Source organism: Slackia sp. CM382 (genome assembly GCF_000293015.1).
Taxonomy (GTDB): domain Bacteria; phylum Actinomycetota; class Coriobacteriia; order Coriobacteriales; family Eggerthellaceae; genus Slackia; species Slackia exigua.
This window is the reverse complement of the sequence record NZ_ALNO01000016.1, coordinates 113850-170722: the sequence shown is the minus strand read 5'-3', so window position 1 is coordinate 170722 and position 56873 is coordinate 113850. Positions and strand designations below refer to the sequence as shown.

Sequence of the window (56873 nt, the reverse complement as noted above, 5' to 3'; positions counted from 1 at the left end):
TCTGCGGCCTCCTTGTCCTGGGCGCCGGCATGGCCGACGACGTGTTCGATATAGCTCGCGCAGCACGCTTTGGCGATCGAGCGCACACGCAGGATGTAGCCCATGCGCTCAGTGGCGGAGATGACCCCGCGCGCATCGAGCAGATTGAAGGTATGCGAGCACTTCAGCACGTAGTCGTAGGCGGGAAGCGGCAACCCGGCCTCCAAGATGCGGTTGCATTCGGCCTCGTAGCGATCGAAATCGCCGAAGAGCAGGTCGGTATCGGCCACCTCGAAGTTGTATGCCGAGTATTCGCGCTCGTTTTCCAGGAAGACGTCGCCGTACGTGAACTCGATGCCGTCGTCGCCGCGGCTCCAGACGATATCGTAGACGGAATCGACGCCCTGGATGTACATGACCAGACGTTCGAGACCATAGGCGATCTCGGAAGGCACCGGCGCGCATTCGAATCCGCCGACCTGCTGGAAATACGTGAACTGCGTCACCTCCATGCCGTCGATCCAGACCTCCCAGCCGAGACCCCAGGCCCCGAGCGTCGGGCTTTCCCAGTCGTCTTCGACGAAGCGCACGTCATGCTCTTCGACAGCGATGCCGATGGCGCGCAGGCTGTCCAGATACAGGTCCTGCACATTGTCGGGAGAAGGCTTGATCAGCACTTGGAACTGGTAGTAGTGCTGCATGCGGTTCGGATTCTCGCCGTAGCGGCCGTCCGCAGGACGACGGCAGCCCTGCACGTAGGCGGTGCGCCACGTATCGGGCCCGAGGGATCGCAGCGTGGTGGCAGGATGGTTGGTGCCGGCGCCGACCTCGTTGTCGTACGGCTGCAGGATCACGCATCCCTGCGCAGCCCAGTAGGTCTGCAGCCTCAGGACGACCTCCTGGAACGTTGGCGCGGTGTGCGCTGGCTTGCTCATGTTCACAGCACTCCTAGATGGGTAAGGGGCCAATAGACTACGAAGGCGCGACCCGAGACGGAGCTCTTCTTGATCGGGCCGAAATACCGGGAGTCTGAAGAGCTGGTGCGATTGTCGCCCATGACCCAGAGGCTTCCCGCGGGAACGGTGTAGGGATACGTGATGGAAACGTCGTTCGCAGCATCCAGAGGAACGCTCGGCTTGCCGTCCGTATACGGCTCGTCGAGAGGCGTGCCGTCCACGTACACGACGCCGTCGATGAGATCGACGGTCTGACCGGGCGTGGCTATGACGCGCTTGATGAGCGTGCGGCCGGGAATCTCGGGATCGTCGAAGGTGATGATGTCGCCATAAGCGGGTTCACGCAGGTAATAGGATATCTTCTCGGACCAGACCTGGTCGCCTATCTCTATCGTGTCCTCCATGGAACCCGAGGGAATGGCGTAGGCGCGCGCGACGAAGTTCTGTATGAGCCAGATGAGCGCGAGGACGGAGACGAAGAAGAAGGCCCAGGAAAGGATCGAGCGGATGATTCCCGAGGCACGCGAGCCTGCATGAGTGCCGTAATCCATGAAAGAGCAGCGCCTCCCGCACCAAAGAAAGGACGCTCAACGAGCGTCCGGAACGTCAATGTCGTGCAATGATAGCAAAAAAGCCCGTTCGCGCTCGGTCAAGGCGGCGCTTTCCAGCAAATCGGGACGAAGGCGCGCGGTGCGGAGCAGCGCCTGTTCGCGTCGCCAGGCGGCGACCTTCCCATGATCGCCGCTCAAAAGCACGGGCGGCACGTCCATGCCGCGATAGCTCGCCGGACGCGTGTACTGAGGATATTCGAGCAGCCCGTCGTCGCCGAAGCTCTCGTCGACGACGCTCATGTCGTCGCCGAGAACGCCGGGAATGAGACGCACGACGGCGTCGATGACGACCATGGAAGCGAGCTCCCCCGAGGTGAGCACGTAATCGCCGAGGGAAATGCATTCGTCCGCCAATGCGTAGGCGCGTTCGTCTATGCCCTCGTAATGCCCGCAGATGAACATCAGCCGATCCTTCGTCGAGAGGCGTTGCGCGACCTCTTGCGCGAACGGCACACCCGTAGGCGCGAGGAATACGACATGGGGCTTCGCGCCTTCGGAGGCGACGGCATCGTAGGCTTCGAAGATGGGCGGGCACGTCATAAGAAGGCCCTGGCCGCCCCCATACGGATCGTCGTCGGTCGTGCGATGGCGGTCGTGCGTCCAGTCGCGCAGGTCGTGAGCATGGAATTCGAGCAGGCCGAATTCCTGCGCCCGCTTCATGATGGAATCCTGCATGACGGAATCGTACATGCGGGGAAACGTCGTGATGGCGTCGATGCGCATGCGCGGTTCCCCCTATGCTTCGGATGCAAGTTCGACGAGCCCGTCGGGAAGCGTGACATGGATGGTCCGCGAGATGTCGTCTATCGACGATATCATCTCCTCGACGGCTGGAATGAGAATGTCGCCCGAAGCCCCCTCGACGACGAGCATGTCGCTTGCCGGCATCTCGGATATTTCGGCAAGGCGCCCGATGCGGCCTAGGCGTTCGTCGACGACGGAGAAACCGATCAGGTCGTATTCGCGCGAGCGCGCCGCATCGAAGCCTTCGGGAAGATCGGCCTCGGCCACAAGGCAATGGCTTCCGCGCAAGGCCTCCGCGGCATCGCGGTCGGAGATTCCCTCGAATTCGACGCTCCACTCCCCTGCGGACGCCTCGACCGCGCGTGCCACGCGCGCGGTACGCGGGCCGCGCATGGCCGGAGGAACGAAATGGACCGTCATGCCCTCTTCGAGCAAAAAAGGAAGGCCGCGCACGGGACGTGCGACGAACCTTCCCTTAAGACCCGAAACAGAGCCGAGCACGGCTATGTCGGCCCAGTCGTACACGAGGTCAATCCTCGACGAGCTCGACCGAGACATCGCGGCCTTCGCCGCAGAGGGCGGCGCGGGCCAGGACGCGAATGGATTTGATGACACGACCCTGCCGACCGATCACCTTGCCGCAGTCGTCCGCGGCGACGCGGATCTCGACGAGCTCGGAGCCGCTCTCGTCGATGCTCGATGCCACGTCGACGGCCTCTTTATCGTCGACGAGCGGCTCGACGATAGCACGGACCAGATCGGCGATGTCGTGAGACGTCGAGGCCATTTACTGGGCCTTCTTGGCCGTCTCGATGAGACGCTTGACGGTATCGGTAGGCTGGGCTCCCTTGCTGATCCAGTCTTCGACGCGCGGGAGGTCGAGCTCGATGACGGAAGGATCCATGTTGGGGTTGTAGCGACCGACCTGCTCGATGATCTGGCCATCGCGGCGTGCGCGCGCATCGGCGACGACGACGCGGTAGACGGGATGCTTCTTAGCGCCATGGCGGGCGAGGCGAATCTTGACTGCCATCTGAATGAACTCCTTTATGTCATGCGTACACGTGTCATGTCACGTAATTATTAATGGTATTACACGGAAACGGCTTTTTCAAGCGCAGGACCGGAGGCTTCACCGGTCCCGCGAAGCGGTCGGAACTAGTGGCGGCGGCGCGGCTTGCGGGAGTCGCCCGAGGAGGCTTCCTCCCGATGGGAACGCCCGGGACGGCGATCGCGATCGCGAGGCTCGCGGTCGGAACGCTCGGGTCGGCCGGGGCCGGAAGACGCCGGAGCATCGGGCTTCTCGAGACGGTCGAGGGAGACCTTGCCGGTCTTGGAGTCGATCTCGATGACCTCGACCTTGACGGTATCGCCGAGATTGAGGACGTCTTCGACCTGGCCGACGCGCCCGTTGGCCATGCGGCTGATATGAAGCAGGCCGTCCTTGTTCGGCGTCAGCTTCACGAATGCGCCGAACGACTGGATGCCCACGACCGTGCCTTCATAGACCTCGCCGACCTCGGGTTCCTTGACGATGTCCTTGACGGCCTGCATGGCGGCGGCGCCAGCGGCCTGGTCGACGGCCGCGATATGCACGGTGCCGTCTTCCTGGATCTCGATGGAGGCGCCGGTGGCGTCCTGGATGCCGCGAATGGTCTCGCCGCCCTTGCCGATGACCTCGCGAATCTTCTCGACCGGGATCTTGATGGTCTCGATACGCGGCGCGGTGTCGCGAAGCTCGGCGCGCGGAGCGGCGATTTCATCGAGCATGGCGGACAGGATGTGCGCGCGGCCTTCCTTCGCCTGCGCGAGCGCGCGGCCGAGTATCTCGGTGGACAGGCCGCGGGCCTTGTTGTCCATCTGGAGCGCGGTGATGCCCTCGGGCGTGCCGGTCACCTTGAAGTCCATGTCGCCGAGGAAGTCCTCGAGGCCCTGGATATCGGAGAGGATGACGACGCCGTCGTCTTCCTTGATAAGGCCCATGGCCACGCCGGAGACGGGCGCCTTGATGGGCACGCCCGCATCCATGAGCGCGAGGCAGGAGCCGCAGGTGGACGCCATCGAGGACGATCCGTTGGATTCGAGCACCTCGGAGACGACGCGGATGGAATACGGGAATTCGTCCTCGTTCGGAAGGACGGGAAGGATGGCGCGCTCGGCGAGGGCGCCATGACCGACCTCGCGGCGCTTGGGGGCGCCCATGCGGCCGACCTCGCCGGTGCAGTACGGCGGGAAGTTGTACTGGTGCATGTAACGGCGCGTGGTCTGAGGATCGATGGTGTCGAGACGCTGCGCCTCGTTGAGCAGGCCGAGAGTCGCGACGGACATGACCTGGGTCTGGCCGCGCTGGAACAGGCCGGAGCCGTGGACGCGGGGCAGGTAGCCCGGACGGATGTAGAGCGGGCGGATCTCTTCGGGCGCGCGCCCGTCGGCGCGTTCCCCGGTTTCGATGATCATGCGGCGCATCGCGTGCTTCTCAAGCGCCTTGCAGGCGGCGGCGATGTCGGAGGCCCAGGCGGCGCGCTCCTCGTCGGAGAAGTCGTTCTCCTTGATGGAGGCCTTGAGCTCTTCGACCTTGGCGATGCGCGACTGCTTGTCGGCGTCCTTGAGGGCGGCGCTCATGGCGTCGTAATGGGCGTTCACGCGCTCGGCGATGGAGGCGTCGGGCACGTGGATGGGCCATTCGCGCTTCTGGATGTCGACCATGGACAGGAATTCGGCCTGCTTCTCGCAGAACGCCGCGATAGCCTCCTGGCCGAAATTCATGGCGGCGAGCATATCCTCTTCACCGACCTGATCGGCGCCCGCCTCGACCATGGAGATGTAATCCTTGGTGCCGGCGATCGTGAGCTCGAGGTCGGACGTCTCCTGCTCGGCGTACGTCGGGTTGACGATGAATTCGCGGGTCTCGGCGTTGCGCGCGATGCGCACGCAGGCGACCGGGCCGTCGAACGGGGCGCTGGCGATGAGCAGGGCGGCCGACGCGCCGCCGACGCACATGCAGTCGGGGGCGTTCTCGCCGTCGATGGCGAACGTCGTCGCCACGACATGCACTTCCTGCTTGAAACCTTCGGCGAAGCCGGGGCGGATGGGACGGTCGACCATGCGCGCGGTCAGCGTTCCCTTGTCGGACGCGCGTCCTTCACGCTTGAGATAGCCGCCAGGGATGCGGCCGACCGCGTACATCTTCTCCATGAAATCGACCGTCAGGGGGAAGAAATCGTAGTCCTTCTCTTCTTTGGAGATGACGCTCGTGACGAGGACCGTGGTCTCGCCTTGACGCACCAGCACGGCGCCGGTGGCCTGCTTGGCAAGTTCGCCGGTTTCGAAGGCGTAGCTCTTGCCGTACAGTTCGAATTCCAAAGACACTTTCTCCAAGATGCTCTTCTTTCTCTCTTCTTCGGAGCCGCCCTTCTGGCGACCCTCGCGAGCAGCGCGGATCCCGATCCGCGCCGACCGCTCCTTCATAAGGAAGCCCGTCGCATACGGCGGGCTTCCTGGTGCGGATTAAAGGTTGTCGCGAATGCCGAGCTTCTTGATGAGCTCGCGATACGCGTCGATATCGCAATTCCTGATGTAGGAAAGGAGGCGGCGACGCTTGCCGACGAGCATCAGCAGGCCGCGACGGGTGTGGTGGTCCTTCTTGTGGACCTTGAGGTGCTCGGTGAGGTTGCGGATGCGTTCCGTGAGGATGGCGACCTGGACGGCGGCGGATCCGGAATCGTTCGCGTCCTTGCCGAACTCGTTGATGAGCTCCTGGGTCTTTTCCTTGGTGATAGAAGCCATGTGCTCCACCTTTCCCGCATCGGATGCCCGATGCTTCTGCGCGGCCGTTGCGCGCCGCTTGAGAATACGCCGCGGTCTGCGAGGCATGCGGTGGCGCGTGCGCTCGAAGGCCGGGTAATGCAACCGAACGATTATATCAGATGGTCGCCAACGGGCGACGACGCGGGGACAATTCATCGTTTGCACGCAACGACGTGCGAGTTCGTTTCCTATGCGCGCGCGTCGAGCTCGTCTACGACCGCCTGGAGATCGGCAGGCAGCCCATCTTCGAACGAAAGGCGCGTTCCCGTCGAAGGATGCGTGAAGGCAAGGCGATACGAATGGAGGAACTGGCGCTCGAGACCGAGATTGTCGTGCTTGGGCCACCCGTAGGTCGGATCGCCCACGCACGGGTGCTTGATGTATTCCGCATGCACGCGGATCTGATGCGTGCGCCCGGTGAAGAGCTTGCAGTCGATGAGCGTGTACCCGTCGTCGCGACGCGACGGTTCGAATCGGCGCACGACGCGAAACGACGTCGAGGCAGGCCGGGCGCTTTCGCGATCGGAGACGCACATGCGCAGGCGGTCCTTCGCGCTGCGGCCGATGGGCGCATCGATGAGCCCGGTGTCGAGCGGAATCCAGCCGTGCACGAGCGCGAGGTAATGACGATCGACGTCGCGCGACGCGATGTCCTCCATGAGGCGCAGCCCGGCCGCATCGGTCTTGGCGGCGAGCATAAGCCCGCTCGTGTCCCGGTCGAGCCGATGCACGATGCCGAGACGGTCCTGTTCTCCTTGGACATTGCAGAGCTTTTCGCGCCCGCAGTGCGCGATGAGGGCATTCACCAGCGTATCCTGTTCGGGATGGCCGTCTGCGGGATGGGTGACGAGCCCCGCCTGCTTGGACAGGACGATCACGTCGTCGTCTTCGTAGCGTATGTCCAAAGGGATGTCGGCCGGCATGAGCTCGAGCACGCGCGCATCCATCGTAACGGCGTATTCGACCACGTCGGATATCCGAACGGTGAAGCTCTTGCGCACGACGGTGCCGTTGACGCGCACCTCGCCCGCATCGACGCGCCTGGCGGCGGCGGAACGCGTGGGAAACGCGGCGACGGCAGCCAGGAAGGCATCGATGCGCATGCCGTCGAAGGAGCCTTCCACGTAAACGGCTTCCATGCGAGCCGGGGATTCCTCCACTACGCGTCCCCGCCTCGGTCGGACTCGGACGTGCCCTGCGCGCGGACTGCAGCGAGATATCCGATGATCAGGAGAACGAATCCGCACGTCACACCTATGTCAGCCACATTGAAGACCGGGAAATCCATGAACGTGAAATCGAGGAAGTCGGTTACGAAGCCCTGGGCGAACCGATCGATGGCATTGCCGATGCCGCCCGCGAACACGAGCGCGAGCGCGACGGTTTCGGCGAGGTTCGCCTCGTGGCCCGACACACGTCCGTAGAAGGCGAACGCGCACGCGATGGCGATGCAGACCGCAAGCGAGAACGCGCCGAGCAGAACCGTCGAGTCGCCGAACGCGCCCCAGGCCGCGCCGGTGTTGTGGACGAGGCGAAAGCGGACGATAAGCCAGTCGTGCGCCGAGGTCTGGCCGAGGGCATAGGCCCCCTCGAAATACGCCTTCGTCGCGCGGTCGAGGACAAGCCACAGAAGGGCCGCGCCGGCAAAGATGCCGCCCTTCCCTGCCGCCGTTTCGGTGATGCGCGCCATGGAGCTATTCGACCTCGGCCGATGCGAGCGCATCGAGCACGTCGCCGCAGCGTTCGCAGACGTCGGGATGCGCGGCGTTGCCGCCGAGCACGCGATGGTTCCAGCACCGCGGGCATTTCTCCTTGGACGTCGCGCTCACGGAAACCGCAAGATCTTCGACATCCGCCGCAGACACGGTCACGCGCGCCACGATGAAGAACTCTTCGAGCGTGGCGGCATCGAACGAATCGAGAACGTCGGCGATGGCGGCGGGAGCTTCGATGCCGAGCTCGGCTTCCTGGCTCTTGTTCACGACCTTGCCGTTGCGGGCATCTTCAAGCGCCTTGGTCACGGCGTCGCGCACGGACAGGAGCACGTCGAAGCGCGCGCGCAGCGCGGCTGCGTCGGCTTCGGCGGGAAGCGTCGGCTTGAAATCTTCGAGCGCAGGCCAGCCTGCAAGCTGAACGCTCACGGGACGCCCGGCACGATTGCGGGCGGCCTCGGGATAATGCTCCCAAACCTCGTCGCAGGTGAAGGACAGGATGGGGCTCATGATGCGGACGAGCACCTCGAGGATGTTCATGAGCACCGTCTGCACGCTGCGCCGTGCGCGGGAATCCGGAGCCTCGGAATAGAGGCGGTCCTTCACGACATCCATGTACACGGCCGAAAGGTCGGTGACGACATAGTCGTAAAGCGTGCGGAAAACCTGGTGGAAATGATATTCGTCGTAGGCGCGGCCGACCTCGGCGAGCACATCGGACAAGCGCAGCATCGCCCAGACATCGATCGGATCCATATCGGCAAGCTCGACGGCATCGGTCGCATCGTCGAAGCCGTCGAGGTTCGCGAGCAGGAAGCGGAAGGTGTTGCGGAAACGACGATATGCGTCGGAGGTGCGCTTGAGGATGGTGTCTCCGATGGAGACATCCACCGAGTAGTCGGTCGAGGAGACCCACAGGCGCAGGACATCGGCGCCGTATGTGTCGGTGACCTCTTTGGGATCGATGCCGTTGCCCTTGGACTTCGACATCTTCTCGCCATGCTCGTCGACCGTGAAGCCGCAGCACATGACCGCCTTGTACGGTGCCGAGCCGTAGGCGCCCACGCCGCAGAGCAGCGAGCTTTGGAACCATCCGCGATGCTGGTCCGAACCTTCGAGATACAGATCCGCCGGCCAATGCAGACGATCCTCGTCGGCACGGTGCTTGAGCACGCCCACGTGGCTGACGCCGGATTCCCACCACACGTCGAGAATGTCCTTCTCGGGGCGCAGGTCGGTGCCGCCGCACTTCGGGCAGCAGGTCCCTGCGGGAAGGTATTCGGAGGGATCGCGCGTGAACCAGGCATCGGCGCCCTCGGTGTTGAACAGATCGATCACCGCATCGAACGTCGAGGCGTCCGCGACGATCTCGCCGCAGGACGCGCACTTGAACACGGGAATCGGCACGCCCCAGCTACGCTGGCGCGAGATGCACCAGTCAGGACGGTCGGCAACCATGGCGCCGATGCGGTTCTGGCCCCATTCGGGCACCCACCGGACGTTCTCATGGATTTCTTCGAGCGCACGCTCACGCAGACCCGTCTCGTCCATGGAGACGAACCACTGGTCGGTCGCGCGGAAGATGATCGGTTCATGGCAGCGCCAGCAATGCGGATAGCTGTGCTCGATCTCCTTGAACCCGACGAGCGTGCCGCGCGCGCGGAGCCATTCGATGATGCGGGGATTCGCCTCGTCGGTGTCCATGCCGGCGAATTCCGGCACGATGTCCATGAAACGGCCGTCGTCGTCGACGGGCATGATCATAGGAACGCCGAAGCGTTCGCAGACCTTGTAGTCGTCGACGCCGTGGCCGGGCGCGGTGTGAACCGCTCCGGTGCCCGACTCGAGCGTGACATGCGTGCCCCAGATGATGCGGCCTTCGACCTCGTCGAGGATCGGCGTCTTGTACGTGATGCCCCCGAAGGCGTCGCCCTTCATCGTGACGGACTCGCCGTCGGCTTCGACGATGCGATAGGAATCCCAGCCGACCGCTTCGGCGACCTGGTCGACCATCTCGCGCGCGAAGAGCATGAAGGCGCCGTTCGCCTCGACGAAGCAGTAATCGATATCGGGACCGAAGGACACCGCGGTGTTCGCAGGGAGCGTCCACGGCGTGGTGGTCCAGATCAGGACGTAGGCACGCGCGAGGTCGACGCCGGCATCGGCGAAGACCTGCGGTATATTGTCGAGCTTGAAGGCGACGTAGATCGAAGGCGACGTCTCCATGCCGTACTCGATCTCGGCCTCGGCGAGCGCGGTGTGGCAACGTTTGCACCAATGGATGGGCTTGCGTCCGCGATAGACGGCGCCGGACAGGTACATCTTCTTGAAGACCTCGACGTTCGCCGACTCGAACGTGGGCTGGAACGTCAGGTACGGACGATCCCACTCGCCGTTCACGCCGAGGCGTTTGAAGCCCTCGCGCTGCACGTCGACGAACTTCTCCGCCCATTCGCGGCACAGACGGCGCACGGTCGCCTGCGGGAGCTGGGACATCTTCTCGGTGCCGAGCTTCTTTTCCACCTCATGCTCGATCGGCTGGCCGTGGCAGTCCCAACCGGGCACGTACGGCGTGAAATAGCCGCGCTGGGCATGGGACTTCACGACGAAGTCCTTGAGGATCTTGTTGAAGGCGTGGCCGATGTGGATGGGACCGTTGGCGTACGGGGGGCCGTCATGCAAGACGAACGGCTCGCCGTCGCGGTTACGCTCGAGGATCCGGTGGTACAGATCCTCGTCCGCCCACTTCTTGAGCCTTTTCGGCTCGTTCTCGGCCAGATTCGCGCGCATGGCGAAATCGGTCTTGGGCAGGTTCATCGTAGAGCGGTAATCGTTTCCCATCGTGTACTCCGACCTTTCAGTGCCTATTGATACGCAAGTTTCACAATTATAGGGAACCGAGGGCCTGAGGCATCGCGCGCCCGTCCGCATCGTGGAAAACGCATACACGCGACATGCCGGACGCACGGCGAGCCTCGAAGGACAGGAAGAGGACGTGAACATCCACCCGTGCTGCCCGCGCGATGCGTGCGACGGGTGAATCGTGAAAGCGCCCCTTCGCCGCACGATCCATGCGAAGGGGCGTCTGCGCATGAGAATGCTACCAGGACAAAAGCTCGATGCCTGATTCGGTGACGACGAGCTGGACCTCCCATTGCGCCGTCAAGCTGCCATCGGCCGTACGGACCGTCCAGCCGTTCGGATCGGTCATATCGATCTCCTGAGCGCCGAGATTGACCATGGGTTCGATCGTGAAGCACATGCCGGGAGCGAGCACGATGCCCGTATCCGCCGGCTCGACGAAGCTCACGAACGGGTCCTCGTGGAACTCGAGCCCGATGCCGTGCCCGCCGAATTCGCGCACGACCGTATAGCCCGCATCGGTCGCCACGCGGTTGACCGCGGCGCTCACGTCGCCGAGGCGGCACCAGGGCTTCACCGCGGCGATGCCCGCTTCGACGGCGGCCTTGGTGACATCGACCAGACGTTGCGCCTCATCCGATACCTTCCCGATGCAGAACATGCGAGACGAGTCGGAAAAATAGCCGTCGAGGATCGTGGAGCAGTCGACGTTGACGATATCGCCTTCTTCGAGCACTTCGTCTTCGGACGGGATGCCGTGGCAGACGACATCGTTGACCGAGGTGCAGACGCTCTTGGGATAGCCTTCGTAATCGAGGGGCGCGGGAACGGCCCCGTGTTCGACCGTGTAGTCATGCACCCAGCGGTCGATCTGTTCGGTCGTGACGCCCGGCCCGATATGCTCGGCCACGTAATCCAGCACGCCGATGTTCACCTCGGCGCTGCGCTTGATCCCTTCGATATCCCGCGCCGTCTTCAACATGGCGCGGCTCGGTACCTCGAGGCCCTGGTAGTACAGTTCCTCGAGCCTCTCATCGTTGGACATATGGCATTTCTTGTATTTCCTGCCGCTTCCGCACCAGCATGCGTCGTTGCGCCCCGGAACGGGGAGTTCGTCGAACATATTTGAGATCCTTCCTCGTCGTTTTCGTCACACCATACGACTCTTGGGCGCGGCCGTGCGACGCGATGGGTAAAGTTAGCTAAGGCTACATCATCGCGACAGCCCTAGCATTCGTCATCGATGAATTTATCAGGTAGCGCAGGGAATCCGGCTGCTTTGACGGCGTCGTCCATGAGCTGCAGGCCGCGCCCGACGAAGAGGTTGGATGTCGCGTAGGCCAGGACCGTGCCGTCTTCGTCTTCGACATCCCCGCGCACCATGCATACGGAACGTCCGGCCTTGATGATATGCGCCTCGCAGACCACCTTCCCGGTTTTGAACGGACGTGCATAGGTCGCCTGAAGATCGAGGGTGGATGTCCCGTAATCGGCCGGGTATCGGCAGAACGTCGCGAAGCCGGTGACGTTGTCGAGCAGAAACGCGTAGATGCCCCCGTCGACCGAATGGAACGGATTCAAGTCCTCTTCGGTGATCTCAGCCGTGAAGCGGCACCCGTCCTCGTGCAGTTCGATATCGGAGATGCGGTGGCGGACCACCAGGGGGACCTGGGAGAGGTATGCGACCACGCGGTCGACGAAAGCGGGATTCAATTTCATGGGCGGACGACTCCTTGCGCGTGCCTGCATGCGTGTTCGGCCAGACATTATAGCCCTCGCCAAAAGTCGTATACTCTTCCAAACCATACGAGGAGGAGAACCCAATGGACTACACGATCGTGACCGACTCATCCTGCAACCTGACCGAGCAGACCATCGATGAGTTCTCGCTTGAGATCCTTCCGCTGCGCTTCATCGCAGGCGACGAGGAATACCGGAGCTATCTGAAGGGCGCGCATGTCGACCTGCAGGAATTCTATGCGATGATGCGCGAAGGAACCGTCTTCACCACATCGCTTCCGAATCTCGGAGAGGCCGAGGCGCAGCTGCGGGCCATCCTCGAAGCCGGACAAGACCTGATCTACATCGGTTTTTCAAGCGGGCTTTCCGGCACGTATGCAGCCGTCGCCGCCCTGCTCGATTCCCTGGCGCCCGATTACCCCGAGCGCACCGTCCGCCATATCGATACGTACGCGGCATCGGGCGGCGAAGGGCTTCTTGTCTATTACGCCGCCACGATGCGCGCACAGGGAGCCGGCATCGACGAGGTTTTGCAATGGCTGCACGACAACCGCCTCCGGCTCGCCCACTGGTTCACGGTCGACGACCTCATGTTCCTGTTCCGCGGCGGGCGCGTCAGCCGCACCAATGCCTGGGCGGGCACTCTGCTCAACATCAAGCCGGTGATGCATGTCGACGACGAGGGACACCTCATTCCCCTCGAAAAGGTGCGCGGGCGCAAGAAATCCATCCATGCGCTTCTCGACCGCATGAAACGCTCGGCACGTGAGCCTGTCGCCGACCAGACCGTGTTCATCACGCATGGCGACTGCATCGATGACGCGAACTATCTCGCCGATCTCATCCGCAAGGAATTCGGCACGGCCGACATACGCATCAACTACATCGACCCGGTCATCGGCGCGCATTCCGGTCCGGGGACGCTCGCGCTCTTCTTCCTCGCCGACGAACGCTGACAACGCGTAGGCGCCGGAACCTGGGCATATGCCCGCCGATTCCGGCGCCTTCAGGAAAAGCCGTTTGTTTTTCTTGCACGCGAAGCGCGTGTCGGATGGATGCGGAATCCTAGGCTTTGCCGCTTGACCCGAAACCGCCCATTCCACGGTCGGTTTCGTCAAGGGCGTCGACGGCGACCCACTGCACGTGCTCGACCTTCGAGATGACGAGCTGCGCGATTCGATCCCCTGGTTCGATGACGAAGGGTTCGCGAGGGTCGAGGTTGGCGAGAACGACCTTGAGCTCGCCGCGATAATGGCTGTCTACGAGTCCCGGCGCATTCACGATCGAGATGCCGTGCTTGATGGCAAGGCCGCTGCGCGGAATGACGAGACCCGCGTATCCTTCGGGGATCGCGACGGCAAGGCTGGTCGGAATGAGCGCCCGCTCGAACGGGGCAAGGGTCGCAAAGGCCGTGGCGCGCAGATCGACCCCTGCGTCCGCCTCATACGCGTACGCAGGCAGAACCGCGTCGTCGGAAAGCCTCGCAATAGGTACTTCAAGGGTTTCTAACGTCTGCATCACTTCAATCCCTTCAGAGCGTCCTGGAATTCCTCGATGCTTTGGAAATCTTTGTACACGCTTGCGAAACGGATGTAGGCAACGTCGTCAAGGGGCTTGAGGTGTTCGAGCACCATGTCGCCGAGGTCCTTCGAATTGATCTCGGCACGGCCGGAATTGCGCAACGCCGTTTCGATCGCATCGATGATCTCGGTCTTCTTATCATTCGGGATGTTCGGACGCTTCGCGCAGGCGATGGAGATGCCGCGATAGAGCTTCTCGCGGTTGAACACCTGGCTCGAGCCGTCGGCCTTCACGACGATGAGGGGATTGTCACCCAGCCGTTCGTATGTCGTGAAACGATTGCCGCACTTCAAGCATTCGCGACGACGGCGAATGGAATTGAACTCGTCGGAAGGACGGGAGTCGACGACCTTGGATTCGGGATGCCCGCAGGCAGGACAGCGCATAGGATGCCTTTCTATTAGGTGCCGCCGCAGCACACGGCGCGCGTTCTGCGCCATGATACGACACGATGCGCCCGCATGTCCGCATATACGGAAAACGGACACCCTCCGGTTGAACCGCGCCTCCGGGGTTCGAGCATTCCTTCGAAGCTCAGGCTCCCTGGGCGCGGTTCGAAATTCGAGCGTCCGTTTTCAATCGACGCAATGAAACGTCGATGCGCGATTCGCTACGCGCCGGCCTCGGCCTTGCGCTGCTGTTTACGTTCCTCGAGGTAATTCATGCAGAGGCAGCAGACGGAGTCGCCGGAGATGTTCAGGGCGGTACGCATCATGTCGAGGATGCGATCGACGCCCGCGACCAACGCGATGCCTTCGACGGGCAATCCCACGGACTGCAGGACCATGGCAAGCATGATCATGCCGGAACCCGGAACGCCCGCAGTGCCGATGGAGGCGAGCACGGTCGTGAGAACGATGACGATCTGCTGCTGGATGGTCAGATCGATGCCGAAGACCTGCGCGATGAACATGGCGCAGACGCCTTGGTAGATCGCCGTGCCGTCCATGTTGATCGTCGCGCCGAGGGGCAAAACGAAGCTGACCATCTCGTCAGAGGCCCCCATCTTCTTCGTGCATTCCATGTTGACCGGCAGGGTGCCCACGGAGCTTGCGGAAGAGAACGCGAACAGGAGCGCCGGGGCGATGCCCTTGAAGAACTTCAGGGGACCCATCTTGGCGATGGCGCGAAGCAAACCGGAGTAGACGACCACCAGATGGACGATCATGGCGACGTACCCGACGATGATGAGCCACAGCAGCGGAAGGAGAACATCGGGGCCGTTATTGGCGATAACCGGCGTGATGAGGCCGAAGACGCCGAAAGGCGCGAACATGATGATGCCGTGCATGACCTTGATGCAGACCGCATTCATGCCGTTCACGAAATCGGCGACGATAGCCCCTTTCTTACCGGCGGCGATGATGCCGAAACCGAAGATCAAAGCGATGACGATGATCTGGAGCATCGTGGCGTCCGCCATAGGCTGCACGAAGTTCGACGGGAAGATGTTCACGAGGGTGTCGATGAACGAAGGGGCTTCCTTCGCCTCGTATTCAAGCTGCGTCGAAGCAAGGGTGTAGCCTCCGCCGACATGCATGACATTGGCGAAAAGAAGGCCGATGCACACCGCGAAGCCCGTGGTGAAAAGATAGAACACGATGGTCTTGCCGCCGATGGCGCCGATACGCTTGATGTCCTTCAGAGAGATGACGCCTGCCATCATGGAGACGATGACGAGCGGAACGACGATCATCTTGATGAGGTTCAGGAAGATGGTGCCGATAGGCTTGATATACGTATCCGCAAATCCCGGATTGCCTTGCAGAAGGAGCCCGCACATCACACCTAGCACGAGAGCGATGAAGATCCAGGTTGTCAGCGAGAGACGCTTATACCAAGGCTTCTTGCCGTTTTCCTTCGCAATATCCTTGATGTCCCTCTCGGCTTCGTCGAGAAGCTCGCGGACATCCGAGGTGCCTTTCTCAGACATGGTTCCCCTTTCCTTCAAAACAGAAACTTTCGATATGGTACAGGCAATGGCGGGAAAGGGAATAGGTAAACGGCAGAATATATCCTATCGAGGGGCAATCGGCCGCATCAGAGCACGATGGCGAGGACCGTGACCGCGAATGCGACGGCGCAGAATGCATACGCCTTGGGAGAAAGCGGTTCCGGAAGACCCTTCCCCGCAAGCGACCCGTGCCTCATATCGCGCTTGATGTCTTCGAAGCCGAGCGCTTCGACCGCGACCTTCAGGTCGGAAAGGAATGAAGGCGCGACGGCAGGTTTTTCCGCAACGGAACGGCTCTGGGCGATCGAGTCGAAGGAGACGATGCGGGCCGTGCGATCGGATGCGCCCTCTTGCATCTTCAGGGCGGCGGTTCCTTCGATATAGGTGAAGACGTTCTCGCGTGTCATCTTGGCCTCCGATACGAATCGCGTTCTTGCATCGAACTTTTGTTCGTGTATAATATTAATCGAACAAAGGTTCATGTCAACAGATTTTTGGTACAAATGTTCGTATCGGAAAGGACACCATGGATTCCTCGACGCAGACGCCCCGCGAAAAGCTGACCAAAAAACAGCAGGAGGTCTACGATTTCATCGTATCCTCCATGAAAGAGCATGGCATTGCGCCTACGATCAGGGATATCGCCCGCGGCCTCGAACTCTCCTCCCCTTCAACCGTGCACGTGCACCTCGCCAACCTCGAAACGAAGGGATATATCCATCGCGATCCCCTCAAGTCGCGATGCATGACCGTTCTCCATGAGGAGGACCTGATGCAGCCTGGCCAGCCGGCTCCCATCCATGAAACGGATTCCGGTTTCGGATCCGTCGGGACGGGCGGGTTCTCGAACATCGTCACGCTGCCCGTCGTGGGAAACGTGGCGGCAGGCCAACCCATTCTAGCGGAACAGAACATCACCGAAACCATTCCCCTGCCTACGGAGATCGTCGGGGACGGCAGTTCGTTCCTTTTGCAGGTGCGCGGCGAATCCATGATAGAGATCGGCATCAACGACGGAGACTTCGTGGTCGTGCAGGAGCAGCCCACGGCACGCAACGGAGATATCGTGGTCGCCATCATCGACGACGGGGCGACGGTCAAGACCTACTACCGCGAACGCGATCATATCCGCCTGCAGCCCGAGAACTCGACCATGGAACCCATCATCGTACGCGACGACGTATCCATCGCAGGCAAAGTCGTGGCGCTGTTCAGGCGAATGTAGCTCCTCAAACGAATGCGGCTCCATCTACCTCGATGCGTCCGATCATGCCCGACCCGGTTTATGCAGCCGAGTCGGGCCTTCTCCGTTTCAATCGTCGTCTCGCACGATGAATGGCGCATATGCCTCAAGAAGCCCGGAGGGGATGCGCGCGACGACGGTCGTTCCGCGCTCGTCGTACGACTCTTCCAAAACGGTGCATTCGCTATGGACGCGCGATACCGCATCCCCGCGATCGAACGGCACGGACAAAACGACCGGGACCTCATATGCGGCGATGCGCTCGACGATCGCCGCTCTAAGCGCGTCCATCCCCTCTCCCGTCCGAGCGGAAACGAGGCATGCGTCCGAATGCTGACGAATGAGTTCGGCACGTTCCTCGCCACCGAGCAGATCGACCTTGTTGCATACGACCATGCAGGGGATATCCTGCGCTCCGATAAGCCCGAGCGTTTCCACGACCGCCTTCGCCTGGGCATCGCGCCGGGGCGACGACGCGTCGACGACATGGAGGATCAGATCGGCCTCTGAGATCTCGTCCAACGTGCTTCGAAACGCTTCGATCAGGTTCGTCGGAAGCTTCTGTATGAAGCCCACGGTGTCGGTTATGGTCGCGTCACGGCCTTCGGGAAGCGAGAGCCGCCTGGTCGTCGAGTCGAGCGTCGCGAAAAGCTTGTCGTAGCTCAGGACGTCCGCACCGGTCAATGCGTTTATCAGGCTTGACTTCCCTGCATTGGTATAGCCGGCTTCCGCGATGCGGAACACGCCCGACAAGCGGCGCGAACGACGCTGCACGGCACGGACCGATGCGAGATGATCGAGCTCCCGGCGTATAGTCGTGATTCTCTTTCGAACCAGACGCCGATCGACTTCGAGCTGGCTTTCGCCCTCGCCGAAGCGGGATCCGACGCCGCCGCCCATGCGATTGCTCGCCAGATGCGCCCACATGCCTCTCAGACGAGGAAGCAGGTACTGGTTCTGCGCAAGGCGCACCTGCAAACGACCCTCCTTCGATGTCGCATGCAGGGCGAAGATATCGAGGATAAGGGCGGTTCGATCGATGACCTTCACGTTTTGCGGCATGATCTTCTCAAGATTGCCCTGCTGGGCAGGCGTGAGCTCTTCGTCGAAGATGACGACATCGGCGGCATGCGCAAGGCAGAGCGACGCGATTTCCTCCGCCTTCCCCGTTCCGACGAAGGTGCGCGGGTTCGGCGATACGAGCCGTTGGGAAGTCGTCGCGACAACGGAGGCACCCGCCGTTTCGCTCAGGCGCTCAAGCTCGGACAGAGTCGATGCGAGCCGCATCGCCGCATCGGGATCGCCTTTGCGCTCTATGCCTACGAGAACGGCGCGCTCTGCCTGTTCCATAGAGGCAGCCTGGTCGCTTATACCGAAACTCATGGTCTCACCTCTCCTTCGCCTACAAAGAAGCGCAGCGCCTCTTCCAGGATTCGCTCGAAATCGGCGTCGGTCGCATCGACGACGTGTGCGCGCGCGTCGCGCCTCCACCAAGAACGCTGTCGTTTCGCGTAGCGTCGCGACGCCGTCTTGATGGCCTCTCTCGCTTCGGCGAGCGTGCAGTCTCCATCGAAGGCGGCCGCTACCTCCTTATACCCTATGGCGCCTCTCGCCGTGCAGGCCTCGCGGAAGCCGCGCTCGCAGAGCCCGCGCACCTCTTCGACGAGACCGGCCTCGAACATCGCATCGACGCGCGCGTCGATGCGATCGTGCAGCACGTCGGCATCGACATGCAGATAGACGATGCGCGCATCAACGACCTGAGGGATGTTCGAAAGCCTGCGCGCCCGTTCGGCATATGACGCTCCGTCGATTTCGAGCATCTCAAGCGCCCTGATCGCACGCTTCACGTTATGGGGATGGATGACGTCCGCGCTCGCGGGGTCGCGCTGGCGCAAAACCTCCCATACGGCTTCGGCGCCTTGGGCGTCGGCAAGCGCGGCGTAGCGGTCGCGCACGGGATTGCCCGACTGTTCTCCCGAAGCGAAGTCGTAGCCGTCGATCGCGGCGCGAACGTAAAACCCGGTGCCGCCCGCGAGGATGGGAGTCTTCCCCCGTGCAGAGATATCCGCGAAGCACGCGCGCGCATAGTCCTGGAAGAGCGCCGCCGAATACGGCATGCCGGGATCGAGGATATCGAGCCCGAAATGCGGGACGCGACGCTCGTCCGGGGGAATCTTCGCAGTGCCGATATCCATGCCTCGATAGATCTGCATGGAATCCGCCGAGACGATTTCGCCGCCCACATGTTCGGCGATGCGCATGGCAAGCTCGGACTTCCCCGAAGCCGTAGGTCCGACGACCGTCAGGACCATGCGTGAATCCGTCGGCGACGGCATGCGATCACCTTTCGACGAGCGTTCCGGAAAGATACCAGGTCTTCGCCTCGTCGATATGGACGAGGCGCATGCGGCCGACGAACGCGGACGCATCCATGCCGGCAGGCAGCGGAGCATGCACGGTCACGTTGTGCGGGGAGTGCCCGACCAGCATGCTCGGATCGCGCCTGGAAGGACCTTCGAAGAGCACATCAAGATCGCGGCCGAGAAAGCGCCGATTCTGCTCGAGGGCCTTGCGCTGCACAAGCTCGACCAGGCGATCGAAGCGTCTTTGGATGACGTCGCGAGGCGTATCGTCGAACATATCGGCTGCAGGCGTGCCTTCGCGGCGCGAATAGATGAATGTGAACACCTGCGAATACCCGACCGATTCGATGAGATCGTACGTGGCTTGGAAGTCCTCTTCGGTCTCGCCCGGAAACCCGACGATGACATCGGTCGACAGGGCGATGTCCGGGCACGATGCCCGCAGTTTGCGCACAAGCCCGAGGTAATGGGCGGAATCATAGGTGCGGTTCATGTCTTCGAGAACGCGGTCGGATCCCGATTGCACCGGCAGATGGAGCGCCGGCATCAGATTGCCGAGCTCGCCGAATGCAGCGATGACCTCGTCGGTCAGATCCTTCGGATGGGAGGTCGCGAACCGCAGCCGCTCGACGCCCGTCGCGGCGACGGCTTTCAGCACATCGGCGAAGCGCGGAGAACCGTACAGGTCGCGGCCGTACGAATTCACGTTCTGCCCCAGCAGCGTGATCTCCTTGACGCCTTCGGCGACATAGGCCTCCGCATTCGTAACGACGTCCTCGATCGTGCGCGAGCGTTCGCGGCCGCGCACATAGGGAACGATGCAGAAGGTGCAGAAATTGTCGCATCCCACGGTTATGGGAAGCCATGCCGACCACGGCTTCTCCCGGTCGGAAGGAAGGTCCGTCGAGAAGGAATCGGAATCCTGCTCGATCTCGACGAAATGCCCGCCTTGAGATAAAACGCCCGTGATCAGATACGGAAGGCGTTCGATGTTCTGAGTGCCGAAAACGACGTCCACGTTGTCGAGCGTTTCGGTCAAAGCAACGCCGTCGCGCTGGCCGATGCAGCCGCCGATGCAGACGATCCTCTTGTCAAGCGCGCTCCCCTCGGGAAGAGGGACGCCCTTGATGGTGGATACCTGTCCCATGAGGCGGATATCGGCGCGCTCACGCACGCAGCACGTCATGAAGATGACGATCTCCGACTCTTCGAGAGTCGATACGGGCACGCAGCCGCATGATTCGAGCAGACCGGCGATGCGCTCCGAATCATGTTCGTTCATCTGGCATCCGTAGGTGAAGGTATAGAAGGTCTTGTTGGTGAGAATCTCGTTCATCGTCATCCTGAGAAAAGGTCTTTCGATCCATGCAGCTCAGCAACGACATGCATCAGTGCACGTCGTTGCTTTGGGAAATATAACGGGGCATGATGTCGAAGCGGATGGCCGTACGATATTCGCCGTCGATGACTATATCGGCGAACGAAGGAACGCATGAAAGCTCGATGCCGACCGGCGAAAGGAATCCGCGTGAAATCGCGATGGCCTTCACGGCCTGATTGACGGCGCCTGCGCCGACGGACTGGATTTCGACGGGAACGCCGTCTTTGACCATGCCGGCAATGGCACCGGCGACAGACGCCGGAGAAGACTTCGAAGACACTTTCAAGCAACCGGAAGCCGGTTTGGGCAAGGGATCCACGGGCATGCGATTCTCTCTAGTTCGTTTATGATTCGTTTGGCCGGTCAAAGGACCGCTTCGATGCATTCGGTGATTCTACCCGATGAGAAGCCTGAAACGCAATGCGCTGAAGGCGCTATCGTTCGGCGAAAGGAATGAACACATGGATGCCGTCCCGCGCCACGCGCGTTTCGAGCCCCGCATCGGGGTCAAGATAATAGCGCTCGGCCAGATCGGCATACGCCCCTTTGACGGAAGCGCCGAACGAATCCAGATCGGCGGAATCGATGCGGATCGCGGCGCGCCGCCTTTTCATCGGCGCCGCATGCGTCGAATCCCCCTCGCGAACGCGTTCGAGCATGCCGAGAAGCGGATCGAGAGGCGAAACCCCATCGCTCATGATACGGTAGGCGCTTCGCGAGGAAAGATCGAGCCCGAGAGACGCAGCCCTGTCGCGCAATTCATCGGCATTGCGCGCCGCGGACAGGAGACGAACCGGAGCATCCATGGACGCAAAAGGCCGTTCGCATTCGTCCTCCCTGCGCATGAGGGCCTTCCCATAGGCGCGCATCGTGGCGGCGATGGAAACGATGCTGCCGAAATACACCGTCGTATCGTGCCGGCATCCCAACGCGAATTCCGCGGCGATGCGCACGATGCTGTGCGGCGAGCTCGAAAGCGTCCAATGCCTGTCCGCAGCCTTCACAAGGCAGGGAAGCGTGCTTTGGTCGGATCGTTCGGAAAGCGTGGATGGATCGATATCCACACGAACGGCCGTTCCTTGGGAAGGCACCGACTGCATCACGCGCGCGGACGACACGTTTTGGGAAATCGAATAGAGGGCCATGCCTCTTCCGTGCACGCCCCAATCATCGAAACGGAGGGCATCGAGCTTCGATGTCACGCGGGGTTCGAATACAGCATCCCACATGCGTTCGGGAATGCCGGCCCCGTCGTCGACGAGGACCATCGTCCGGCGGTTCTTGGACAGGGAGGTCGCGAAGAAGATCGTACGAGCGCCCGCATCGCGCGCATTGCGCAGCAGTTCGATCGCGACGTCTTCGGCTGAACGGATGTCCTGCTTGGCCTGACGTTTCTGCGCCTCTGTGACCCGGAGGCGCACGAAGCCGTCCCCGAGGTCGGATTCGACCCGGAGACGGCTTTCGGACGAGGCGTCCAGGAAATCCCCCATGCCCTTCATGTCGAAGGAATCGCCCATGATGCCTGGCTATTTCGCGTAATCGACCGCGCGGCTTTCGCGGATGACGACGACCTTGACCTGGCCGGGATACTGCATCTCGTCTTCGATCTGCTTGGCGATGTCATGCGCGAGCACGACGGAAGCGGCTTCGTTAACCTCTTCGGGAACGACCATGACGCGGATTTCGCGACCCGCCTGCATGGCGTAGGTACGTTCCACGCCCTTGTGGGAATTCGCGATCTCCTCGAACTTCTCGAGACGCTTCACGTAGCTCTCGAGGCTTTCCTTGCGCGCGCCGGGACGCGCGGCCGAAACCGCATCGGCAGCCTGAACGAGCACATCGAGCACGGTGTTCGGCTCGATGTCGGCATGATGCGCTTCGATCGCGTGAACGATTTCGGGACGTTCGCCGAATCGACGTGCGAGATCCGCGCCGATGACGGCATGCGGGCCTTCGACCTCATGGTCGACGGCCTTGCCGAGATCGTGCAGAAGGCCCGCGCGCTTCGCCGGCGTGGAATCCAAGCCGAGCTCGGAAGCCATGACGCCGCAAAGGTAGGCGACCTCGAGCGAATGGTTGAGGACGTTCTGGCCGAACGAGGTGCGATACCGCAGACGGCCGAGCGTCCGCACGAGCTCGGGATGCAAATCATGGATGCCACAGTCGAAGGTCGCCTGCTCGCCGGCCTCTTGGACCTCTTGATTCACGAGCTTCTCGGCCTTCGCGTACATCTCTTCGATGCGCGCCGGATGTATGCGGCCGTCAGCGATGAGGTTCTCCATCGTGACGCGTCCGATTTCCCTCCGGACCGGATCGAAGCAGGATATGGTGATGCACTCGGGCGTGTCGTCGATGATCAGATTGACGCCGGTGATCTGTTCGAACGAACGGATATTGCGACCTTCGCGACCGATGATGCGGCCCTTCAGGTCGTCGGAAGGAATATGGATCGTTTTGACCGTGGTCTCGGAAGAGTGGTCGGCGGCGACGCGCTGGATCGCAAGGCTCAGGATCTCGCGGGCCTTCTTGTCCGCTTCCATGCGCGTGCGCTGCTCGGATTCGCGGATGATGGCGGCGCTTTCGTGCGTCACCTCGTCTTTGAGCGTATCCAGCAACTCTGCTTTCGCTTCGTCGGGCGACATGCCTGCGACCTGTTCGAGCCTTTGGCTGATTTCCTCGCGCGCCGCGACGACGTCGCGCTCGCGCCGTTCGATCTGCCCCTGGAGGGATGAGAGCTGATGTTCGCGCGCATCGAGCGATTCGACGCGGCGATCGAGCGATTCCTCGCGTTGGTTCACGCGGCCTTCCGCCGCGCGCACCTCGCGCAAACGCTCCTTGCTTTCAGCCTCGGCCTCCTGCTTCATCTTCAAAACCTCGTCCTTGGCCTCCACGACTGCTTCGCGACGAAGCGTATCGGCCTGGCGCTGCGCGTCGTCGACGACGCGGCGGGCTTCCTCGGCCGCCTTCTTCGTAGAGGAGTTTGCCACGAAACGGGTGATGATGAAACCGGCAGCGACGCCAACGACCAGCCCGAGCACGAGCCAAAATGCCAGTGAAGCCGACATCGGTTTCCCCTTTCTCAAGCGGATGAACACAACCTGTCTCCCATGCATGCGCGATGCACGGGAAGCATGAGCGTCAGACCGCCTGTCGAAAGAGGATATTCGAAATGTAATATCGTTACAGCATCGAACGAGCGATGCGAGCACTCATAGCTTTTCCATGATACACCGTCGGCGTACGCTATGCTTCGTCCATCCTGGAAAAATATGCATCGTTTTCAGCATAGCGGCATGCAGCCGACCGCGCGGCGGAGGGAGCGAACCCCTTCCGGACAAGACGGCGGTACGCCGTCGCGCGCACGTCCCTGGAACGACGCGGAGGACGCGCGACAAGCGATGCATAGGCCCGATCGGTTTCCGATTCGCCTCCGAAGAAATCATCCGGCCAACCGGGAACATCCGAAAGGGCGATACCGGATTCCTCGAGTTCGCGCTCAATACGCATGCGGCCCTTCGACTGCGCGACGCGCATCCGGATGAACGACCCCGCATATCGCACGTCATCCAAAAGACCGCATGCCTGCGCCCGTTCGATGGCGTACGCGCGCGTATCGGCATCGAATCCTTTATCGGCAAGCTTGCGATCCATGTCCGCCGCGCAGCGATCGCGTGCGGCAAGGAAGCGCAGAACGGCGGAAAACGCTTTCGACTCTTCCTCGGAAGGATCGCGCGTCACCGGCTCGCGCGCGACGCCGAGGAATTCATCGCCTCCGACATACGGCACGATGCTTCGTCCCCCTTCTATTCCGCAGACGCGTCCGCGGTTGCACCGACGAGCGGGATATCGAAGAAGTCACGAACCTTCGCCTCGATTTCATCGCGAAGATCGGGATTGGTGCGCAGGAGCTCCTTCGCCGCTTCCCTGCCCTGGCCGAGACGTTCTTCGCCATAGGTGTACCACGCGCCGCTCTTGCGCACGACGCCCGCATCGACGCCCATGTCGACGATGCAGCCTTCGCGCGAGATGCCGGTTCCGTACATAAGATCGAACTCGGCTTGGTGGAAAGGTGGAGCGACCTTGTTTTTCACGACCTTGGCGCGCACGCGGTTCCCGACGGGTTCGTTGTTCCTGTTCTTAAGCGTCTCGATGCGACGGATGTCGATGCGCACGCTGGCGAAGAACTTCAGCGCGCGACCGCCCGTCGTCGTCTCGGGATTGCCGAACGACACGCCAATCTTCTCGCGCAGCTGATTAATGAAGATGCACGTCGTATTGGATTTCGAGAGCGAGCCTGCGAGCTTGCGAAGCGCCTGCGACATAAGGCGGGCCTGGGCTCCGACGGTCACGTCGCCGATTTCGCCTTCGATTTCCGCGCGGGGAACCAACGCCGCGACGCTGTCGATGACGATGGCCGAGATGGCGTTGCTGCGCACGAGCATGTCGCAGATCTCAAGGGCCTGTTCGCCGTAATCGGGTTGGGAGATAAGGACTTCGTCGATATCCACCCCGAGACGCGCGGCATAGGTCGGATCCAAGGCGTGCTCGGCGTCTATGAATGCAACGATACCGCCTGCCGCCTGGGCTTCTGCGATTATCTGAAGAGCCAGCGTGGTCTTGCCGCTTGATTCGGGGCCGTAGATTTCGATGATGCGGCCGCGGGGGACGCCGCCGATGCCGAGCGCGGCATCGAGCGCGAGCGCGCCGGTCGGGATGACGCCGACCTCGAGATCGCTGCTCCCCTCGCCCAGCTTCATGATCGATCCCTTGCCGAACTTCTTTTCGATCTGATCGGTCGTGAGCTTGAGGGAATCGGGTTTGTCGTACGTCTTCGGCTCTTGCGTTCGCGCCATGGATTCTCCTACCTTGCCTTGTCATTGGAAGAACGAGTGCATTATTACGAACATATGTTCTTATGTCAAGGGCTGCGGCACGCGCTTCCGCATACATGGGGCCGCCAACCCGAGACACGCCTATTGAAGCAGATGGAACCTGCCGACGCATTGCTGCGAACCCCATCGCCTTTGCGCCCGATCCTGCCCGAGACGCGATCCTTTCCTCCCCGATTCCCCGAAGGATCCATCGAAAACCTTGCCCGCTTCCGATCGGGCGGTCGACCGCCGGCTGCGTTGCGGCACCCGAACGAAGCGCGTCCTGGCCTTCGAGCGTTCAGCGCTGCGCCAGGGAGGCCAGGAGCATGCCCAACGCGGCATCCACAGCAGCGCGACGCACGTCTTCGCGGTCGCCGTCGAAGCGATGCAGCGCGGCATGCGTTCCCGCATCGCTCGCCACGCCGATCCAAACGGTGCCGACCGGCTTGCCGGGAACCGCCCCGCCCGGCCCCGCGATGCCGGTGACCGAGACTGCGACGTTGACGCCCAGGGCCGCACGCGCGCCGTCCGCCATCTGGCAGGCCGTCTCTTCGCTGACCGCGCCCTTCGTCTCAAGCGTTTCGGGCGAAACGCCCAGGCGGGCCGTCTTCACATCGTTGGAGTAGCTGACGACCGAACCCCATACGACCTCGGACGATCCGGCCACGGACGTCAACGCCGCCGAGATCAGCCCTCCCGTGCAGCTTTCCGCCGTGCCGATGCGCATGCCGGCCGCCTTCGCGGCTTCGATGACCCGCTCAGGCAGCGTTTCGCCGTCTCCTCGCATGTCGGTCGCGACGTTTTCGTCCGCGCCCCGATCCTTCGGACGAAACCCGATCAGATGACGCGCCTTGGAAAGATAATCGACCATCGAGACGACCGTCAGCATAAGCGCAACGGCCATGACGGCCCAGGCGAGCACATTGACGGCAAGCGCGAACGAAGAACCCATGCCCGCGATGGGCGCGCTGCCCTTCACGACGAACAGGACGATGGCGACCATCTGGAAGACGGTCTTGAACTTGCCGAGATACGATGCGGCGATGACCTCGCCCTTGCTCGCGGCGACCATGCGCACGCCGGATACGATGAACTCGCGCGCCACGATGACGAGCACGATCCAGCTCGGAAGAGAACCGAGCTCTATCAAGACCAGCAGCGCCGCCATGACGAGGATCTTATCGGCCAGAGGATCGAGGAACTTGCCGAAATCGGTGACTTCGTTGCGCTTGCGCGCCAGGTACCCGTCGAGCCAGTCCGTAGAGGATATAAGGATGAAGATCGCGGCGGCGACCCAGCTCTGCCAATCCGCAGAGCCGAAACCGACCCATTCGGTCCAAGGACTGAGGATGGCGACCACGAAGACGGGGACGAGCAGGATGCGGACGATGGTGATGACGTTCGAGGGCGTCTTGATGTTCTCGTTGGCATGCGTCGCGTCAGCCATGGACGATCTCACCTTCCATCTCGTATGCGAGCGTATCGACGATACGCGCCTTGACGACATCTCCCGCCGTACCGCCGTCGAGATAGACGACGCCGTCGACTTCGGGAGCCTGGCACATCGCGCGGCCATAGACCCGGCCGTCTTCCTCTTGCCCGAGCACGACGACGTCCATCACGTCGCCGATGCGCGAAGACACGCGGGAGAAGGCGAGCGCATCGCACAGATCGCGGACCTCTTGGGCGCGTGCGAGCTTCGTTTCCTCATCGATCTGGCCCTCCATGCGCGCCGCACGGGTTCCGTCCTCGCGTGAATAGGGAAAGACCCCGACGTAGTCGAGATCAGCCTGTTCGAGAAAATCGAGAAGCGCGGAGAAATCCTCGTCGGTCTCTCCGGGAAATCCTGCGATGACCGTCGTGCGCATCGCGATGCCCTCGATGCGCTCTCGCGCATGGGCGAACAGATCGAGAAAGCGCCGCGCGTCGCCTGAACGTCGCATGGATACGAGCACGCGTTCGGAGGCATGCTGCACGGGAATATCCAGGTACCGGCAGACGTTCGGCCGCGAAGCCATCACGTCGAGCAGCTCGTCGGTGACCCCTTCGGGTTCGAGATACATGACGCGGAACCAGGTGTCGGCGAATTCGGATGCCAGGGCATCGATCAGCCACGCCAACGTGCGATCGCCCTCAAGGTCGCACCCCCATCTCCCGGTATCCTGCGCGATGAGCGTGATCTCGCGCACGCCGTACGAGACCTGCCGCGCCACGGCTTCGCGAATGCGTTCGTACATGAAGCTGCGATAGCGCCCGCGGATGTAGGGAATGGAGCAGAACGAGCAGAAATGATCGCATCCGTCGCCGATCTTGACGTATGCGGCCGCATTGCCGTCGAACAGGTGCGCCCCGAGCGCCGCGTCCGGTTCGGGCTGAGGCCCGAACAGGGATTCGAGCACGTCGGCGATGTCGCTTTCGCCCGCGCACGGAACGAATGCGCTCGCCTCCTTAAGCTCGGTCTCGAGGTCGGCGCCGAAACGGGAGGGCAGGCACCCCGACACGATGAGCTTGGCATCGCCGCGCGCGACGTTGTCGAGCGCGGCGGCCTCGAGAATGGCATCGATGCTTTCCTCGATGGCCGTCTGGATGAACGAGCAGGTGTTCACGACGACGGCGGAGGCCTGCCCGGGATCGTCGACGACGCCGAATCCGGCCGAGACCACCGCGCGCTTCATGTCGGCGGTGTCGACCTCGTTCTTCGCGCAGCCAAGCGTCAGAAACGACACGCCGAGGCGTTCGGACGCATCCGATACCTTGGTTGCGACATCGATGTTCGACACGTGCGACCCCTTATCGGTAGTTCGTGAACTGAATGGGCTGGTCGTACGACTTGCCCTTCAGATATGCGATGACATCCTGCAGCGCATCCTTCGATGAAGAGGTCACGCGAAGCTTGTCGCCCTCGATGGCGACCTTGGCCTTGATCTTGGAGTCGCGGATGTCCTTGCTGATCGTGCGCGCGAATTCCTTGTCTATGCCGTCGACGATATCGCCGAAGACGCGAACGCTCTGGCCGGCAGCCGGCTGGGGCGTACCCCACGCGACGGCCCCCAGATCGACGCCGCGCTTGACCAGCTTGCTGGATATGACATCGATGACCTGCTTGGAAACGAAATCGCTCGGAGCGCTGACCATGAGGCGCTTGGCCTGCTTGTCGAGCTCGACCTCGGCACCGGACCCTTTGAGGTCGTAGCGTTGGGACAGCTCGCGTCGGGCCTGCTGGAAGGCATTGTCCACTTCCTGCATGTCAACGCTCGAGACGACGTCGAAATTGAATTCCTTGGCCATGGGGATCGCTTCCTTTCCGTGCAAAAGGCGGCTCCCGAAGAGCCGCCCGTCGTGCGTGCGAATCTGACCGTACAGTATGCGCCGAGACCGCCTTCGCCGCGCGCATCGCGCGGGCATTTCTGCCGAATCGGCAGAACCCTTCTTAGGCTGCGCCCTTTCCGGAGCCGGACGTCGAGGCATCGGCGGAAGACGCGGACGCGTTCGATCCGCCGTGCGCTTCGTTCCATGCCGCGAGCACATCGGCGAACTTGAACGTGACCGTATACACGCCGCTCGCGTTTTCCTCGAAGCTCACCTTCTTGCCGTCCTGCGTCAGCGTGATCGCATCGGGGTTCGTCGTGGTGAACTGAAGCACGGAATCCACGTCGTAGGTCGACGAATACGGTCCGGTCAGGGTTTGCGCCAACGTGGGCGCGCCTCCGTCGGAAAGCGTGGTGCCCTCGTAGACTTCGACGTAGGCCGTCTGCCCGTCGGCGACGGAGAACTCGATCGTGGTCTTGGTGGGAGCGGCCTCGGCCGGAGCCGAGGGCTTCGTCGCGGCATCGGAGCTCGACGCCGTGGACGCGGATGACGAATCCGAGGAATCGGACGAGGAAGCGGCCTCGGGCAAGCCGGTGATGTTCATCGTGGTCTGCTGCTCGGGCTGAGCGGGCGCGCCGAGCGAACGCACGACGACGGCGACGAGGACGATGAGCAGGAGAATCGCGACGCCCGCGACGATGAACGGCAGACGATCGCGCCACCCGTCGAGAAAACCCCCTGCCGAAGACGAGGCGCCGGCGTAGATGCCGTCCATCCGGCCGGACGACGCACGCACGGAACGGCGCTCGCGCACGGGAGCCATGGCGCGCGTGCTTCCCGCATCCTGGACGGAACGGGCCTGCCAGCGAGACAATCCGTCGCCGTAGCCGTTGTACGAACCGACGTGCACCGACCCGATGCGCCGCGTGGAATCGGCGGATCCGAACGAGGCGCCGCGCAGGGGATCCTCCGCAAGCGCGTCACGCGACGAACCGACATGGGCGCGCGAGGCATAGGCGCCCGCTCCGGACGATCCGTAGCCTCCGCCGCCATATGCGCGGCCGCCCGCCTCGTCGTAGCTCGGGAAAAGCTCGTCGAAGGCGCCGTTGCGATGAGAGGCGCGCGACGGACCGACGCCCACGGTATCGGCCTCGGCGCGCCGCTCGCGACGCGTGCGCCCCGAATCCATGTTGATGCCGGACGGACGGATGCTCGAACGAGCCGATTCGAGCTGGAATTCGTGCTGGGCGTCGAGATACATCTTCACGATCTCGGTCGGGTTCAATCCGAGGTAGCGCGCGTATGCGTTGATCATGTTGCGGGAATAGCCGCGCGGCGGCATGCTCGCCAGATCGGAGTCCTCGATGCACTCGAGGATATCGGGGCGGATGCGGATGCGACGCGCGACGGAGACCAGATCCTCCCCCGCGCTCTCGCGCGCATCGCGCAGGATCGCGCCGAATCGAAGGTTGTCAGCCACGTGGGACCACTCCTTTAAAACCCGTACGAATCGTTAGCGTCATGTTCTTCGAATGCCTTCAAGGATTCAAGCTCGAGCTCGTCGACGAGCACTTCGCGCGGCTTGCTGCCGTTCGGAGGACCGACGACGCCTTTTTCCTCGAGCATGTCCATTATACGGCCCGCGCGCGAATAGCCCACGCTCAGGCGGCGTTGGATATTGGACGTGGATCCCATGCCGCTCGAGACCACGATGTCCGCGGCCTCCCAGATAAGAGGATCGACGGACGTCGATGTTCCGCCCGATCCATCCGATGCCGACTGCCCGATGCCGATGAGGTTCGTCTTGAGGATCTCGTTATGGTATTCGGGCTCGCCCTGGGCCTTGAGGAATTCGACGACCGTTTCTATCTCCTCGTTCGAGACATAGCAGCCCTGGAGCCTGACCGGCTTGGGATATTCCGGCTTGCCGTACAGCATGTCGCCATGCCCTATCAGATTCTCTGCGCCGGTCTCGTCCAGGATCACGCGGCTGTCGATGCCCGACGCGACCGTGAGCGCCATGCGATTCGTGATATTCGCCTTGATGAGACCCGTGACGACATTCGCGGAGGGACGCTGGGTCGCGATGATCATATGGATACCGGCGGCGCGCGCGAGCTGGGCCAGACGGCTGATCGACATCTCGACTTCCTTGCCGACGTTCATCATGAGGTCGGCGAGCTCGTCGATCACGATCACGATGTACGGCATGATCTTGGACGGATCGTCCTGATCGTCGCCGAACGTATCCCGCGCATCTTCGTCGAGCGTGCCGTTCCTGATCTTCTCGTTGTACTGTCCGATGTTGCGCACCCCCGCCTTGGAGAGCACCTTCAGACGGCGCTCCATTTCGGCGACGGCCCAGGCAAGGGCGCTGGAGGCTTCCTTGCATTCGTTCACGACCGGCACATAGAGATGCGGAATGCCGTCGTACGGCGTGAATTCGACGCGCTTGGGATCGACCATGATGAAGCGGACTTCGTCGGGCGTCGCACGCATCAGGATCGACATGATCATGGCGTTGATGGCGACGGACTTGCCCGAACCCGTCGTGCCGGCGATGAGGATATGCGGCATGGCGGCGAGGTCGGACAGGATCGCATGGCCTTCGACGTCTTTTCCGATGACGACCGTGAGCGGCCCGCCCTTCGCGAATTTAAGGACGTCGCCGAGCAGCACGTCCTGACGAACCCGATTCGGCACCTCGATGCCGACATAGGTGGTTCCAGGGATGGGCGCGAAGATGCGCACGCCCGACGATGCAAGGGACAGCGCGATATCGTCCACGAGGTTCGTGACCTTGCTCACGCGCACGCCGTTAGGCAACGACACTTTGAACAGCGTCACCGTCGGACCCGCAATCCAGTCGACGACCTCGGCGAAGACGCCGAAGTCTTCGAGCGTTCCCTGCAGATCGACCGCCGTCTGGCGAAGCGAGGCCTCGTCGGCCTTCGTCGCGCGCGTCGTGCGGCGGATGAGACCCGAACCGGGAAGGACGAAATCGCCGCGCTTCTCCCCCGAGGAAGATCCCGTCGCGGCGGCCTTCGGCTTGCGCCGCTTCGACGAAGAGGCGCGCTTCGCCTCTGGTTCTGCGGACAGCCGCGTCGTCGGAACGTCGCCCGGCCCCTGTCCGGACGGTTCGGCCGGCGCATGGGACAGGCGGCGCGTCATGCCGGACGCCTGCGCGCGCGCCTCGGAGCGCGTCGGGGCGACGAATTCGCCGAACGAGGCGGCATCGGCTGCGCCGTCCTCGTCGAACGGGACGTCGAAGGCATGCGTCGGCGACGCCGAGGAAGCGTGCCGATCGGCATCGGATGTTGAACCCATGCCGTCGTCGAAAGAGTATTCCCCCGGCCAGTATTCATCGACCGATCGAGCCCGGCCATCGAATCCTTCGCGCGCACGCTCGCGAATCGTCATCGTGGCGCGGCGGGGCCGGGACAGATCGCGCGGCACGCGACCTGCGGGTTCGAGACGAGACGTTGCGCACGCCGCGATGCCGGGCCCTTCCGCCGCGACGCGCGTGGGTGCAAGGAATTCACCCGGCGTTCCCGTCCCTGCCTTCGACGTTTCGGCATCGGCGGCATGCGCGCGCGAGCATGCGGCGGCAGCACGCGACGATTCCGTCCCGCGATGTCGGGCGCCGTCGGATATGGCCGAGGTCTCGACGCGGGCGAGAAGCTCGTCGACCGAGCGATCCTCGATCGGAGCGTCCGCTCCCATGGGAACCCCCGCGACCGGCGGCGTCGCGAAGAGCGAAAGGTCGGCCTCCTCGTCTTCGCGGCGGCGCCGTGCGCGGTCGGCGGCGGCATCGCGGACCTTATCGACGACGTCGGATATGGAAAACCCGATGACGACGGCGCCGGCGATGAGGACGCCCGCGAGGAAGATGGCGCCCACCGCGCGCCCGAAGAGCTTGAGCAGCGCCCAGGCGATGCCGGCGCCGACATAGCCCCCGCGTGCGGACAGCTCGGCGGCGGAGAACATCGCCGCGCTCGCATCGCCTTGAGGCGTGAAAAGCGCGAGCAGGGCGAGCAGCGCGACGATCATGAGCGAAAGCCCCGCGCCGACGCGCAGCGCGAAATAGCGCTTGTCCGTGCGGACGAACAGGCATGCGCAGATCGCGCCAAGCAGGAACGGCAGCAGGAACGATCCGAAGCCCAGAACGAGGCGGATGGAATCGTTGAGGAACGACGTGACGATGCCCGAAGGAGGCAGGATCATGGTCAGGAGGAGCGCGATCGCGCATACCGCGAGCACCACGCCCGCGATATCGCGCTTCGTGCGCGCGTCGAGGATGACCGGCGCCTCATCGCGCTCGGAGGTCTGCGCCTTGCGGTCGGCGGAGGACTGCCGGGCCTTCTTCAGAGGCACGCGTTTCTCATCGCCCGACGAGGGCTTCTTCTGAGCCGAAGCCTTTTCTTTGGCGGTCGTCTTGGGGGCCTGTGCCACGAAACGCTCCTTGGTGACGGTTGACGGACGGCCGAAGCGCGCATCGCCCCGACGCGCATCGGCGAAGCGTCCCGCCCGCATGGCCGGGCAGGACGCGAGTAAACGCAAAGGGCCTTACGGCTCGATGATGGACGCGATGACCATCGGGCGCTGCTTGGTGCGTTCCCACAGCAAAGAAAGCAGCGCATCCTTCAGAAGCTTTTCCAGATCGCGTCCGCGCTTGCCGCGCTCGAGGCCGCGACGCAGCGATCCCTCGACGCACGAGACGGCCTCGGAGCGCAGGCGAGACACGTCGCCGCCAGTGATGCCGCGCATCTCGACGCGGACGTCGCCGAGGACCTTGCGGCCCTTCGGATCGACGGCGCAGGCGATGGATGCCAGGCCGGACTCGGAAAGCGTCGTGCGCTCGTCGAGGACGTCGCGCGTCGTGTCGCCGACCGACAGCCCGTCGACGAACACGATGCCGCTCTCGACAGGCTCGCCGCGACGGACGCCGTTGGTCGTGAGCGTCAACGTGTCGCCGTTTTCGCAGATGAAGATATTACGAGGATCGACGCCGACCGCCTCGCCCAGACGGGCGTGCGCACGCAGGTGGGCGGCTTCGCCATGAACGGGCATGAATGCCCTGGGCTTCACGATGGAGAGCACGATCTTGAGCTCCTCGGCGCCTGCATGTCCCGAAACGTGCACGAGGGCGCGCGACTTGTCGTACACGTCGCAGCCGATCTTGGCGAGCGAGTTCGTGACGCGCGTGACGGCTTTCTCGTTGCCGGGCACGGGCGTGGCGGAGATGATGACGGTATCGCCGCGGTCGATGTCGATCGTGCGATGCTCGCCGTTCGCGATGCGCGCGAGCGCCGAGAGCGGCTCGCCTTGGCTGCCGGTGCACATGATGACCACGCGCTCGGGCGGCAGATCCTTGAGGTCGTAGGCGTCGAGCAGGTTGTCGTCGGCGATATGAAGATAGCCGAGGCGGCGCGCGATATCGGTGTTCTGGATCATGGAGCGGCCGGTCACGACGACCTTGCGGCCGTTGGCGACGGCGGCGTCGGCGATCTGCTGAAGGCGATGGATGTGGCTCGCGAAGCTCGCGATGATCACGCGCCCGGTGGCGTTCGCCATGATGGAACGCAGCGCCTTGCCCACCTCGGCCTCGGAAGGCGTGAAGGATGACTTCATCGAATTCGTGGAGTCGGATAGCAGCAGATCGACGCCGATCTCGCTGAAGCGCGCGAGCGCGGCGAAATCGGTGTGGACGCCGTCGATCGGCGTCTGGTCGAGCTTGAAATCGCCCGTATGCATGACGTTGCCGGCGGGCGTCTGCATGAAGACGCCGACCGCGCCGGGAATGGAGTGGTTCACGGCGAAGAAATCGATCAGGAAGCTGCCGAGCTTCATCTCGTCGCCGGCATGGATCTCGCACAGGCGCGCCTTCACGCGATGCTCGGCGAACTTCCCCTCGATCAGGCCGAGCGTGAGCTTCGTCGCATAGATCGGCACTTTGCGGGAAAGGTCCTTCATAAGATACGGCAGCGAACCCGTATGGTCTTCGTGCCCATGCGTGATGATGATGCCGCGCAGCTTGTCCTCATGCTCGAGGACGTAGGTGTAATCGGGAAGGATGAGGTCGATGCCCGGATGGTTGTCGTCGGGAAACATCAGGCCCGCATCGACGAGGATCATGTCGTCGCCGCACACGAAGGCCGTCATGTTCTTGCCGATGCCGTCGAGCCCGCCGAGCGGGATGATGTCGAGCCTGGCGGAAGAATCCTTCTTGACGCCGCCGGCGCGGCCGGCATTGCGCGTGCGCGCCTTTTCGAACGGCATCTCGGCGGCCTGGGCGCCGCGCGTGATATGCGGACGCTTCGCATCGATGGTCACGTGCTTGCTAGCCTGCGTGCGGCGGCGCCGCTCGCGCGATGCGCCGGACCCCTTCTGCGAGGACGGTTCCTGGGATCGGGCCTCCCGGCCCTTCGGTTCATTGCTCAAACGAGTTCTCCTTTGCTCGATGCGCATGCCCGGTCGCATGCGCGTCCTTCAAACCGCGGCCGTCTTCAGGCCTGCGGAAGCGTTCGATCATGAGGCGCCGATGAGGCGGCGCATCGCGTTTAACTGCATAATTTTAGTCGATACCGCATCTGCGGACAAACGGTCCGAACGAAAGCCCAGACGATACGCACAGGCGGCGTGGGCGCTACAGTTTTCGGGCGATGTCCTCGAGCCTGCGCACGCGATGATACACCGCCGATTTCGAAAGCGGCGGGCTGGCCTTCTCCCCCAGCTCCTTGAGCGAGGCGTTCGGATTATGAAGACGCAGGTACACGAATTCCTGAAGGCCCGGCGAGAGCGACGAGACCTTGCCGCTCTCCACGATCTTGCGGATGCTCACGATCTGATCGACCGCCGACGCGGCGCTTTTCGCCTGGTTCGCGATCTCCGCATTGATCTTGCGGTTGATATCGTTGCGCACGCTCTTGCGCACGCGCTCGCTTTCCATGGAAAGCGCGCCTTGATGCGCGCCCGTGAACGCAAGGAACGCCAAGATGGACGGGCCGCTTTTCATATAGACGATGAACGAGTTGCGGCGTTTGAGGACATGCGCGTTCATCGAATGGCGGTTCATGAGGGCGACGAGCTCGCCGGCAAGCGTTTCGTTCTCGACCGTGATCTCGAAGTGGAAATCGCCGCGCGGATCGGCGATGAACCCGCGGCCGAGGAAGGCGCCGCGCACGTATGCGGCGCTGCAGCAGGTCTTCTCGACGAGGTGCGGCGCGATGCCGCTCTCAAGGCCCGCATCGCCCAGAACGCCCAGATCGACGAGCGCATCGTCGAGCCCCGGCTGCGGCGGCACCGTGATGAGGAAATTGGGCGTGTCGTGCAGGACGCTGCGGCGCGCCGTGAGCTCGGTCTTGAAATCGTACATGCCGTGAAGCGACCGGATGACGAAGCGGGCGACGGGACCGACCTCCGTCGATATCTCCAGGCCGCGCCTTCCCTTTCCCATGATGAGCAGGGTGCCCTCGATGCGCACGAGCGCGGCGAGCGTCGCGCGGGCGCAATGGCTGCAGGAGGGTTCGACGCGCGCGAGCTCGTCTTTGACATCCGACGTGAACGACATGGCCGAACGCCTCAGGATCGGAAGACGCGCGCCGAGCGACGCTCGTCGATGTCGAGGACCGTGCAGAACGCTTCACGTAACGCTTCCGGATAATGCCAGGTCGGATGCATGTGATCGGCGAGGTCGCGCACAAGGACGACGACGCCCTCGGATTGCAGCTCGACCGCCTCGTCATACGTCAGGCCGACGGCCTCCACGTCGTTTTCGACGGTCGCGCATGCGCCGGGGGAAAGCGGCGTGGCGCTATGGACGAGCATGTAGTCGACAAGCCCTTCCATGCCGTGCGACGCCAAGGCGCGATAGTGGTCGACGGCGCGCATGCCCCGCGTCTCGCCTTGCACATCGGCGACCGCGCAGACGAAGACCGTCGTGGCCGACGACGCACGTATGGCGTCGACGATGCCGGGAACGAGCAGGTTCGGGATGATGGAGGTGTACAGGGATCCGGGGCCCAGCACGACGAGATCGGCCTCTTCGATCGCACGAAGCGCCGGAAGGTAGGCCTCGATCGATCCTTCGGAGCTAAGCGACACGCGCCCCAGCGCGCACGTCGAGGCGCCGGCCTGCGCCTGTCCCGTGAGCGCGTCGCCGTCGCGCGTCACGGCCGTGAGCACGACGGGGTCGAGCGTCGAGGGGAACACGTGGCCGCGCGCCTCGAGGATCCCCTCGCAGATCTCGATCGCGCGCGGGAACGACCCCGTGGCGTCTTCGAGGGCTGCGAGCATGAGATTGCCGAGGGCATGGTCGCCGGCGAACGCGAACCGGTATTTGAACGCGCGCGTCAGCGGATCGTCGTGATCGCGCGCCATCGCGACAAGGCACTTGCGGATGTCGCCCGGCGCAAGCGAACCCGCCTCTTCGCGAATGACGCCGGTCGAGCCGCCGTCATCGGCCATCGCGACGACGGCCGACACCTCGGCATCCAGGCTCAAGAGCGTGCGGATGGAGACAGGAGCGCCGGTGCCTCCCCCGATCACGACCGCCTTCAGGGGCGACGCCTCGCCATGGGGCCGTGCCGAAAGCTTGGCCGATAAACGCGCGAACGCCGCGGTCTGCGCCGGATCCTGGAAAAACGGCGAGCCTGCGCTCATCGTGCGTCACCGTTGCCATCGGCCGAAGCCCCGCGCGCATCCGTATGCGCGAGGGAGAGATCGCGATGCGACACGCTCACGCGGTACCCCGCGCCGCGCAGGAAATCGCCCGTCGCCTCGGCGAGGGCGACGCTGCGATGCTGCCCGCCCGTGCAGCCGACGGCGATGGCCAGCTGCTGCTTGCCTTCCTTCACATAGCCGGGCATGACGCAGGACAGCAGATCCTTCCACCGCGAGACGAACTCGAGCGTCTCCTCGTCGTACATGACGTAGTCGCGCACGGCGGCATCGAGCCCGGTCAGGGGCCTCAGCGCGTCGATATAGTACGGGTTGGGAAGGAAGCGCACGTCGATGACGATATCCGCGTCGATGGGCGCTCCGTGCTTGAAGCCGAACGAGTACACCGTGACCGCGAGCCCGTCCCGATCGGTGCCGACGGAGAAGATGTCGCGAATGCGCTTGCGCAGCTGCATGGGCAGAAGGTCCGTCGTGTCGATGACATCCTGCGACATCTCGCGCAAACGATAGAGGAGCGCACGTTCCTGTACGATGCCCTGGGCGATCGTCATGCCCTCCGAGCAGAGCGGATGCCGGCGGCGGCTCGCCTTGTAACGCGCGACGAGCTTGTCGTCGGACGCATCGAGGAACAGCACGCGATAGGCGCGTCCCTCTTCGCGCAACGTCGCGAGCTCATCGACCAGATCGACGAAGAACTCCTGGTTGCGGGCGTCGCACACCACGGCGAGACGCGTCTCGCCGTCTCCGCGGCGCTCCATGGACGCGATCAGGTCGCCTATCAGGCAGGCAGGCAGATTGTCTATGCAGAAGTACCCGAGGTCCTCGAAGGCATGCATGGCCTCGGTGCGGCCGGCGCCGCTCATCCCCGAGATGATCACGAGATCGGATGCGGATTCGCCCATCGTGCACCCCTTCCTTTCCTACGCCGTCGCCGAAGCGGCGTCGGACGGCTCGTCGGAAGACACGCCGATGCCTTCCGAGATATCGTTGTTCCTGACGGAATTATACTGCGCAAGCACCGCGAAGACCTCGCGTGCGACCTCTTCGGGAACGGCGCGGACGGCAAGGATGTCGTCGAGCGACGCCGCGCGCAGGCGTGTGAATCCGCCCATGGCCTTGAGCAACGCCTTCTTGCGCACGGGGCCGAGCCCTGCGACGTCGTCGAGAACGGACTTCGTCATGCCCTTGCCGCGCAGTTCGCGATGGAAGGCGATGGCGAAGCGATGGCTCTCGTCGCGCACATGCTTGACCAGGTACAGCGATGCCGATCCGCCCGGCAGCACCACGGGACCCGTCGATTGCCAAGGCACGAAGAGCTCCTCGTCCCGTTTGGCGAGGCCGCACACCGGGATGTCGTCGATGCCCATGTCGGCGAATTGGTCGAGCACGGCGTTGAGCTGAGGCAAGCCGCCGTCGAGGATGAGCAGATCGGGTTTCTTCCCGAAACGCTCGTCGGCCATGCGCTCGGGGGCATAGCGGCGGCCGATGACCTCCTTCATGCTCAAGAAGTCGTTCGCCTCGTCGAGAGGCGTCTTGATCTTGAAGCGACGGTACTGGTTCGTGTCGGGCCTGCCGTCGGTGAAGACGACCATGGACGCGACCGTGTAGCTGCCGTGGATGGTGGAGATGTCGAAGCATTCTATGCGCATCGGGGGCCCGTCGAGCGCCAGGGCGCTTTCGAGCTGAAGGAGCGCCGCGTTGACGCGCTTGTCCTCGTAATTGGTGCGGACCTTGTAGCGGTTGAGGGTATGCCCCGCGTTCTGCCGCGCCAGCGCGAGCAGCTCCGACTTCTCGCCGCGCCGGGGCACCGTGATACGCACGCGCGCGCCGTGGACGCTCGCGAGCTTCCCGGTGAGCCATCCTTCGACGGCCTCCGCGTCTTCGAGCTCGCAATCGACGATGACTTCGCGCGGGATGGATGTCGTGGCGTCGTAGTAGCGCAGCAGGAAGTCGTGCAGGAGGTTCTCGTCGGGTATGTCGCGGCCTTTGTCGAGCACGAATTCGTTTCCGTTGATGATGCGCCCCTCGCGCACCATGAAGACATGGACGCCGGCGATGGTCTCTTCGCGCGCGATGCCGACGACGTCGGCATCGAGATTGCGGGCGGACACGGCATGCTGCCGATCCGTAAGCGAGTTCACGGTGTCGATGCGCGCCTTCATGCGCGCGGCGCGCTCGAAGTCGAGCTCGGCCGCCGCCGCATGCATCTCGTCGGTCAGCTCGCGGACGAACTCGGCATGGCTTCCCGAAAGGAACTTCTCGATGCGTTCGACGTTTCTGCGGTAGCCCTCGGGCGTGATGCGGCCGCAGCACGGGCCCGGACCTAAGCCGACGTGCGCGTCGAAGCAGGGACGCAGGCCCTCCGCAGAGAGGAAGGCGTCCAGATCGCCGGCGGCGAGCCTGCGGTTCATGCGACGCCATTCAGCGCAGCGGGCGGCGCAGACGGGCACGAGCTTGCGGGCGATGTCCACCAGGCTTCGCGCTGCGCGGCCATCGGTGTAGGGACCGAAATAGCGCGTCGTCGCCACGTGCTTCTCGCGCGTGTATTTGATCGCGGGAAACACATCGCCTTTGGTAAGCGCGATGAACGGGTAGCTCTTGTCATCCTTGAAGTCGGCGTTGAAGAAGGGGGCGTACTGTTTGATGAGGTTCTTCTCCAAGACGAGCGATTCGTGCTCGTTTTCCACGACGATGTATTCGAACGTGTCGATCTGGGCGACGAGAAGCGGGATCTTAGCGCGGTCGTCCTGGAAGTTCACGTACTGGCGCATGCGTGCGCGCAGCTGCTTGGCCTTGCCGACGTAGATGACCTCGCCCGCGGCGTTCTTCCAAAGATAGACTCCCGGACGCGTCGGGACGCTGTCGAGCTCGCGTTTGATGCGCGCGAGCGTCTCGGGTGCGATGCCGTGCGCGGACGCGGCGATGTTCGTGGATTCGGCCATGCGTCGAGTATAGCAACGGGGCGCCCGTGCGCTCCCCGCACGCGTCTCCGGCATCATCAAGCATCCACAGCGCCTGCGAAAACGTACGTTTGCCCCATGAAACGCGCCGTATGTCCGACGCCGTTGAAACCCCCGGAGCCCATCCGAGTAGGATTCGAAAAACATTATCGGCCGGTGGCGAGCTCTCCAGGCGCAGGGAAGGGTCCGGAGAGCTTTGACCATCCTCACCTGAAAGGATGTCAATATGCAGAAGTATTGGCAGAAATGGATGGACAGCAGCCTTATCCTGCGCATCCTCATCTTCTTGGCCATTGGCGCGGTGCTCGGCCTCACTATCTCCCCCGACGGCGCCGTCGGGCCCGTCGTCGCGCTGCTCGGCACGATCTTCGTCGGCGCATTGAAGGCCGTCGCCCCGATCCTCGTCTTCTTCCTCGTCATGAGCGCGCTTGCGAACGCCAAGTCCGCAGGCAACATGAAGACCGTCGTCGTCCTCTACCTCATCAGCACCTTCGTTGCCGCGCTCGTGGCCGTGCTCGCCAGCTACGCCTTCCCGACCTCGCTCACGCTCGTCGTCGCCGAGGGAATCGAGCAGACGCCCGCGTCCGGCATCGGCGAAGTCCTGACCACGCTGCTTACCAACATGGTCGCCAATCCTGTCGCCGCAATCGCGAACGCGAACTACATAGGTATTCTGACCTGGTCCGTCCTTATCGGTGTCGCGCTGCGCGTCGCGCCCGCCGGCACACGCGAGACCATCAAGAGCATCGCCGACGCCATCATCAAGGTCGTGCTCTGGGTCATCAACCTCGCCCCGTTCGGCATCATGGGCCTCGTCTACGCCGCCGTGTCCACGAGCGGCCTCGAGATCTTCACCGAATACGGCCGTCTGATCGTCATCCTCGTCGCCGTGATGTTCTTCATCGCGCTCGTCACGAATCCCATCATCGTCGCGGTCACCGCGCGCATCAATCCCTATCCGCTCGTCCTGCGCGCCCTGCGCGACTCCGCCGTCACCGCGTTCTTCACCCGCAGCTCCGCCGCGAACATCCCCGTGAACATGGAGCTCTGCCGCAAGCTCAAGCTCGACGAGAACAACTACTCCGTCTCCATCCCGCTTGGCGCAACGATCAACATGGCAGGCGCCGCCGTCACCATCACCGTCATGGCCATGGCCGCGCACTATACGATGACCGGCATGTTCCCCGATATCCCGACCGCCGTTCTGCTGTCTGCCCTCGCCGCCATCGGCGCCGCGGGAGCCTCGGGCGTGCCGGGCGGCTCTCTGCTCCTGATCCCGCTCGCATGCTCGCTGTTCGGCATCGATAATGACATCGCCATGCAGGTCGTCGCCGTCGGCTTCATCATCGGCGTCGTCCAGGACTCCTGCGAGACCGCGCTGAATTCTTCCTCCGACGTCGTGCTTACCGCCACGGCCGAGTACCGCGAATGGAAGAAGGAAGGCCGCACCGTCGACTTCGCCGCATGGGAGAAATAGCGGGCGCGTACGCGCGGATCCATCCCTAACGCTCGAGAAAGCCTCGTCGCAGACGAGGCTTTCTTTATTGCTGCATCATGATTTTCATTGCGGCGTCAGGATTTGCGCGGCCTTTCCGCCGCCGGGCGGCCGAGCGCGAACGACGGCGCGGAGGCGCCGGACCGAGCTTCGCACGGCAGGGCGGCATCCGTCAGCTCGTCGAGAACATGATTGAGAAAAGCGGCTTCGTCGGGAAGAAGGATGCGTGCAGCTGGAATGCTCGAGGAATTGGAAACGCCGCCGTCCTTCGCCATGCGCTGCTCCCTCCGTCCCTGGTGCCGATGCATATCAACCCATCACAGCTTCATCGTAGGACCTCGCGACGATAAGAACGCCCCAAAAACGGCATTTGCGGCGACGGGTCGAACGAATCGGTCGAAGCGCACGCACGTGCAGGGTCAGTCGGTGAATCCTTCGTCGATGAGACGATCCGTCCCGTCGGCGGCCGTTGTCGCAAGCTCGTCGCAGCGTTCGTTCTCCGGATGGCCCGCATGGCCTTTCACCCAGTGAAACGATACGCGATGCCCCTCTGACGCCGCGATGAGGCGCATCCAGAGATCCTGGTTCTTGACCGGCTCTTTCTTCGCATTCTTCCAACCGCGACGTTTCCAACCGTCGACCCAGCGGTCGGTGAACGCCTTGACGACGTACTGGGAATCGGTATAGACCGCAACCTCGCACGGGGCTTTGAGCGCCTCGAGGGCCACGATGACCCCAAGCAGTTCCATGCGGTTGTTGGTGGTGCGCTCGAATCCACCCGAGAACTCCTTTTGGTGCACGCCGCCCGACGGATCGACGAATCGCAAGATGGCGCCGTAGCCTCCCGGTCCCGGATTGCCCCGCGAAGAGCCGTCGCTGTAGATGTCGACATGCATGAAGGATCCTCCGTTTCGCGCCAAGGCGCATGCGCGCCGGATAGGCATCGGTCGAACGAGCATTATATCGTCGCGCGCCGACAAGAGGGTTCGGCGCAGACTGCGTCGACACGGATCCGCACGCCGCACGAGTTCCGTGGCTCCGTGGCTCCGTGGCTCCGTGGCTCCGTGGCTCCGTGGCTCCGTGGCTCCGTGAAATAATGCACGAAGCGTGATTCAACGCACGAGAAACGCATGGGAAACGCACGGGAAACAAACCCCGCATACCATGATGCCGTCAGCAATGGACGACACCGCCATGCCGCGCAGATCCATCCCCGCATGCGGTATTCCCATACGTTCCTACAGAAGGAGGCATCATGACCTACGCGCAGCGCGTCATCGAACAGGTCAAGGCGAAGGATCCGAACCAGCCGGAGTTCATCCAGGCCGTCACCGAGGTGCTCGCCTCGCTCGAACCCGTCCTCGCCGCGCATCCCGAATACCAGGACGCCGCATTGCTCGAGCGCATCGTCGAACCCGAACGCGTCATCCAGTTCCGCGTCCCTTGGGTCGATGACCGGGGTAAAGTGCAGGTCAATCGTGGGTACCGCATTCAGTTCAACAGCGCGCTCGGCCCCTACAAAGGCGGGCTGCGACTCCATCCTTCCGTCAACCTTTCCATCCTGAAGTTTCTCGGCTTCGAGCAGGTCTTCAAGAACAGCCTTACCACGTTGCCCATGGGCGGCGGCAAGGGCGGGTGCGACTTCGATCCCAAGGGCAAGTCCGACGGGGAGGTCATGCGGTTCTGCCAGAGCTTCATGTCCGAGCTCTTCCGCCACATCGGCCCCGACACCGATGTTCCTGCGGGCGATATCGGCACCGGCGCCCGCGAGGTCGGCTATATGTTCGGCCAGTACAAGCGGTTGCGCAACGAGTGGTCGGGCGTTCTGACCGGCAAGAGCCTCTCCTTCGGCGGATCCCTCGCGCGCACCGAAGCCACCGGCTACGGCCTCGTGTATCTCGTCGAAGAGCTGCTCGCCCAGCGTGGCGAGACCTTCGACGGCAAGACCGTCGATATCTCCGGATCCGGCAACGTGGCCATCTACGCTGCCGAGAAAGCCCAGCAGCTCGGTGCCAAGGTCGTCACGATGAGCGATTCGACGGGCTGGATCGAAGCGCCCGCCGGCATCGACGTTTCCGTTATCAAGCAGGTCAAAGAAGTCGAGCGCGCCCGCATTTCCGAATACGCGAAGCGCGTGGAGGGCGTCACGTACCATGAAGGCCGCGGCGTGTGGAACGTTCCCTGCGACATCGCCCTGCCCTGCGCAACCCAAAACGAGCTCTTCCTCGAAGATGCCGAAACGCTTGCGAAAAACGGCACCCTCGTCGTGGCCGAAGGCGCCAATATGCCGACGACCCTCGAGGCCACCGCGCACCTTCAGGAGGCCGGCGTCGCATTCGTTCCCGGCAAGGCCTCCAATGCAGGCGGCGTCGCCACGAGCGGACTCGAGATGAGCCAGAACTCCGAGCGCCTCTCCTGGACGTTCGACGAGGTCGATGCGAAACTCAAGAGCATCATGGTCGATATCTTCCACGCGGCCGACGATGCGGCCAACGAGATCGGCAAGCCGGGCGACTACGTCGCGGGCGCGAATATCGCGGGCTTCAAGAAAGTCGCCGACGCCATGATGTCCCAAGGGATCGTGTAGACGATACGCATCCCATGCTCCATGAACGAAGAAGGAAGGGAGGGCAAAGCCCGTATCCCTTCCTTCTTTGCGTCATGCTCGGATACCGCAGGGCACGAACGCGCACGCGTCCCTTCGTTTCGACTACGCTTCCTGCGTCGCGAATATCCTTTTCAGAAACGCACCTGTATGGCTTCCTGCAACCTGGGCGACCTCCTCGGGCGTGCCCGCGGCGACGATGGCGCCGCCGCGGTCTCCCCCATCCGGGCCGAGATCGACGATTCGGTCCGCCGACTTGATGACGTCGAGGTTATGCTCGATGACGAGCACGGTGTTGCCTGAATCGACGAGCCGTTGCAATACTTCGAGAAGCTGACGCACGTCTTCCATATGGAGGCCGGTCGTCGGTTCGTCGAGGATGTAGATGGTCTTGCCCGTCTGACGGCGCTGAAGCTCGCTTGCGAGCTTCACACGCTGCGCCTCGCCGCCGGAAAGCGTCGTCGCAGGCTGTCCGAGACGGATATAGCCGAGACCGACGTCGTGCATCGTCTGAAGCTTGCGCGCCAAGGCGGGAATGTTCTTGAAGAAGCCGAGCGCTTCGTCGACCGTCATCTCCAACACGTCGTATACGTTCTTCCCGCGATACGTGACCTGCAGCGTCTCTCGGTTATACCGTGCGCCGCCGCACACCTCGCACGGCACATAGATGTCGGGAAGGAAGTGCATCTCTATCTTGATCTGGCCATCGCCTTTGCACGCTTCGCAGCGGCCACCGCTCACGTTGAAACTGAAGCGGCCCGGCGCATAGCCGCGCGCCTTCGATTCGGGCGTCGATGCGTACAGCGCGCGGATATCGTCCCACAGTCCGATGTAGGTGGCAGGATTCGAACGCGGCGTGCGGCCGATGGGGCTCTGATCGATGTCGATGATCTTATCCAGCGCCTGATAGCCTGTAAGCTTTTTGAACGCGCCCGTACGCAGGTGGGAACGATTGAGGCGGTTCGAGAGCGCCGGCGCAAGCGTATCGGTGATAAGCGAGCTTTTCCCACTGCCCGAAACGCCGGTCACAACGGTGAACGTGCCGAGATCTATCTTGAGATCGACATCTTTAAGATTGTTCTCGGAAGCGCCGGTGAGCTTGATGGATCCCCGGCGCGGACGCCTGCGCTCTGCGGGGACCGCGATGACGCGACGGCCGCTCAGGTAATCGCCCGTCATGCTCCCCTCGACAGCGGCGATCCGATCGGGCGTGCCCTCGGCCACAAGATAGCCTCCGTGTTCGCCCGCACCCGGACCCATATCGATGACGTAGTCGGCGGCGCGGATCGTATCCTCGTCGTGCTCCACCACGATGACGGTGTTGCCGAGGTCGCGCAGGCGCTCGAGCGTGGCGATAAGACGGTCGTTATCGCGCTGATGAAGTCCGATGGAGGGTTCGTCCAGGATATACAAGACGCCCATGAGGCCGGCTCCGATCTGGGTGGCGAGCCTGATGCGCTGCGCTTCGCCGCCGGAAAGCGTGGCTGTGCCGCGCTCGAGCGTCAGGTAGTCGAGCCCCACATCGACGAGGAACTTGAGGCGCGCTTTGATTTCCTTGACGATCGCGGCGGCGATGACCAGCTGGCGATCGGTCAGCGCAAGCCCCTCGAAGAACCCGAGCAGATCCTTGGCGCTCATGGCGCAGAGCGCATCGATGCTTTCGCCTCCGACGGTCACTGCGAGGATTTCCGGGCGAAGCCTCTTGCCGCCGCAGGTCGCGCACGGAATGGTGGCGAAGTATCTTCCGTACTTGTCGCGCTGCCCGTCGGATTTCGCATCCTTGAAGCGCTCTTCGACCGCCGCGCAGGCGCCATGCCAGTCGATGAACCAATAGGTATCGCGTCCGTCGACGGTGCGATAGTCGACGCGCACCTTGTCGTTCGGAAGGCCGAACAGAAGCGCCTTCTGGACCTTGGCGGGCAGATCCTCCCACGGCGTATCGGGACGTTGTCCGAGATGGATGCACACCGCTCGCAATACCTGCGGATAGTAGTTGCCCGAAGCGAAGGGGGCGATGCATCCTTCCTCGAGGGAAAGCGACGCATCGGGAATGAGGAGCGAAGGATCGACTTCCTCGCGCGAACCGAGGCCGGCGCAGTCGGGACAGGCGCCGTACGGCGCGTTGAAGCTGAAATCCCTCGGCTGAAGCTCGTCCATGGAATGACCGTGCTCAGGGCAGGCAAGGGCGAGCGAGAAGAAATGATCGCCGGGAATGGCTGCGGAAAAGCCCGAACCCTTCCTCGGCGCCTGGATCGCCGCATCGTCCGGCATGCTCTCCTCGTCGATGACGTGCGCGACCACGCGCCCTTCAGAAAGCCTCGTCGCCACTTCGACCGACTCAGCGATGCGGCCCGTCGCGGACTTCTTGAGCACGACCCTGTCGACCACGACGTCGATCGTGTGCTTCAGCTTTTTATCGAGCCTGGGAAGCTCGCCCTCGAGGCGCACGACCTCGCCATCGATGCGAAGGCGCGAGAAGCCCTCTTTCCGAAGGTCCTCGATGATCTTGGCATGCTCTCCTTTCCGCCCGACCACGACGGGGGCGAGGATGAGCGCGCGCTTCCCTTCTCCGAGGGCGAGGATCTCGTCCGTCACCTGATCGGTGGTGCGCTTCTTGATCTCGCGCCCGCATTCGGGGCAGTGGGGCGTGCCGATGCGGGCGTACAGGAGCCTGAGATAGTCGTAGATTTCCGTCGTGGTGCCGACCGTGGAGCGCGGGTTCTTGGACGTGGTCTTCTGATCGATGGCGACCGCCGGCGAAAGGCCGTCGATGCTGTCGAGGTCGGGCTTGTCCATCTGGCCGAGGAATTGGCGCGCGTATGCCGAGAGGCTTTCGACGTATCGGCGCTGCCCCTCTGCGTAGATGGTGTCGAACGCGAGGCTCGACTTGCCGCTGCCCGAAAGGCCCGTGATGACGACCAGCTTATCGCGTGGAATGGCGACATCGACGTTCTTCAGATTATGCTCGCGGGCTCCGCGGATGATGATGGAATCACGTGCCATTCCGAATCTGTTCCTACTCTCTTCCGAATACTTCGTGCGCAACGTTGCATGATAGCCCCGAACGCCCGCCGACCGCAGAGCGAGCGTGCTCTCGCTGCAGAGATTCCATCCCTCGGATGCCCTGCCGAAGATACCTACAGGCCTTCCTCGAGCGTCCATGCGATTCGGCGATACGCCCTTCGATCGAGGATATGCTGCAAAACCCCGAGCTGAACCCTCGCATCGCGAGTCTGGAAAGATGGGAGGCCCTTCCCTGCCCGCATTGCGCGGCCCCCTTCGGAATCGCCGACAGGAAACCGCACGCTCGCGGATTTCGACGCGGCTGCGGCGTCCCGGATATCCTCATCGTGCACGTCTTTTCGCACGGACCAGGCGATAAGGCTTGCGAAGAAACGCAGGCGCAGATCGAAGTCGTCTTCGGGCGAGAACGCGACGGGTGCCGATAGAACCTGGTTCCACGAGGAACGTTCGCGCATGCCTTCGTCGTTATCGAGCGTCTGAGGAAGGCCGAGCCTGAAAAGCCTCGACCGCGCGACGGCAAGGGTTTCCGAGGTTTCGACCCCTGAACCGAGCCAGAGGATTCGACGGGCAAGAACCGCATGCCGCACAGGGACGAGCGCGAACGAGCGCTCGAGGAACAGCGTGTCTTCATTTCCCGATGCCGCAAGGCGAGGAACCGCGACGAACGACATCGCATCCGGAGGCGCGGGAATCGTATCGGCGCTTCGATCGATGAAAGAACGAAGGCGGGCCTCCTCCCTGCCTCTACGCATCCCCATTTCCAACCGCCGGCCCGACGAGCGTCGGACGGCCGCGGCGGAAGCGGACACGAGATCTTCGCGGCGAATGACGCGAAGATGGTCGATGACGCGAGGCGAAGCGTGAAACGGCGGGCGACTTGTTGCATTCGACATGATGGGGATGCCTCCTTCTGAATGCGGCTGTCCCCAGAAGGTTAGGCGATGCCAGCCAATACGAACGTTTGTTCGTATTGTAGCAAAGAAGCGGGCATGCGGCTAGAGGAAGAATGTCAGCCCCGGGGATGCGCCGCGTGATGGACGCTTCGCAGGCGCTCGGAAGAGACATGCGTGTAGATCTGCGTCGTCGACAGGCTCGCATGCCCGAGCATTTCCTGGACGCTCCTGAGGTCGGCTCCCCCGTCGAGCAGGTCGGTCGCGAACGTGTGCCTCATGTCATGGGGCGTGTATGTTCCGTCGACGCCGGCCGAGGCAAGCGTGCGCTTGAACATCTTGCGCAGCGCGTCGGTCGACATCGCGCGCCCCCGCGACGACACGAAGAAGCACGGGCACGATCCGCCGCCCAGAAGCTGCGGACGCGCGTGCTCCGCATAGGTCCTCATAGACGATACCGCGAGGTCATGCAGGGGAACGATGCGCTCTTTAGACCCCTTCCCCATGACGCGAACCTGGCGGGAAGAAAAGTCGACGTCGCTCGCCAGCAGACCGGACGCCTCAGAAATACGGGCGCCCGATGCATACAGGAATTCAAGGATCGCCTGGTTCCGCATGCCTTCAGGTTCGGACGACGAATGATGCACATTCAGAATCCGTGCCATGTCGGACGCGGGTATGAAACGGGGAAGCCCCTTCGACAGCTTGGGTCCGCTCACAACGCCCACGGGATCGCCCGAAACGCGCCCGGTCACATTGAGCCAGCGAAAGAAGCCGCGCAGAGAAGACAGCCTCCGATTGATGGTCCGACGCGCGTAGCCCGCCTGGTTCTGTTCGCCGAGATACGATCTGATCTGACGATACGTCACGTCGAGGGGAACGATGCCGTGCCGTGCCGCCCAGCGTCCGAAGTCCAGCAGATCATTGCGGTATCCACGAACCGTATGCACGGAATCCCCGCGCACGGACGCACATTCGACGCAGTATGAATCGAGCGCATCGAGATAGGCTTCGTCGATCCGAACGGCCGCGTCGGGGCTCATAGCAGACCGGCCGCCTTCAGCTCCACGACGTAGGATTCGAACGCCGCAGCCCCGCGGGCGGCATAGGCGGCATAGCGCAGACGCTTGTTCCCGACCCTCTCCGGCAACGGCGGCATGATGCCGAAATTCACATGCATCGGCTGATAATCGATCGTGGACGGATCGGTCGCGTAGCGCAGGAGCGCGCCGAACGACGACGCGGAAGGGATCGAGGGCATCGCGCGCCCCTCGATGAGGGCGAAGACGGAAAGCGCGACATGGACGCCCGACATGATGGCTTCGCAATACCCCTCCGTCCCAGCAAGCTGACCTGCGATGAACGTAGGCGAAGGCAGGCCGCGCATGAGCCGCAGATTGCGATCGAGCAGTCCGGGCGCCGACACGAAGGTGTTGCGATGCATGACGCCGAAACGCGAGAACTCCGCATGCTCCAAGCCCGGGATCATGCAAAAGACGCGCCGCTGCTCGGAAAACGTCAGGTTGGTCTGGAATCCGACGAGGTTGTAGGCGCTCTTCTCCGCGTTCTCCGCGCGCAGCTGCACGGCGGCCCACGGCCTCCTGCCCGTTGCAGGATCGGCGAGGCCTACCGGCTTCAACGGTCCGAAGCGGGGAGCGTCAACGCCCTTGCGCGCGATCTCTTCGATAGGCTGGCAGGCCTGGAACAGATCCTTCGTCTCGAATTCCTTCATGATGACGCGCTGCGCAGACACGAGCGCGTCGATGAACGCCTCGTAGGAATCGCGCGAGAACGGCGCGTTCAGGTAGTCGCCGGGCACGTCCTTCTCGTAGCGCGACTGACGGAAGAGGATGGATTCGTCGAGCGAGTCGGCGGCCACGATAGGCGCGGCGGCATCGAAGAACGCAAGGTTGTCGGCGCCTGCGATGCCCGAGATCCATTGCGCAAGGGCATCGGAGGTCAGCGGGCCGGACGCGATGATGACGGCATCGGGTGCGCGTTCGTAGTCGGGTTCGCGCACCTCCCCGACGATGCGCTCGATGTTCGGATGGGCGTCGACGTGCTGCGTCGCGCGGCGGGAGAACGCCTCCCGATCGACCGCAAGAGCGCCTCCGGCATCGACCTTCGAGGCGAGCGCACACGCATAGAGCCGGCTTCCCAGCAGCGAAAGCTCGTGTTTCAGCATGCCTGCCGCGCTTTCGGGCTTCATGCTCTTGAACGAATTCGAGCATACGAGCTCGGCGCACCCGGCTCCCGTGTGCACAGGAGTGCCTACCGCAGGGCGCATCTCGAAGAGCCGAACGCGCACGCCTCTGTCGGCAAGCTGGAGCGCCGCTTCGGTTCCCGCAAGGCCGGCGCCTATGATGTCTACCGTCTTCATGCGGCCGAGGATACCATACGGTCGCCGCCCGTCCGTCCGTGCCCTCACCTCGCGCCGAAACGACCATCGGGATAACGTTCGATGAGCCCCATCGTCTCAAGACGGCCCATGCGCGCCATGGATTCCGCAAGCGAGGATCCCGTCTGGGAAGGAAGCGCCATCACCTCGTCGAGACGCAGCGGATTCGCGACGATCTCGTCGAGCAGGAGCCCTTCCGCGAAAGAAAGCTGCGCGCGGGCGCCGAGATCGTCTACGGTTTCGCCCTGAGCTTCAAGGCTCGAAGAAGCGCCGCATGCTTCGGGAAACACGCGCGAGAGGACGTCGCCGAAGGATTCCTCGTCGACGACAGGCATCGCTCCCTGCGACAGAAGACGGTTCGATCCCTTGGACGATGGCGAGAAGATGGAACCGGGAACGACCAGAACCTCGCGTCCGACCGCAAGGGCTTCATCCGCAGTCGAGAACGTTCCGCTCGGAAGCCCCGCCTCGACGATGAGCGTCGCACGCGACAATCCCGCGATCAGCCGATTGCGCGCCCGAAAGGCATGGGGCACGGGAGGATAGTCCCAAGGATGCTCGGAGGCGAGCGCCCCTCCCTCATCGACTATCCTCTGGAACAGCGGCACGTTATCGGCCGGATACGGCCGGGCGATTCCGCCGCCGAGAAATGCCACGGTCGTTCCTCCCGCATCGAGGCAGGCCGCATGGCCGCACGAATCGCATCCGCGCGCGCCGCCCGACACCACAGGCACTCCCCTCTTCGCCGCCATGCCTGCGAAAAGCGATGCCGCACGTCTCCCGTAGGCCGTTGCCCTGCGCGCGCCGACCACGGCGAGGCCTTCGGAGAGCGCCGCAGGATCCCCCATCACGTACAGGACGCCCGGAGGATTGCGCACGTTGCGCAAGGCCTCGGGATAGTCTTCGGAATCCAGGGAGATCTCGAACCGAGGGCCGCGCACGCCATCGTGCGGCGCGCTCATCGGCCGGCCTCCTTCCTGACTCGGTATCCCATGGCCTCGAACACATGGTCTGAGGACACGTCGTCCGATTCGCCCAGATCGGCGATCGTCCGTGCGACCGAAAGCATCCGCAGGATCGATCTGCCCGACATGAGGTTCATCCGCGCAGCCGCCTCGACCGTCTTTTCGCATTCCTCGTCAAGGCGGCAGGCGGAAAGCGCCTCTTGGATGCTTCGAGGGCGCGGCGCGTCTCCGAAGACCCGTGCGCGGCGCGCGGCGAACGCGCGGGCGGCACGCACGCCTTCCCTCAGCTCGGCAGATGAAACTCCCGGTCCTTCGCGAGAAAGGATTCTCTTCGGGTCGACGCGCCAGACATCGACATGCATGTCTATACGGTCGAGCAACGGTCCCCCGATACGCGACTGGTATGCGAGGACGGCGCCCTGCGAGCACGTGCACGGATGCTCGGGATCCCCGTAATAGCCGCATGGGCAAGGGTTCGACGCGGCGATGAGGCTGAACGATGCGGGAAGCCTGCAGCCGCCCGACGCGCGCACGAGCGTCACCGCACCGCTTTCGAGCGGCTGCCTGAGCGCTTGAAGCACGGCGGGCTTGAACTCGGATATCTCGTCCAAAAACAGAACCCCTTCGTGAGCGAGGGATATCTCTCCAGGCCGTATGGGTCTTCCTCCGCCGATGAGACCCGCCGTCGTCGCGCTATGGTGAGGACGGCGGAAGGGCCGCCTGCCGGACAGGATCGCGTCGACCGGCTCGCCCGCCGCGGAATGCACGCATGCGGCGCCCGTCATCTCATCCTGCGAAAGCGGAGGAAGGATGGATGCGAAGGCGCGGGCGAGCATCGTCTTTCCCGACCCTGGAGGCCCCATGAGCAGAACGCCGTGCCCGCCGGCGGCGGCGATCTGAAGAGCTCGCTTCGCCGCTTCCTGCCCTCGGATGGAAGCGAAATCGACCTCGTCTTCGATGCTTCCTCCTCCTTTGCACGAAAGAACGTCCAGGTTGGATAAGCGAAGCCTGCCGAGAGACGCGATACCCTCCTGGATCACGCCGTCGAGCGCAACGCCGTCCGGAGCGTCGGAGGAGACGACGAGGCGCAGACCCGCGTCGCGCGCGGCGAGCGCGAAGGGAAGCGTGCCTCGCACCGGACGCACTCTCCCGTCCAAAGAAAGCTCCCCGACCATGAGGGCGCCGTCGATGAGCGTGCGAGGGATCTGCTTCGAAGCCGCAAGCAGCGCGCACGCTATCGGAAGGTCGAATCCCGCCCCGTTCTTCCGAAGCGATGCCGGAGCGAGGTTCACGACGATCTTCTCGGCAGGCATGGAAAACCCGCATGCCTTGACGGCGGAGCGAACGCGCTCCATCGATTCGCGCACGGCGGCATCGGGCATGCCGACGACCGACGTGCCCGGAAGCCCGTTCGTAATGGAGACCTCAACCGACACCGCGACCGCTTCGACTCCGACGATGAAGGCGGAAGAAACGGCGCAGCGGTTCAACATAGGGACCCCTCGCCGAAAGCATTGACGTAATGCCTGACGAGCGCTCGACCCTTCCCCGTGACCAGAAGGCTCATCACGTCGAAGCGGACATGGAAGGTATCGCCCACGTATTCATCGAGATAATAGGCTGCGATCTTCTCGTATCGCGCCCGCTTCTTGGGGGTGACGGCTTCCGACGGCATGCCGCGCTTCACTCCCGAACGCGTCTTCACCTCGATGAAGACCAAGCAAGGACCGTCGAGCGCGATGATGTCGGCCTCGCCCGCGGGACACGTCCAGTTCCGCTCGAGGATTTCGTATCCCTTATGGATGAGAAGCGCGCACGCCGCCTGCTCTCCCCTGCGCCCGAGCTCCTTCGGGCCCGCCTTGAGCGAGCCTTCCTTGATGCGTTCTTCAGACATGCCGTGCCCTTCCTCTCCTCGCGAATGGAAGGGCAGGCTATCAGGACCGCCTTGCGAAGCCTCTGCGGAAACGCAGGCGGCCCGCTTGCAGGAGTTTAACCGGCGCGCGGTCGAATCCATCGGGCGCCATGCCCGCTTGTCCCGGGAACCTGCCGAAAACCTTGCGCTCGAACGCTATCCGAACAACGAGTCCTGCGTCCATGCACGGCAGAACGACGCGCGATGCAAAGGCGTCAGACCATGCTTCTTGATGGCTTCGATGTGCTGCGCCGAACCGTATCCCTTGTTCTCCTCGAAGCCGTACGCCGGATACGCGGCGGCCTGCGATCGCATATAGGCGTCGCGTTCGACCTTCGCGATGATGGATGCGCATGAGACGGCCGCGCACCGCGCATCGCCTTTCACGACGTTCACCTCGCGATCGTCGATATGGAGCGGGTTGCCGTCGAGCAGGATCACGTCGATGCGCACCCCTGCGCATTCGATGGCCGCGACCGCACGCGAGAACGCCGCCCTGAGGCAGGCGGATATGCCGAGCTCGTCGATATCGTGCGGACCGATGAATTCGACGTCCCATGCGACGGCGGTGGCGCGGATGACGGCGGAAAGCTCCTCGCGCGCGGAAGGCGTGAGCTTCTTCGAGTCATCGATGCCTTCGATGCGGGGCTCGTCGGGAAGGACGACGGCGCCGACGGCGAGCGGACCCGCCAGAGGACCTCTGCCGACCTCGTCGAGCCCGACGGCGACGCCTCCGTGCGCAAGCTCGCGCTGGAAATCGTAGAGGGAGCGGATGCGCGCCTCTTCGGCAGCCTCGCCGGCTATCCTGCGACGGGCGACCTCTAGAGCCTGGCGAACCCCTTTGCGCTCGTCGGCGGCAAGCGCACGGACGAGCGCATCGAACTGCCGCGCATCGGCGGCCTGCAATGCGCTGCGTATCTCTGCGACCGTCTGCATGCAGGCCCTCCCGTCTCGTCCCCTATGAAAAAGACCGCCGAAGCGGTCTTAAGAAAAGCAGCTCTATGCGAATCCTAGTGGAACGCCTTCTCCTTGACCTTGGCGGCCTTGCCGACCTTGTTGCGGAGGTAGTACAGCTTAGCGCGGCGAACGGCGCCTTGGCGCGTGACTTCGATCTTGTCGATCTTGGGGGAATGCACCGGGAAGGTGCGCTCGACGCCCACGCTGAAGCTGATCTTGCGGACCGTGAAGGTCTCGCGGTTGGACGCTCCGGCGCGGCGGATGACGGTGCCCTGGAAGACCTGGATGCGTTCGCGGTTGCCCTCGGTGATGCGATAATGGACCTTGACCGTATCGCCCACATTGAACGGGGTGACGTCTTGGTTGATCTGCTGCTGTTCAAGTGCGCGGATGATATCCATGTTCAAATCCTTCTATATTTCGCTGCGATACGCATACGGTGTGCCTGAAGGCGCGATTTGGCAGTATACAACACAAGACGATGCAGGCGCAAGGGATTTCCTCCCGTATGGAGCCGGTATGTATGCACCGTCGCATACGCGGCCCTCGGCGATCGCCGAAGCGACAGGCAGGCGCATCGGCACCCGCGACCGCGGGCGGGGCGCCCCGCCCGCCGATCGGCCGGTCCATACCGCGATTCGAACCCGCGGCCCTACGGTTCGGTCTACCGAATCCCCGGCATGCCGAAACCGGCGAGCAGTTCCCGTTCACGCGCCTCCATCTCTTCCGCCTCCTCGTCGCTGTGCACATGGTCCCAGCCGCACAGATGCAGCAAACCATGCACGAGCAGGACGCAAAGCTCCTCTTGAGGCGTGGTGCCGAACCGTTCGGTCTGCGCGCGGGCGACATCCGTCGCGATGATGACGTCGCCGAGCAGGAACGTCTCTTCGTCCGGCATGCCCGATCCCTCGAAGACGTCGCCCTCGTCGAACGCATCGTCCATGCCGTCGCACTCGAACGACAGGACGTCGGTCGGGCGATCGATGCCGCGGAACTCCGCATTCAAACGCTGGATCTCGTCGTCGGAGACGAAGGCGATGCTCGCCTCGGTGCGCTCGGGCAGGCCTTCCCGGCTGAGGACGTAGGCCGCAAGACCCTCGACGTCCACGGTTGAAACGAGGTCGGCGCCGTGCCGCACATCGACGATGATGTTCATGGATACCTTCTCTCTATCCGAAAGCAGCCGCGCCGCGTCGAAGGCGCCGGCGCGGACGGACGGCATGCTACCCGACGAGCCTGGCCAAAGCCGTTCCGAACACGATGAGCCCCACGACGACCGACATGCACGCGGCGATGAGGGCGGCGCCCGCCGCGCAGTCCTTGGCCGCCTTCGCGAGGGGATGGATTTCGGGCGAAGCAAGATCGACGGCGGCTTCGAGCGCCGTGTTCATGGTTTCGAACGAGAGCACGACGCCGATGCACACGACGATGGCGGCCCACCCCTGCGCATCGACGCGCAGAAGCGCGGCTGCAACGAGCGCGCATACCGCGACGGCGACGTCGATGCGGAAGTTGCGCTCGCGCGATGCCGCACGGACCCCCTGCGCCGCATGGTAGAACGAGCGCGCAAGGGAGTTTCCCGCCTTAAGCGATGCGCCGGTCGCCCCGGCAGCATCGGCGTCGCTGCGCGGCCGCTGCATCGGATGCGAAGACCCGTCGGATGCGGCCTTGTCCTCGATCATGGCGTACGCTCCTTCCCTCATGCGCGGGCGTTCGGCGCCCTATGCCGATGCTACATCAAGACCTCGACCAAATCCCCCGCATTCGCGCCTTCAGGCGCCGGCACGCCGTAATAGCTTTCCGTCGTCGCGCGCGCGTGGGACTCGACCAGCGCGAGCTCCACGGTCCCTGCGCGCGAGGCCCGATCCTGAG

54 protein-coding genes (3 of these 54 running past the window's edge) are annotated in these 56873 nt (G+C 63.3%); 4 read left to right on the top strand and 50 right to left on the bottom strand.

Annotated features, from left to right (window positions below; genetic code table 11):
• On the bottom strand, position 1 holds a 1-nt sliver of the coding sequence (gene glyS, locus HMPREF1155_RS06045) for a glycine--tRNA ligase subunit beta (RefSeq protein ID WP_009078679.1). 2087 nt of this gene lie to the left of the window's left edge; a 1-nt sliver of its 2088-nt coding sequence is all that appears in the window; the start codon is cut by the window's left edge — 1 of its three bases falls inside, at position 1; its stop codon lies beyond the left edge, outside the window.
• A protein-coding gene (locus tag HMPREF1155_RS06040) for a glycine--tRNA ligase subunit alpha (protein ID WP_039993444.1) crosses the window boundary here: on the bottom strand, positions 1-914 show its 5' portion. 10 nt of this gene lie to the left of the window's left edge; 914 of the gene's 924 nt are visible here — the first part of the coding sequence; it begins with the start codon at positions 912-914; the stop codon falls past the left edge of the window. The genes glyS and HMPREF1155_RS06040 overlap by 11 nt, the downstream gene beginning before the upstream one ends.
• A gap of 2 nt (positions 915-916) precedes the next feature.
• Positions 917-1486 carry a signal peptidase I gene (gene lepB, locus HMPREF1155_RS06035; protein WP_009078318.1) on the bottom strand — a complete coding sequence of 190 codons (570 nt, stop codon included), beginning with the start codon at positions 1484-1486 and terminating at the stop codon, positions 917-919.
• A 36-nt stretch (positions 1487-1522) separates the two neighbouring features.
• A complete protein-coding gene (trmD, locus tag HMPREF1155_RS06030) occupies positions 1523-2269 on the bottom strand; it encodes a tRNA (guanosine(37)-N1)-methyltransferase TrmD (protein ID WP_009078475.1) in 747 nt (248 codons plus the stop codon).
• A 12-nt stretch (positions 2270-2281) separates the two neighbouring features.
• Positions 2282-2815, bottom strand: coding sequence for a ribosome maturation factor RimM (gene rimM, locus HMPREF1155_RS06025; RefSeq protein WP_009078767.1), 534 nt, complete (start codon positions 2813-2815; stop codon positions 2282-2284).
• Between the two features lie 4 nt (positions 2816-2819).
• Positions 2820-3077 (bottom strand): KH domain-containing protein, encoded by a 258-nt coding sequence (locus tag HMPREF1155_RS06020; protein WP_009078249.1) that lies wholly within the window; start codon positions 3075-3077, stop codon positions 2820-2822.
• Entirely contained in the window at positions 3078-3323 is a 246-nt protein-coding gene (gene rpsP / locus HMPREF1155_RS06015) for a 30S ribosomal protein S16 (RefSeq protein ID WP_006361460.1), read from the bottom strand.
• 125 nt (positions 3324-3448) lie between these two features.
• The gene (gene pnp, locus HMPREF1155_RS06010) at positions 3449-5668 is read right to left on the bottom strand and encodes a polyribonucleotide nucleotidyltransferase (protein WP_174222051.1); all 2220 of its coding nucleotides are present in this window, start codon (positions 5666-5668) and stop codon (positions 3449-3451) included.
• 129 nt (positions 5669-5797) lie between these two features.
• Entirely contained in the window at positions 5798-6076 is a 279-nt protein-coding gene (gene rpsO, locus HMPREF1155_RS06005) for a 30S ribosomal protein S15 (protein WP_009078657.1), read from the bottom strand.
• 209 nt (positions 6077-6285) lie between these two features.
• Positions 6286-7236: an RluA family pseudouridine synthase gene (locus tag HMPREF1155_RS06000; protein ID WP_009078186.1), complete on the bottom strand. Its 951-nt coding sequence runs from the start codon at positions 7234-7236 to the stop codon at positions 6286-6288.
• Positions 7237-7256: 20 nt separating this feature from the next.
• Entirely contained in the window at positions 7257-7787 is a 531-nt protein-coding gene (lspA, locus tag HMPREF1155_RS05995) for a signal peptidase II (protein ID WP_009078260.1), read from the bottom strand.
• A 4-nt stretch (positions 7788-7791) separates the two neighbouring features.
• The gene (gene ileS / locus HMPREF1155_RS05990) at positions 7792-10650 is read right to left on the bottom strand and encodes an isoleucine--tRNA ligase (RefSeq protein WP_009078480.1); all 2859 of its coding nucleotides are present in this window, start codon (positions 10648-10650) and stop codon (positions 7792-7794) included.
• A 259-nt stretch (positions 10651-10909) separates the two neighbouring features.
• Complete coding sequence (locus HMPREF1155_RS05985; RefSeq protein WP_009078397.1) at positions 10910-11794, bottom strand: methionyl aminopeptidase; 885 nt, start codon at positions 11792-11794, stop codon at positions 10910-10912.
• A 104-nt stretch (positions 11795-11898) separates the two neighbouring features.
• Positions 11899-12390 carry a PaaI family thioesterase gene (locus HMPREF1155_RS05980; RefSeq protein ID WP_006361469.1) on the bottom strand — a complete coding sequence of 164 codons (492 nt, stop codon included), beginning with the start codon at positions 12388-12390 and terminating at the stop codon, positions 11899-11901.
• A gap of 104 nt (positions 12391-12494) precedes the next feature.
• On the opposite strand from HMPREF1155_RS05980, the gene HMPREF1155_RS05975 reads away from it, so the two are divergent.
• The gene (locus HMPREF1155_RS05975) at positions 12495-13367 is read left to right on the top strand and encodes a DegV family protein (RefSeq protein WP_006361470.1); all 873 of its coding nucleotides are present in this window, start codon (positions 12495-12497) and stop codon (positions 13365-13367) included.
• Positions 13368-13476: 109 nt separating this feature from the next.
• On the opposite strand, the gene dut is transcribed toward HMPREF1155_RS05975, so the two are convergent.
• The 4 genes from dut to HMPREF1155_RS05955 form a co-directional block, all read right to left on the bottom strand.
• Positions 13477-13929: a dUTP diphosphatase gene (gene dut / locus HMPREF1155_RS05970; RefSeq protein WP_009078350.1), complete on the bottom strand. Its 453-nt coding sequence runs from the start codon at positions 13927-13929 to the stop codon at positions 13477-13479.
• Positions 13929-14378, bottom strand: coding sequence for a transcriptional regulator NrdR (gene nrdR / locus HMPREF1155_RS05965; protein ID WP_009078433.1), 450 nt, complete (start codon positions 14376-14378; stop codon positions 13929-13931). The genes dut and nrdR overlap by 1 nt, the downstream gene beginning before the upstream one ends.
• 224 nt (positions 14379-14602) lie before the next feature.
• Positions 14603-15925, bottom strand: a complete 1323-nt coding sequence (locus HMPREF1155_RS05960) for a dicarboxylate/amino acid:cation symporter (protein WP_009078153.1) — start codon at positions 15923-15925, stop codon at positions 14603-14605.
• A 107-nt stretch (positions 15926-16032) separates the two neighbouring features.
• A complete protein-coding gene (locus HMPREF1155_RS05955) occupies positions 16033-16353 on the bottom strand; it encodes a hypothetical protein (protein ID WP_009078598.1) in 321 nt (106 codons plus the stop codon).
• Positions 16354-16472: 119 nt separating this feature from the next.
• Here HMPREF1155_RS05955 and lexA point away from each other — a divergent pair, with 119 nt between their 5' ends.
• On the top strand, positions 16473-17171 hold the full coding sequence (lexA, locus tag HMPREF1155_RS05950; protein ID WP_009078400.1) for a transcriptional repressor LexA: 699 nt from the start codon (positions 16473-16475) through the stop codon (positions 17169-17171).
• Between the two features lie 87 nt (positions 17172-17258).
• Here lexA and hflX read toward each other — a convergent pair whose 3' ends face one another.
• From hflX to uvrC, 18 genes are all read right to left on the bottom strand, one after another.
• Positions 17259-18572, bottom strand: a complete 1314-nt coding sequence (hflX, locus tag HMPREF1155_RS05945) for a GTPase HflX (protein ID WP_009078351.1) — start codon at positions 18570-18572, stop codon at positions 17259-17261.
• Complete coding sequence (gene miaA, locus HMPREF1155_RS05940) at positions 18569-19528, bottom strand: tRNA (adenosine(37)-N6)-dimethylallyltransferase MiaA (protein WP_009078142.1); 960 nt, start codon at positions 19526-19528, stop codon at positions 18569-18571. The genes hflX and miaA overlap by 4 nt, the downstream gene beginning before the upstream one ends.
• Before the next feature lie 4 nt (positions 19529-19532).
• Positions 19533-20897: a tRNA (N6-isopentenyl adenosine(37)-C2)-methylthiotransferase MiaB gene (gene miaB, locus HMPREF1155_RS05935; protein WP_009078173.1), complete on the bottom strand. Its 1365-nt coding sequence runs from the start codon at positions 20895-20897 to the stop codon at positions 19533-19535.
• 46 nt (positions 20898-20943) lie between these two features.
• Positions 20944-21261 (bottom strand): stage V sporulation protein S, encoded by a 318-nt coding sequence (locus HMPREF1155_RS05930; protein ID WP_009078583.1) that lies wholly within the window; start codon positions 21259-21261, stop codon positions 20944-20946.
• A gap of 109 nt (positions 21262-21370) precedes the next feature.
• Complete coding sequence (locus HMPREF1155_RS05925) at positions 21371-22453, bottom strand: ATP-binding protein (RefSeq protein ID WP_009078513.1); 1083 nt, start codon at positions 22451-22453, stop codon at positions 21371-21373.
• Between the two features lie 9 nt (positions 22454-22462).
• Positions 22463-24001: a ribonuclease Y gene (gene rny, locus HMPREF1155_RS05920; protein WP_009078296.1), complete on the bottom strand. Its 1539-nt coding sequence runs from the start codon at positions 23999-24001 to the stop codon at positions 22463-22465.
• Positions 24002-24179: 178 nt separating this feature from the next.
• Positions 24180-24722, bottom strand: coding sequence for a regulatory protein RecX (locus tag HMPREF1155_RS05915; RefSeq protein ID WP_009078157.1), 543 nt, complete (start codon positions 24720-24722; stop codon positions 24180-24182).
• Positions 24723-24739: 17 nt separating this feature from the next.
• Entirely contained in the window at positions 24740-25789 is a 1050-nt protein-coding gene (gene recA, locus HMPREF1155_RS05910; protein ID WP_006361487.1) for a recombinase RecA, read from the bottom strand.
• Positions 25790-26105: 316 nt separating this feature from the next.
• The gene (pgsA, locus tag HMPREF1155_RS05905) at positions 26106-27254 is read right to left on the bottom strand and encodes a CDP-diacylglycerol--glycerol-3-phosphate 3-phosphatidyltransferase (protein WP_009078765.1); all 1149 of its coding nucleotides are present in this window, start codon (positions 27252-27254) and stop codon (positions 26106-26108) included.
• Positions 27247-28587 (bottom strand): 30S ribosomal protein S12 methylthiotransferase RimO, encoded by a 1341-nt coding sequence (gene rimO / locus HMPREF1155_RS05900; RefSeq protein WP_009078317.1) that lies wholly within the window; start codon positions 28585-28587, stop codon positions 27247-27249. Before rimO ends, pgsA begins: the two co-directional genes overlap by 8 nt.
• A 10-nt stretch (positions 28588-28597) precedes the next feature.
• A complete protein-coding gene (locus HMPREF1155_RS05895) occupies positions 28598-29095 on the bottom strand; it encodes a YajQ family cyclic di-GMP-binding protein (RefSeq protein ID WP_009078417.1) in 498 nt (165 codons plus the stop codon).
• A gap of 142 nt (positions 29096-29237) precedes the next feature.
• Positions 29238-30596 (bottom strand): RodZ family helix-turn-helix domain-containing protein, encoded by a 1359-nt coding sequence (locus HMPREF1155_RS05890; protein ID WP_009078464.1) that lies wholly within the window; start codon positions 30594-30596, stop codon positions 29238-29240.
• Between the two features lie 14 nt (positions 30597-30610).
• Positions 30611-33649 carry a DNA translocase FtsK gene (locus HMPREF1155_RS05885; protein WP_009078449.1) on the bottom strand — a complete coding sequence of 1013 codons (3039 nt, stop codon included), beginning with the start codon at positions 33647-33649 and terminating at the stop codon, positions 30611-30613.
• A 33-nt stretch (positions 33650-33682) separates the two neighbouring features.
• On the bottom strand, positions 33683-35584 hold the full coding sequence (locus tag HMPREF1155_RS05880; protein ID WP_039993487.1) for a ribonuclease J: 1902 nt from the start codon (positions 35582-35584) through the stop codon (positions 33683-33685).
• A 178-nt stretch (positions 35585-35762) separates the two neighbouring features.
• On the bottom strand, positions 35763-36686 hold the full coding sequence (gene whiA, locus HMPREF1155_RS05875; protein WP_006361495.1) for a DNA-binding protein WhiA: 924 nt from the start codon (positions 36684-36686) through the stop codon (positions 35763-35765).
• Between the two features lie 11 nt (positions 36687-36697).
• The gene (gene yvcK / locus HMPREF1155_RS05870; protein WP_009078484.1) at positions 36698-37777 is read right to left on the bottom strand and encodes a gluconeogenesis factor YvcK family protein; all 1080 of its coding nucleotides are present in this window, start codon (positions 37775-37777) and stop codon (positions 36698-36700) included.
• Positions 37774-38697 (bottom strand): RNase adapter RapZ, encoded by a 924-nt coding sequence (rapZ, locus tag HMPREF1155_RS05865; protein WP_009078331.1) that lies wholly within the window; start codon positions 38695-38697, stop codon positions 37774-37776. The genes yvcK and rapZ overlap by 4 nt, the downstream gene beginning before the upstream one ends.
• Before the next feature lie 18 nt (positions 38698-38715).
• Entirely contained in the window at positions 38716-40737 is a 2022-nt protein-coding gene (uvrC, locus tag HMPREF1155_RS05860; protein ID WP_006361498.1) for an excinuclease ABC subunit UvrC, read from the bottom strand.
• 244 nt (positions 40738-40981) lie between these two features.
• On the opposite strand from uvrC, the gene sstT reads away from it, so the two are divergent.
• Positions 40982-42232 (top strand): serine/threonine transporter SstT, encoded by a 1251-nt coding sequence (sstT, locus tag HMPREF1155_RS05855; RefSeq protein WP_009078362.1) that lies wholly within the window; start codon positions 40982-40984, stop codon positions 42230-42232.
• 95 nt (positions 42233-42327) lie between these two features.
• On the opposite strand, the gene HMPREF1155_RS05850 is transcribed toward sstT, so the two are convergent.
• Complete coding sequence (locus tag HMPREF1155_RS05850) at positions 42328-42525, bottom strand: hypothetical protein (protein WP_009078508.1); 198 nt, start codon at positions 42523-42525, stop codon at positions 42328-42330.
• Between the two features lie 144 nt (positions 42526-42669).
• Positions 42670-43146, bottom strand: a complete 477-nt coding sequence (gene rnhA, locus HMPREF1155_RS05845; RefSeq protein WP_009078595.1) for a ribonuclease HI — start codon at positions 43144-43146, stop codon at positions 42670-42672.
• A 359-nt stretch (positions 43147-43505) separates the two neighbouring features.
• On the opposite strand from rnhA, the gene gdhA reads away from it, so the two are divergent.
• Positions 43506-44837, top strand: a complete 1332-nt coding sequence (gene gdhA, locus HMPREF1155_RS05840) for an NADP-specific glutamate dehydrogenase (protein ID WP_009078539.1) — start codon at positions 43506-43508, stop codon at positions 44835-44837.
• A 123-nt stretch (positions 44838-44960) separates the two neighbouring features.
• On the opposite strand, the gene uvrA is transcribed toward gdhA, so the two are convergent.
• From uvrA to mtaB, 12 genes are all read right to left on the bottom strand, one after another.
• Positions 44961-47858 (bottom strand): excinuclease ABC subunit UvrA, encoded by a 2898-nt coding sequence (uvrA, locus tag HMPREF1155_RS05835; RefSeq protein ID WP_009078668.1) that lies wholly within the window; start codon positions 47856-47858, stop codon positions 44961-44963.
• A gap of 134 nt (positions 47859-47992) precedes the next feature.
• Entirely contained in the window at positions 47993-48631 is a 639-nt protein-coding gene (locus tag HMPREF1155_RS05830) for a hypothetical protein (protein WP_039993486.1), read from the bottom strand.
• A 257-nt stretch (positions 48632-48888) separates the two neighbouring features.
• Positions 48889-49812, bottom strand: coding sequence for a tyrosine recombinase (locus tag HMPREF1155_RS05825; protein WP_009078381.1), 924 nt, complete (start codon positions 49810-49812; stop codon positions 48889-48891).
• Positions 49809-51149, bottom strand: a complete 1341-nt coding sequence (trmFO, locus tag HMPREF1155_RS05820) for a methylenetetrahydrofolate--tRNA-(uracil(54)-C(5))-methyltransferase (FADH(2)-oxidizing) TrmFO (protein WP_009078281.1) — start codon at positions 51147-51149, stop codon at positions 49809-49811. The genes HMPREF1155_RS05825 and trmFO overlap by 4 nt, the downstream gene beginning before the upstream one ends.
• Before the next feature lie 44 nt (positions 51150-51193).
• Positions 51194-52129, bottom strand: a complete 936-nt coding sequence (gene dprA, locus HMPREF1155_RS05815) for a DNA-processing protein DprA (RefSeq protein WP_009078588.1) — start codon at positions 52127-52129, stop codon at positions 51194-51196.
• A complete protein-coding gene (locus HMPREF1155_RS05810) occupies positions 52126-53625 on the bottom strand; it encodes a YifB family Mg chelatase-like AAA ATPase (protein WP_009078471.1) in 1500 nt (499 codons plus the stop codon). The genes dprA and HMPREF1155_RS05810 overlap by 4 nt, the downstream gene beginning before the upstream one ends.
• Complete coding sequence (locus tag HMPREF1155_RS05805) at positions 53619-54026, bottom strand: YraN family protein (protein ID WP_009078339.1); 408 nt, start codon at positions 54024-54026, stop codon at positions 53619-53621. The genes HMPREF1155_RS05810 and HMPREF1155_RS05805 overlap by 7 nt, the downstream gene beginning before the upstream one ends.
• 174 nt (positions 54027-54200) lie before the next feature.
• The gene (locus HMPREF1155_RS05800) at positions 54201-54980 is read right to left on the bottom strand and encodes a ribonuclease HII (protein ID WP_009078241.1); all 780 of its coding nucleotides are present in this window, start codon (positions 54978-54980) and stop codon (positions 54201-54203) included.
• Positions 54981-55054: 74 nt separating this feature from the next.
• On the bottom strand, positions 55055-55402 hold the full coding sequence (gene rplS, locus HMPREF1155_RS05795) for a 50S ribosomal protein L19 (RefSeq protein WP_006361514.1): 348 nt from the start codon (positions 55400-55402) through the stop codon (positions 55055-55057).
• A 263-nt stretch (positions 55403-55665) separates the two neighbouring features.
• Positions 55666-56223, bottom strand: coding sequence for an rRNA maturation RNase YbeY (gene ybeY, locus HMPREF1155_RS05790; protein WP_009078693.1), 558 nt, complete (start codon positions 56221-56223; stop codon positions 55666-55668).
• Position 56224: 1 nt separating this feature from the next.
• On the bottom strand, positions 56225-56683 hold the full coding sequence (locus HMPREF1155_RS05785) for a diacylglycerol kinase family protein (RefSeq protein WP_009078608.1): 459 nt from the start codon (positions 56681-56683) through the stop codon (positions 56225-56227).
• A 50-nt stretch (positions 56684-56733) separates the two neighbouring features.
• On the bottom strand, positions 56734-56873 hold the final stretch of the coding sequence (mtaB, locus tag HMPREF1155_RS05780; RefSeq protein WP_009078493.1) for a tRNA (N(6)-L-threonylcarbamoyladenosine(37)-C(2))-methylthiotransferase MtaB. The gene runs 1132 nt beyond the window's last position; 140 of the gene's 1272 nt are visible here — the last part of the coding sequence; its start codon lies beyond the right edge, outside the window; the stop codon is at positions 56734-56736.

What these genes read in the sequence shown, in the direction of transcription:
- trmD (WP_009078475.1), bottom strand. Translation starts at nt 2,269, where the DNA reads ATGCGCATCGACGCCATCACGACGTTTCCCCGCATGTACGATTCCGTC.
- HMPREF1155_RS05785 (WP_009078608.1), bottom strand. Translation starts at nt 56,683, where the DNA reads ATGATCGAGGACAAGGCCGCATCCGACGGGTCTTCGCATCCGATGCAG.
- gdhA (WP_009078539.1), top strand. Translation starts at nt 43,506, where the DNA reads ATGACCTACGCGCAGCGCGTCATCGAACAGGTCAAGGCGAAGGATCCG.
- miaB (WP_009078173.1), bottom strand. Translation starts at nt 20,897, where the DNA reads ATGACGATGAACGAGATTCTCACCAACAAGACCTTCTATACCTTCACC.
- HMPREF1155_RS05830 (WP_039993486.1), bottom strand. Translation starts at nt 48,631, where the DNA reads ATGCGTAGAGGCAGGGAGGAGGCCCGCCTTCGTTCTTTCATCGATCGA.
- yvcK (WP_009078484.1), bottom strand. Translation starts at nt 37,777, where the DNA reads ATGAGCGCAGGCTCGCCGTTTTTCCAGGATCCGGCGCAGACCGCGGCG.
- ileS (WP_009078480.1), bottom strand. Translation starts at nt 10,650, where the DNA reads ATGGGAAACGATTACCGCTCTACGATGAACCTGCCCAAGACCGATTTC.
- HMPREF1155_RS05885 (WP_009078449.1), bottom strand. Translation starts at nt 33,649, where the DNA reads ATGCGGGCGGGACGCTTCGCCGATGCGCGTCGGGGCGATGCGCGCTTC.
- HMPREF1155_RS05810 (WP_009078471.1), bottom strand. Translation starts at nt 53,625, where the DNA reads ATGTTGAACCGCTGCGCCGTTTCTTCCGCCTTCATCGTCGGAGTCGAA.
- rny (WP_009078296.1), bottom strand. Translation starts at nt 24,001, where the DNA reads ATGTCGGCTTCACTGGCATTTTGGCTCGTGCTCGGGCTGGTCGTTGGC.
- HMPREF1155_RS05955 (WP_009078598.1), bottom strand. Translation starts at nt 16,353, where the DNA reads ATGACACGCGAGAACGTCTTCACCTATATCGAAGGAACCGCCGCCCTG.
- whiA (WP_006361495.1), bottom strand. Translation starts at nt 36,686, where the DNA reads ATGTCGTTCACGTCGGATGTCAAAGACGAGCTCGCGCGCGTCGAACCC.
- HMPREF1155_RS05985 (WP_009078397.1), bottom strand. Translation starts at nt 11,794, where the DNA reads ATGTTCGACGAACTCCCCGTTCCGGGGCGCAACGACGCATGCTGGTGC.
- HMPREF1155_RS05960 (WP_009078153.1), bottom strand. Translation starts at nt 15,925, where the DNA reads ATGTCTGAGAAAGGCACCTCGGATGTCCGCGAGCTTCTCGACGAAGCC.
- miaA (WP_009078142.1), bottom strand. Translation starts at nt 19,528, where the DNA reads ATGCCGTCGCCGACGGATTCACGCATGGTCCTGACGGTCGTCGGACCT.
- HMPREF1155_RS05880 (WP_039993487.1), bottom strand. Translation starts at nt 35,584, where the DNA reads ATGCGCATCGAGCAAAGGAGAACTCGTTTGAGCAATGAACCGAAGGGC.
- HMPREF1155_RS06020 (WP_009078249.1), bottom strand. Translation starts at nt 3,077, where the DNA reads ATGGCCTCGACGTCTCACGACATCGCCGATCTGGTCCGTGCTATCGTC.
- uvrA (WP_009078668.1), bottom strand. Translation starts at nt 47,858, where the DNA reads ATGGCACGTGATTCCATCATCATCCGCGGAGCCCGCGAGCATAATCTG.
- HMPREF1155_RS05800 (WP_009078241.1), bottom strand. Translation starts at nt 54,980, where the DNA reads ATGCAGACGGTCGCAGAGATACGCAGCGCATTGCAGGCCGCCGATGCG.
- dut (WP_009078350.1), bottom strand. Translation starts at nt 13,929, where the DNA reads ATGCAGACGTTAGAAACCCTTGAAGTACCTATTGCGAGGCTTTCCGAC.
- lexA (WP_009078400.1), top strand. Translation starts at nt 16,473, where the DNA reads ATGGATTCCTCGACGCAGACGCCCCGCGAAAAGCTGACCAAAAAACAG.
- recA (WP_006361487.1), bottom strand. Translation starts at nt 25,789, where the DNA reads ATGGCGCGAACGCAAGAGCCGAAGACGTACGACAAACCCGATTCCCTC.
- HMPREF1155_RS05930 (WP_009078583.1), bottom strand. Translation starts at nt 21,261, where the DNA reads ATGCCCGTGGATCCCTTGCCCAAACCGGCTTCCGGTTGCTTGAAAGTG.
- nrdR (WP_009078433.1), bottom strand. Translation starts at nt 14,378, where the DNA reads ATGCGCTGTCCTGCCTGCGGGCATCCCGAATCCAAGGTCGTCGACTCC.
- HMPREF1155_RS05825 (WP_009078381.1), bottom strand. Translation starts at nt 49,812, where the DNA reads ATGAGCCCCGACGCGGCCGTTCGGATCGACGAAGCCTATCTCGATGCG.
- sstT (WP_009078362.1), top strand. Translation starts at nt 40,982, where the DNA reads ATGCAGAAGTATTGGCAGAAATGGATGGACAGCAGCCTTATCCTGCGC.
- trmFO (WP_009078281.1), bottom strand. Translation starts at nt 51,149, where the DNA reads ATGAAGACGGTAGACATCATAGGCGCCGGCCTTGCGGGAACCGAAGCG.
- rplS (WP_006361514.1), bottom strand. Translation starts at nt 55,402, where the DNA reads ATGGATATCATCCGCGCACTTGAACAGCAGCAGATCAACCAAGACGTC.
- uvrC (WP_006361498.1), bottom strand. Translation starts at nt 40,737, where the DNA reads ATGGCCGAATCCACGAACATCGCCGCGTCCGCGCACGGCATCGCACCC.
- rpsO (WP_009078657.1), bottom strand. Translation starts at nt 6,076, where the DNA reads ATGGCTTCTATCACCAAGGAAAAGACCCAGGAGCTCATCAACGAGTTC.
- HMPREF1155_RS05980 (WP_006361469.1), bottom strand. Translation starts at nt 12,390, where the DNA reads ATGAAATTGAATCCCGCTTTCGTCGACCGCGTGGTCGCATACCTCTCC.
- lspA (WP_009078260.1), bottom strand. Translation starts at nt 7,787, where the DNA reads ATGGCGCGCATCACCGAAACGGCGGCAGGGAAGGGCGGCATCTTTGCC.
- rnhA (WP_009078595.1), bottom strand. Translation starts at nt 43,146, where the DNA reads ATGCATGTCGACATCTACAGCGACGGCTCTTCGCGGGGCAATCCGGGA.
- rapZ (WP_009078331.1), bottom strand. Translation starts at nt 38,697, where the DNA reads ATGGGCGAATCCGCATCCGATCTCGTGATCATCTCGGGGATGAGCGGC.
- HMPREF1155_RS06000 (WP_009078186.1), bottom strand. Translation starts at nt 7,236, where the DNA reads ATGGAAGCCGTTTACGTGGAAGGCTCCTTCGACGGCATGCGCATCGAT.
- HMPREF1155_RS05805 (WP_009078339.1), bottom strand. Translation starts at nt 54,026, where the DNA reads ATGTCTGAAGAACGCATCAAGGAAGGCTCGCTCAAGGCGGGCCCGAAG.
- rpsP (WP_006361460.1), bottom strand. Translation starts at nt 3,323, where the DNA reads ATGGCAGTCAAGATTCGCCTCGCCCGCCATGGCGCTAAGAAGCATCCC.
- hflX (WP_009078351.1), bottom strand. Translation starts at nt 18,572, where the DNA reads ATGAGTTTCGGTATAAGCGACCAGGCTGCCTCTATGGAACAGGCAGAG.
- ybeY (WP_009078693.1), bottom strand. Translation starts at nt 56,223, where the DNA reads ATGCCGTCCGTCCGCGCCGGCGCCTTCGACGCGGCGCGGCTGCTTTCG.
- dprA (WP_009078588.1), bottom strand. Translation starts at nt 52,129, where the DNA reads ATGAGCGCGCCGCACGATGGCGTGCGCGGCCCTCGGTTCGAGATCTCC.
- HMPREF1155_RS05975 (WP_006361470.1), top strand. Translation starts at nt 12,495, where the DNA reads ATGGACTACACGATCGTGACCGACTCATCCTGCAACCTGACCGAGCAG.
- lepB (WP_009078318.1), bottom strand. Translation starts at nt 1,486, where the DNA reads ATGGATTACGGCACTCATGCAGGCTCGCGTGCCTCGGGAATCATCCGC.
- pgsA (WP_009078765.1), bottom strand. Translation starts at nt 27,254, where the DNA reads ATGGCTGACGCGACGCATGCCAACGAGAACATCAAGACGCCCTCGAAC.
- HMPREF1155_RS05895 (WP_009078417.1), bottom strand. Translation starts at nt 29,095, where the DNA reads ATGGCCAAGGAATTCAATTTCGACGTCGTCTCGAGCGTTGACATGCAG.
- HMPREF1155_RS05925 (WP_009078513.1), bottom strand. Translation starts at nt 22,453, where the DNA reads ATGGGCGATTCCTTCGACATGAAGGGCATGGGGGATTTCCTGGACGCC.
- HMPREF1155_RS05850 (WP_009078508.1), bottom strand. Translation starts at nt 42,525, where the DNA reads ATGGCGAAGGACGGCGGCGTTTCCAATTCCTCGAGCATTCCAGCTGCA.